This window comes from Nocardia sp. NPDC005746 (genome assembly GCF_040630785.1).
Taxonomy (GTDB): domain Bacteria; phylum Actinomycetota; class Actinomycetes; order Mycobacteriales; family Mycobacteriaceae; genus Nocardia.
The window spans coordinates 57,119-113,065 of sequence record NZ_JBEXYE010000013.1 but is presented as its reverse complement, the minus strand read 5'-3'; the positions used below and the strand labels follow the sequence as shown (position 1 = coordinate 113,065).

General features: G+C 69.5%; 56 protein-coding genes (2 of these 56 only partly in view). 37 read left to right on the top strand and 19 right to left on the bottom strand.

Going from position 1 to position 55,947, the window contains the following annotated elements; all coding sequences use genetic code 11:
* Nucleotides 1-176 carry the 5' portion of a hypothetical protein gene (locus ABZ412_RS24395; protein WP_357283987.1) on the bottom strand. Its footprint begins 157 nt before the window's first position, so only the first 176 of its 333 coding nucleotides appear in the window; its start codon is at nucleotides 174-176; the stop codon falls past the left edge of the window.
* 751 nt (nucleotides 177-927) lie between these two features.
* Between ABZ412_RS24395 and ABZ412_RS24390 the strand changes: the two genes are divergently transcribed.
* Nucleotides 928-1,920 carry an AraC family transcriptional regulator gene (locus tag ABZ412_RS24390; RefSeq protein WP_357283984.1) on the top strand — a complete coding sequence of 331 codons (993 nt, stop codon included), beginning with the start codon at nucleotides 928-930 and terminating at the stop codon, nucleotides 1,918-1,920.
* Between the two features lie 347 nt (nucleotides 1,921-2,267).
* Here the strand turns inward: ABZ412_RS24390 and helR are convergent, their stop codons facing one another.
* Complete coding sequence (gene helR / locus ABZ412_RS24385) at nucleotides 2,268-4,445, bottom strand: RNA polymerase recycling motor ATPase HelR (protein ID WP_357283982.1); 2,178 nt, start codon at nucleotides 4,443-4,445, stop codon at nucleotides 2,268-2,270.
* 180 nt (nucleotides 4,446-4,625) lie between these two features.
* A complete protein-coding gene (locus ABZ412_RS24380; protein WP_357283979.1) occupies nucleotides 4,626-5,099 on the bottom strand; it encodes a nuclear transport factor 2 family protein in 474 nt (157 codons plus the stop codon).
* A gap of 134 nt (nucleotides 5,100-5,233) precedes the next feature.
* On the opposite strand from ABZ412_RS24380, the gene ABZ412_RS24375 reads away from it, so the two are divergent.
* The 5 genes from ABZ412_RS24375 (at nucleotide 5,234) to ABZ412_RS24355 (ending at nucleotide 9,099) form a co-directional block, all read left to right on the top strand.
* Nucleotides 5,234-6,013, top strand: coding sequence for a helix-turn-helix transcriptional regulator (locus ABZ412_RS24375; protein ID WP_357283976.1), 780 nt, complete (start codon nucleotides 5,234-5,236; stop codon nucleotides 6,011-6,013).
* 40 nt (nucleotides 6,014-6,053) lie between these two features.
* Nucleotides 6,054-6,338: a hypothetical protein gene (locus ABZ412_RS24370; RefSeq protein ID WP_357283974.1), complete on the top strand. Its 285-nt coding sequence runs from the start codon at nucleotides 6,054-6,056 to the stop codon at nucleotides 6,336-6,338.
* Entirely contained in the window at nucleotides 6,320-6,757 is a 438-nt protein-coding gene (locus ABZ412_RS24365; RefSeq protein WP_357283971.1) for a DNA-binding protein, read from the top strand. The genes ABZ412_RS24370 and ABZ412_RS24365 overlap by 19 nt, the downstream gene beginning before the upstream one ends.
* A 275-nt stretch (nucleotides 6,758-7,032) precedes the next feature.
* Complete coding sequence (locus tag ABZ412_RS24360) at nucleotides 7,033-8,646, top strand: hypothetical protein (RefSeq protein ID WP_357283968.1); 1,614 nt, start codon at nucleotides 7,033-7,035, stop codon at nucleotides 8,644-8,646.
* A gap of 93 nt (nucleotides 8,647-8,739) precedes the next feature.
* Nucleotides 8,740-9,099 carry an arsenate reductase family protein gene (locus ABZ412_RS24355; protein ID WP_357283966.1) on the top strand — a complete coding sequence of 120 codons (360 nt, stop codon included), beginning with the start codon at nucleotides 8,740-8,742 and terminating at the stop codon, nucleotides 9,097-9,099.
* A gap of 405 nt (nucleotides 9,100-9,504) precedes the next feature.
* Here ABZ412_RS24355 and ABZ412_RS24350 read toward each other — a convergent pair whose 3' ends face one another.
* Nucleotides 9,505-9,957, bottom strand: coding sequence for a nitroreductase family deazaflavin-dependent oxidoreductase (locus ABZ412_RS24350; RefSeq protein ID WP_357283963.1), 453 nt, complete (start codon nucleotides 9,955-9,957; stop codon nucleotides 9,505-9,507).
* Between the two features lie 127 nt (nucleotides 9,958-10,084).
* Here ABZ412_RS24350 and ABZ412_RS24345 point away from each other — a divergent pair, with 127 nt between their 5' ends.
* On the top strand, nucleotides 10,085-10,774 hold the full coding sequence (locus tag ABZ412_RS24345) for a TetR/AcrR family transcriptional regulator (protein WP_357283960.1): 690 nt from the start codon (nucleotides 10,085-10,087) through the stop codon (nucleotides 10,772-10,774).
* A gap of 19 nt (nucleotides 10,775-10,793) precedes the next feature.
* Here ABZ412_RS24345 and ABZ412_RS24340 read toward each other — a convergent pair whose 3' ends face one another.
* Nucleotides 10,794-11,141, bottom strand: a complete 348-nt coding sequence (locus ABZ412_RS24340) for a DUF4873 domain-containing protein (RefSeq protein ID WP_357283957.1) — start codon at nucleotides 11,139-11,141, stop codon at nucleotides 10,794-10,796.
* Nucleotides 11,142-11,148: 7 nt separating this feature from the next.
* On the bottom strand, nucleotides 11,149-12,066 hold the full coding sequence (locus ABZ412_RS24335; protein ID WP_357283955.1) for a diiron oxygenase: 918 nt from the start codon (nucleotides 12,064-12,066) through the stop codon (nucleotides 11,149-11,151).
* Nucleotides 12,067-12,160: 94 nt separating this feature from the next.
* Between ABZ412_RS24335 and ABZ412_RS24330 the strand changes: the two genes are divergently transcribed.
* Entirely contained in the window at nucleotides 12,161-12,877 is a 717-nt protein-coding gene (locus ABZ412_RS24330; protein WP_357283952.1) for a TetR/AcrR family transcriptional regulator, read from the top strand.
* A gap of 23 nt (nucleotides 12,878-12,900) precedes the next feature.
* Entirely contained in the window at nucleotides 12,901-13,221 is a 321-nt protein-coding gene (locus tag ABZ412_RS24325) for a hypothetical protein (RefSeq protein WP_357283949.1), read from the top strand.
* Here the strand turns inward: ABZ412_RS24325 and ABZ412_RS24320 are convergent.
* A complete protein-coding gene (locus ABZ412_RS24320; RefSeq protein WP_357283947.1) occupies nucleotides 13,218-14,444 on the bottom strand; it encodes a DUF418 domain-containing protein in 1,227 nt (408 codons plus the stop codon). The two genes, ABZ412_RS24325 and ABZ412_RS24320, sit on opposite strands and share 4 nt — an antisense overlap.
* 132 nt (nucleotides 14,445-14,576) lie before the next feature.
* On the opposite strand from ABZ412_RS24320, the gene dop reads away from it, so the two are divergent.
* The 13 genes from dop to ABZ412_RS24255 all read left to right on the top strand — a co-directional run bounded on the left by dop (nucleotide 14,577) and on the right by ABZ412_RS24255 (nucleotide 28,545).
* Entirely contained in the window at nucleotides 14,577-16,076 is a 1,500-nt protein-coding gene (gene dop / locus ABZ412_RS24315) for a depupylase/deamidase Dop (protein WP_357283945.1), read from the top strand.
* A 194-nt stretch (nucleotides 16,077-16,270) separates the two neighbouring features.
* Complete coding sequence (locus ABZ412_RS24310; protein WP_033089305.1) at nucleotides 16,271-16,465, top strand: ubiquitin-like protein Pup; 195 nt, start codon at nucleotides 16,271-16,273, stop codon at nucleotides 16,463-16,465.
* A complete protein-coding gene (gene prcB / locus ABZ412_RS24305; RefSeq protein WP_357283942.1) occupies nucleotides 16,462-17,322 on the top strand; it encodes a proteasome subunit beta in 861 nt (286 codons plus the stop codon). Before ABZ412_RS24310 ends, prcB begins: the two co-directional genes overlap by 4 nt.
* Entirely contained in the window at nucleotides 17,319-18,089 is a 771-nt protein-coding gene (gene prcA, locus ABZ412_RS24300; protein ID WP_357283940.1) for a proteasome subunit alpha, read from the top strand. The genes prcB and prcA overlap by 4 nt, the downstream gene beginning before the upstream one ends.
* Before the next feature lie 201 nt (nucleotides 18,090-18,290).
* Nucleotides 18,291-19,649, top strand: coding sequence for a Pup--protein ligase (gene pafA, locus ABZ412_RS24295; protein ID WP_357283937.1), 1,359 nt, complete (start codon nucleotides 18,291-18,293; stop codon nucleotides 19,647-19,649).
* 189 nt (nucleotides 19,650-19,838) lie between these two features.
* Nucleotides 19,839-20,831 (top strand): YafY family protein, encoded by a 993-nt coding sequence (locus ABZ412_RS24290; protein ID WP_357283934.1) that lies wholly within the window; start codon nucleotides 19,839-19,841, stop codon nucleotides 20,829-20,831.
* 122 nt (nucleotides 20,832-20,953) lie between these two features.
* A complete protein-coding gene (locus ABZ412_RS24285) occupies nucleotides 20,954-21,946 on the top strand; it encodes a YafY family protein (protein ID WP_357284201.1) in 993 nt (330 codons plus the stop codon).
* On the top strand, nucleotides 21,943-22,974 hold the full coding sequence (locus ABZ412_RS24280) for a 2-dehydropantoate 2-reductase (RefSeq protein WP_357283932.1): 1,032 nt from the start codon (nucleotides 21,943-21,945) through the stop codon (nucleotides 22,972-22,974). Before ABZ412_RS24285 ends, ABZ412_RS24280 begins: the two co-directional genes overlap by 4 nt.
* 64 nt (nucleotides 22,975-23,038) lie before the next feature.
* A complete protein-coding gene (tatA, locus tag ABZ412_RS24275) occupies nucleotides 23,039-23,311 on the top strand; it encodes a Sec-independent protein translocase subunit TatA (RefSeq protein WP_357283930.1) in 273 nt (90 codons plus the stop codon).
* 122 nt (nucleotides 23,312-23,433) lie between these two features.
* Complete coding sequence (gene tatC / locus ABZ412_RS24270) at nucleotides 23,434-24,408, top strand: twin-arginine translocase subunit TatC (RefSeq protein WP_357284199.1); 975 nt, start codon at nucleotides 23,434-23,436, stop codon at nucleotides 24,406-24,408.
* Nucleotides 24,409-24,411: 3 nt separating this feature from the next.
* A complete protein-coding gene (locus tag ABZ412_RS24265; protein WP_357283927.1) occupies nucleotides 24,412-27,105 on the top strand; it encodes an RNA helicase in 2,694 nt (897 codons plus the stop codon).
* A 112-nt stretch (nucleotides 27,106-27,217) separates the two neighbouring features.
* A complete protein-coding gene (locus tag ABZ412_RS24260; RefSeq protein WP_357283925.1) occupies nucleotides 27,218-27,946 on the top strand; it encodes a DUF4333 domain-containing protein in 729 nt (242 codons plus the stop codon).
* Nucleotides 27,947-28,083: 137 nt separating this feature from the next.
* Complete coding sequence (locus tag ABZ412_RS24255; protein WP_357283922.1) at nucleotides 28,084-28,545, top strand: hypothetical protein; 462 nt, start codon at nucleotides 28,084-28,086, stop codon at nucleotides 28,543-28,545.
* A 39-nt stretch (nucleotides 28,546-28,584) separates the two neighbouring features.
* Here the strand turns inward: ABZ412_RS24255 and ABZ412_RS24250 are convergent, their stop codons facing one another.
* Nucleotides 28,585-29,562: a 5'-3' exonuclease gene (locus ABZ412_RS24250; RefSeq protein WP_357283919.1), complete on the bottom strand. Its 978-nt coding sequence runs from the start codon at nucleotides 29,560-29,562 to the stop codon at nucleotides 28,585-28,587.
* A 478-nt stretch (nucleotides 29,563-30,040) separates the two neighbouring features.
* Between ABZ412_RS24250 and ABZ412_RS24245 the strand changes: the two genes are divergently transcribed.
* Entirely contained in the window at nucleotides 30,041-31,168 is a 1,128-nt protein-coding gene (locus ABZ412_RS24245; RefSeq protein WP_357283916.1) for a Xaa-Pro peptidase family protein, read from the top strand.
* A 21-nt stretch (nucleotides 31,169-31,189) separates the two neighbouring features.
* Here ABZ412_RS24245 and ABZ412_RS24240 read toward each other — a convergent pair whose 3' ends face one another.
* Nucleotides 31,190-31,618 carry a PPOX class F420-dependent oxidoreductase gene (locus tag ABZ412_RS24240; RefSeq protein WP_357283913.1) on the bottom strand — a complete coding sequence of 143 codons (429 nt, stop codon included), beginning with the start codon at nucleotides 31,616-31,618 and terminating at the stop codon, nucleotides 31,190-31,192.
* Nucleotides 31,619-31,685: 67 nt separating this feature from the next.
* On the opposite strand from ABZ412_RS24240, the gene ABZ412_RS24235 reads away from it, so the two are divergent.
* Entirely contained in the window at nucleotides 31,686-32,447 is a 762-nt protein-coding gene (locus ABZ412_RS24235) for an SDR family NAD(P)-dependent oxidoreductase (protein WP_357283911.1), read from the top strand.
* Entirely contained in the window at nucleotides 32,444-33,688 is a 1,245-nt protein-coding gene (cbiE, locus tag ABZ412_RS24230; RefSeq protein ID WP_357283908.1) for a precorrin-6y C5,15-methyltransferase (decarboxylating) subunit CbiE, read from the top strand. The genes ABZ412_RS24235 and cbiE overlap by 4 nt, the downstream gene beginning before the upstream one ends.
* Nucleotides 33,689-33,896: 208 nt before the next feature.
* Here cbiE and ABZ412_RS24225 read toward each other — a convergent pair whose 3' ends face one another.
* Nucleotides 33,897-34,433 (bottom strand): hypothetical protein, encoded by a 537-nt coding sequence (locus tag ABZ412_RS24225; protein ID WP_357283905.1) that lies wholly within the window; start codon nucleotides 34,431-34,433, stop codon nucleotides 33,897-33,899.
* A 437-nt stretch (nucleotides 34,434-34,870) separates the two neighbouring features.
* On the opposite strand from ABZ412_RS24225, the gene ABZ412_RS24220 reads away from it, so the two are divergent.
* From ABZ412_RS24220 to ABZ412_RS24200, 5 genes are all read left to right on the top strand, one after another.
* Nucleotides 34,871-35,353 (top strand): nitroreductase/quinone reductase family protein, encoded by a 483-nt coding sequence (locus ABZ412_RS24220; RefSeq protein ID WP_357283902.1) that lies wholly within the window; start codon nucleotides 34,871-34,873, stop codon nucleotides 35,351-35,353.
* Between the two features lie 102 nt (nucleotides 35,354-35,455).
* Nucleotides 35,456-36,340 (top strand): alpha/beta hydrolase, encoded by an 885-nt coding sequence (locus tag ABZ412_RS24215; RefSeq protein WP_357283899.1) that lies wholly within the window; start codon nucleotides 35,456-35,458, stop codon nucleotides 36,338-36,340.
* A 131-nt stretch (nucleotides 36,341-36,471) separates the two neighbouring features.
* Complete coding sequence (locus tag ABZ412_RS24210) at nucleotides 36,472-37,218, top strand: pirin family protein (protein ID WP_357283897.1); 747 nt, start codon at nucleotides 36,472-36,474, stop codon at nucleotides 37,216-37,218.
* A 114-nt stretch (nucleotides 37,219-37,332) separates the two neighbouring features.
* On the top strand, nucleotides 37,333-37,536 hold the full coding sequence (locus ABZ412_RS24205) for a cold-shock protein (protein ID WP_357085479.1): 204 nt from the start codon (nucleotides 37,333-37,335) through the stop codon (nucleotides 37,534-37,536).
* A gap of 151 nt (nucleotides 37,537-37,687) precedes the next feature.
* Nucleotides 37,688-37,945 carry a (4Fe-4S)-binding protein gene (locus ABZ412_RS24200; RefSeq protein ID WP_357283894.1) on the top strand — a complete coding sequence of 86 codons (258 nt, stop codon included), beginning with the start codon at nucleotides 37,688-37,690 and terminating at the stop codon, nucleotides 37,943-37,945.
* 28 nt (nucleotides 37,946-37,973) lie between these two features.
* Here the strand turns inward: ABZ412_RS24200 and ABZ412_RS24195 are convergent, their stop codons facing one another.
* A complete protein-coding gene (locus ABZ412_RS24195; protein WP_357283892.1) occupies nucleotides 37,974-38,786 on the bottom strand; it encodes a hypothetical protein in 813 nt (270 codons plus the stop codon).
* 266 nt (nucleotides 38,787-39,052) lie between these two features.
* On the opposite strand from ABZ412_RS24195, the gene ABZ412_RS24190 reads away from it, so the two are divergent.
* The gene (locus ABZ412_RS24190) at nucleotides 39,053-39,769 is read left to right on the top strand and encodes a sigma 54 modulation/S30EA ribosomal C-terminal domain-containing protein (protein ID WP_357283889.1); all 717 of its coding nucleotides are present in this window, start codon (nucleotides 39,053-39,055) and stop codon (nucleotides 39,767-39,769) included.
* 144 nt (nucleotides 39,770-39,913) lie between these two features.
* Nucleotides 39,914-40,873, top strand: coding sequence for an acyl-ACP desaturase (locus tag ABZ412_RS24185; protein WP_357283886.1), 960 nt, complete (start codon nucleotides 39,914-39,916; stop codon nucleotides 40,871-40,873).
* Between the two features lie 18 nt (nucleotides 40,874-40,891).
* Here the strand turns inward: ABZ412_RS24185 and hsaA are convergent, their stop codons facing one another.
* Nucleotides 40,892-42,055: a 3-hydroxy-9,10-secoandrosta-1,3,5(10)-triene-9,17-dione monooxygenase oxygenase subunit gene (gene hsaA, locus ABZ412_RS24180; RefSeq protein WP_357283883.1), complete on the bottom strand. Its 1,164-nt coding sequence runs from the start codon at nucleotides 42,053-42,055 to the stop codon at nucleotides 40,892-40,894.
* A gap of 205 nt (nucleotides 42,056-42,260) precedes the next feature.
* Here hsaA and ABZ412_RS24175 point away from each other — a divergent pair, with 205 nt between their 5' ends.
* From ABZ412_RS24175 to ABZ412_RS24160, 4 genes are all read left to right on the top strand, one after another.
* Nucleotides 42,261-43,478: a Rieske 2Fe-2S domain-containing protein gene (locus ABZ412_RS24175; RefSeq protein ID WP_357283881.1), complete on the top strand. Its 1,218-nt coding sequence runs from the start codon at nucleotides 42,261-42,263 to the stop codon at nucleotides 43,476-43,478.
* Nucleotides 43,479-43,544: 66 nt separating this feature from the next.
* The gene (locus tag ABZ412_RS24170; protein WP_357283878.1) at nucleotides 43,545-44,492 is read left to right on the top strand and encodes a universal stress protein; all 948 of its coding nucleotides are present in this window, start codon (nucleotides 43,545-43,547) and stop codon (nucleotides 44,490-44,492) included.
* Between the two features lie 78 nt (nucleotides 44,493-44,570).
* Nucleotides 44,571-45,569 carry an NAD(P)H nitroreductase gene (locus tag ABZ412_RS24165; RefSeq protein WP_357283875.1) on the top strand — a complete coding sequence of 333 codons (999 nt, stop codon included), beginning with the start codon at nucleotides 44,571-44,573 and terminating at the stop codon, nucleotides 45,567-45,569.
* A gap of 37 nt (nucleotides 45,570-45,606) precedes the next feature.
* Complete coding sequence (locus tag ABZ412_RS24160) at nucleotides 45,607-46,506, top strand: universal stress protein (RefSeq protein ID WP_357283872.1); 900 nt, start codon at nucleotides 45,607-45,609, stop codon at nucleotides 46,504-46,506.
* A 66-nt stretch (nucleotides 46,507-46,572) separates the two neighbouring features.
* On the opposite strand, the gene ABZ412_RS24155 is transcribed toward ABZ412_RS24160, so the two are convergent.
* The 7 genes from ABZ412_RS24155 to ABZ412_RS24125 form a co-directional block, all read right to left on the bottom strand.
* Nucleotides 46,573-48,300, bottom strand: coding sequence for a GAF domain-containing sensor histidine kinase (locus ABZ412_RS24155; RefSeq protein ID WP_357283869.1), 1,728 nt, complete (start codon nucleotides 48,298-48,300; stop codon nucleotides 46,573-46,575).
* Between the two features lie 128 nt (nucleotides 48,301-48,428).
* Nucleotides 48,429-50,738: a phosphoenolpyruvate synthase gene (gene ppsA, locus ABZ412_RS24150; RefSeq protein ID WP_357283866.1), complete on the bottom strand. Its 2,310-nt coding sequence runs from the start codon at nucleotides 50,736-50,738 to the stop codon at nucleotides 48,429-48,431.
* Nucleotides 50,731-50,907, bottom strand: coding sequence for a hypothetical protein (locus ABZ412_RS24145; protein WP_357283863.1), 177 nt, complete (start codon nucleotides 50,905-50,907; stop codon nucleotides 50,731-50,733). The genes ppsA and ABZ412_RS24145 overlap by 8 nt, the downstream gene beginning before the upstream one ends.
* Nucleotides 50,904-51,383 (bottom strand): DUF2267 domain-containing protein, encoded by a 480-nt coding sequence (locus ABZ412_RS24140; protein WP_357283860.1) that lies wholly within the window; start codon nucleotides 51,381-51,383, stop codon nucleotides 50,904-50,906. Before ABZ412_RS24140 ends, ABZ412_RS24145 begins: the two co-directional genes overlap by 4 nt.
* A 29-nt stretch (nucleotides 51,384-51,412) precedes the next feature.
* Entirely contained in the window at nucleotides 51,413-51,967 is a 555-nt protein-coding gene (locus ABZ412_RS24135; protein ID WP_357283857.1) for a flavodoxin domain-containing protein, read from the bottom strand.
* A gap of 83 nt (nucleotides 51,968-52,050) precedes the next feature.
* Nucleotides 52,051-52,929, bottom strand: a complete 879-nt coding sequence (locus ABZ412_RS24130; protein WP_357283854.1) for a DUF302 domain-containing protein — start codon at nucleotides 52,927-52,929, stop codon at nucleotides 52,051-52,053.
* A gap of 133 nt (nucleotides 52,930-53,062) precedes the next feature.
* A complete protein-coding gene (locus tag ABZ412_RS24125) occupies nucleotides 53,063-55,333 on the bottom strand; it encodes a heavy metal translocating P-type ATPase (protein WP_357284196.1) in 2,271 nt (756 codons plus the stop codon).
* Between the two features lie 513 nt (nucleotides 55,334-55,846).
* On the opposite strand from ABZ412_RS24125, the gene ABZ412_RS24120 reads away from it, so the two are divergent.
* Nucleotides 55,847-55,947: the 5' end (the start) of a pyridoxamine 5'-phosphate oxidase family protein gene (locus ABZ412_RS24120; protein ID WP_357284193.1), read on the top strand. 298 nt of this gene lie beyond the right edge of the window; only the first 101 of its 399 coding nucleotides appear in the window; the start codon lies at nucleotides 55,847-55,849; the stop codon falls past the right edge of the window.

Genomic DNA, 55,947 nt, shown 5'->3' with positions numbered 1-55,947 from the left:
TCGGGCAGGGCAGCGTTCTGCGGTGAGTCCTCGTAGAAGACTGTCGCCAGTTCGTGCCCGTGCTCGGTGGCCGCCGCCATCAGACGCGTCACGGTTTCCACCAGCCGCTGGGGGGAGAGCAGATCCGTACGAAGGTAACCGTATGCCAATGGCATGCACGTGGTGTTGTAACTCATCATTTCATTCCTGTTCTCAAGGCAGGCCGCACCCGCGTCCGCACTGAGACATTTGAGAGATCAGATTTCGACCGTATGTCGTATTTGCCGGGCCGAATATTAGCTGCCCAATTGCGGTTTCACTGTGAAAATTCGTGGCGAATCAGGAATTTTGTGAGCGCTATTCTCGGCGTGCGCAATTACTTATCACGATGTTTGCCGGTAGATCGATCGGCGCGCAGATCGCTCGCGGTACCACGTAATGCCTATCGAACACGACAGCAAACTCCTCACGCGCCCTGCGGCTGCTTGGAAGCGGACGTCGAACAAGCGGTGAGCGCAGATGTTCATGTCCACGGGGATTCATCCAGAAACCTAATACGATCGGCCGGTTCCGAGCCTCTGGCCGTCGAGGGGTGGCGTGACAGGCACCCTCTCCTGTCGTGAATGCCCCCCCTGGGCCGGGCTGGTCGTGCGCGAGCGTGGCCGCGACCGGGTGGGCGAGCGGGTCGCGACGGCAACTGCGGTCGGAGCCCGAGAGTCGTCCGCGGACGGACGTCGTGTCGACAACGCCGGTCACAAGGCGTTGCCGCCCCGTAGCGACCCACGCGCAGGAGCCTCCGAATGCGGTCGTTCATTACCGATGGCGAGGTAATATTTGGCCGATGGCCACCGTCCAACCCACTGAGGTCCGTGAATGAGGAACGACCCTCGGCAAGCTATTGCGAACGACCCCACACTGCAAGAAGCGGTTATTCCTGCGGGCATTGTCATGGGTGTACTCCAGTTCGCCGAGGAACGCGGCGTGGACCCCGAGCCGTGGCTGTCGGGGACAGGGTTGACCCTCGGCCAACTCGACCTGCTGGAGACTCGCTTGTCGTACCGGCAGGTGTCGACGTTCCTGCATCGCGCTCTGCGCGCGCTCCCGGCCGGTCCGCTGGGTTTGCGGGTCGGCGCGCGCGACGTTCTCATGTCCTGGGGTCTGCTCGGTGTCGCCGTGCGTTCTTGTGGATCGGTCGGGGAGGCGTTCGGTGTCGGCCTCCGATTCCATCGGGCGACCGGCACCCTGCTGGACTACGCAATGGAACCCGGGCCCGACGAATTCGCACTGCGAATCGACGAACGAACCCCCGATCCCGAAATCCTGCCGTTCCTGTGCGAGGAAACGTCGGTTTCCATCGTTTCCCTGCTGCGCTTGTCGCTGGACAATCAGGTGACACCGACGCGGATCGAGTTCGCCTATCCCCGACCCGAATACGCGGACGCCTACAGTCGCTTCTTTCGGTGTGCCGTGCACTTCGGCACGTCGGTGACGCGGATGTACTTCGCCACCGAACTGCTCGATCGCCGGATTCCCACCGCCAATCCGGGTCAGCTCGACCTCGCGCTGGAGGCGGCGCGCCAACTCGCGGACCCGGGCAACCGTCACGCGGACATCGTCGTCGCGGTCGAGGGCGTGCTGCGCGAGAATCTTCGGCATCCGGTGACGATGACGCTGGTGGCGGGACGGTTGATGATCAGCGAGCGGACGTTGCAGCGACGTCTGACGGAGGCCGGTCAGAAGTTCGGCGAGATCCGCGACAGGGTGCGCCTGCAGCGCGCCGCCACCCTGTTACGGGAATCGAAGCTGCCCATCGGAACCATCGCCGCCGAGGTGGGCTACAGCGACAGCCGAGAATTCCGGCGCGCATACCAGCGGTGGACCGGCCGGACGCCGAGCACCGAACGCGCATTGGCAGGGGTGGCCGCCGCGGCCCGGTCGTAGTCCAGCGGCCTATGGGCACGGGGGAGAGTGCTCGGGGGGTCTTTCCCGCCATCGGCGGGGGCTGCGCCGACAGCGGCCGGCAACCTCGCAGACATGCGATGGCCCACGTCGTATGTTCATCTCATGCCCCGAGAGGCTGTTCGCGAGGCGGTGAGGAATCGGCCGAGTGATGCGTCCCGTACGACGGAGTGCCGGACAGGTCAACGGAGACCGTGCAGCATTCGTACCGGCAAAGCATCCGCGCAGCGAACCTCCCGGCCGCATCGGTTCCCGAGCCGGATGATGCCGGTCGGCGGAGACGGTCGGCGCGACCGTCACCCACCGACCGGCAGGGCGCGGTTCGGGTACTACTTCGCGGTGGCGAGACCGGCCAGGGACCGCGGGAGTGGGCCCCGGTGCAGGACGCCCAAGCGCTGGGTGGCGCGGGTGAGGGCGACGTAGAGTTCGGCCGCGCCGCGGGGTCCGTCGGCCAGGATGTGCTCGGGTTCGACCACCAGGACGGCGTCGAACTCGAGGCCCTTGGTCTCCGAGGCGGGGACCGTGCCCGGCATACCGGGCGGGCCGATCACGATACTGGTGCCCTCGCGGTCGGCCTCATCGCGGACGAATTCCTCGATAGCCGAGGGCATCTCGTCGGTGGGGAGCTGCCGGGCCCAGGGTTGGACACCGCAGGCTCGGACCGAATCCGGCGGGGTGACGTCGGGGGAGAAGTCGGCGAGCACGGCCGCGGCGACGGCCATGATCTCCGCCGGGGTGCGGTAGTTCACGGTGAGCGAGCGGTACTTCCAGCGGCCCGGAACGTAGGGGTCGAGCATCTCGGCCCATGCGGTCGCGCCCGCCGCGGAACGACGCTGCGCGAGATCGCCCACCACGGTGAAGGAATGGCCGGGGCAGCGGCGCATCAGCACCCGCCAGTCCATGGCCGACAGCTCCTGGGCCTCGTCGACCACGATGTGCCGGTAGGTCCAATCCCGGTCCGCGGCAGCGCGTTCGGCCAGTTCACGGGTGTCGCGTTCGATGAAGCGCTCGGCCAGGTCCTCGCCGTAGAGCATGTCGGTGGCGAACAGATGGTCCTCGTCGTCCATGTGGTCGGCGCGGCTCACCAGCAGATCCAGCACGCCCTCGGCGTAGGCGGCCTGCGCCTTGCGTTCCCGCTCGGCCGCGGCCTCCTCGGCGGAGGTGTCGCGGCCCAGCAGGTCGGCCAGCTCGTCGAGCAGCGGGACATCCGACACCGTCCAGGCCTCGCCCTCGGCCCGCCAGAGCGACTGGTCGGCGCCCGCCGCGCGCAGCCGGTCGGTCGACGACAGCAGTTCCGCCAGTAGCTGTTCCGGCCTGAGCGTCGGCCACAGTTCGTCGAGCAGGGCGGTGAAGCCCTCGTGCTCGGCGAGTTCGGTGCGCAGGTCGGAGCGCATGTTCTCCCACGCCTCGCGGTCCTCGCGGGTGAGCCAGCCTTGACTGATGCGGGCGATCGCGCGCTCGGTCAACGCCCAGGTGAGCACCTCCACGAAAGTGGCGCGGGCCCGATTGTGCGGCAGGCCGCTCTCGCGAGCCTCCGACCGCGCCCAGTCCGCGATGTCCGCGCCGATGCGGACCGTCACATCCGAGAGCTCCAAGGACACCGGCTCCGCGGGCACCCGCTGCCGGTCCGCGATGGCCCCCTTCAACACCTCGAGGATGCCCAGCGCACCCTTGAGCCGGGCCACCTCCGGAACGTCCTCGGCGGTCGCGTGCACGCCGGGCATGAGATCCGCGGTGGTGGTGAACACCACGTTGGTCTCGCCCAGCGACGGCAGCACGCGCCCGATGTGCCTGAGGAAGGCCGTATTCGGGCCCACCACGAGCACGCCGTTGCGTTCCATCTGCTCGCGCTGCGTGTACAGCAGATACGCCACCCGGTGCAGCGCCACCACGGTCTTGCCGGTGCCCGGCCCGCCCTCGATCACCAGCACGCCCGGGTGATCGAGCCGGATGATCCGGTCCTGCTCGGCCTGGATCGTCGCGACGATGTCGCGCATGCCCTCCCCGCGCGGCGCGTTGACCGCCGCCAGCAGGGCCGCGTCACCGCGCTCCCCGTCCCCGGGACGGCCGAACACCTCGTCGGTGAAATCCACCACCTCACGGCCCCGCGTGTGGAATTGGCGACGCCGGCGCATGCGCTCCGGGGTCGCGGCGGTCGCGGTGTAGAACGCCTGCGACGCCGGGGCCCGCCAATCCTGCAGCAGCGGCTCGAATTCGTTGGTCTCGTCGTAGATGCCGATCCGGCCGATGTAGGCGTGCTCACCGGTCTCGCTGTCGAGACGCCCGAAGCACAGGCCGTTGTCGGCCACACCCAGCCGGTTCATCTCCCTGGCCAGCGCCCGCGCCTCGGCATCCCGCTCCACCAGCACCGTCGCGTTGCCCCGCACCGTCAGCGTCTCGCCGTACCGGCCGCGCACCCGCGCCCGCTCGGCGTCCAGCCGCGCGTACAGCCCGGCCACGTAGTCGCGCTCGGACCGCAGTTCGTTCTCGTATCCCTGATCAGACATCAGCACCACACCTTCCGCCCAGCCGGTCCCCGGCCGCCGCCCACGCGCCATCCGCGCAGGCCGCGGCCCTCGGCCAGCGATTGTGCGCCATCACGGGGGCCTTGCCGCAAGCCCCCCACTGCGATATATGTTGAAAGGGGAGAGAGGTACAGCCCTCCCCGATTCCCCTTCTCGCAGCCGCTACGCGGCGGTCGGACGCTGCCCGCCCGACGCCAGGTTCATGATGTCCTTGTTGCCGTCGGCCCACTGCGCCGTCATCACCATGGCCTCGACCTTCCACACACCGGCCACCAGGCGCAAGCCGATGCGGTAGGTGCCGCCCAGCGTCCAGCGCGGCGAGCCGAGCGGATTGGCCAGCAGATGCACCGCCTGGAAGACGGCGGTCAGCTCGGCTCGATCACCGTCGACGGTCACCAGATGATTGCCCAGCAGATGCTGGGTGGCGTCGAAGGCGCCGATCAAACTCTCCCAATCCGCCCGGATCCGACCGGGATTCACCGTCGCGGGCTCACCACCCCACACGCTCGAGTAGTCCAGGGTGACCACGTCGGCGAAGACGCCCGGGAAGGCGTCCCAGTCGCGAATGTCGATGAACCAGAACAGGCGGGTGACGGCCTCGATGATGTCGGCGCGCTGCTGAGCGGTGGCGGTCATGGCGAAACTCCTCCGGTGCAAGGGAATCGGTGGTGACTCTCGCCACCGAGCCTGCTCGCCCGCGCCGCCGGCGAACAGTGCACGCCGTGCCTCGTACCCCCAGGGCCACCCACGTCCTGTGTCACACTGCGGACATGGCCGTGCGCGAGGATCTGGCGGAATTCCTGAAGTCCCGGCGGGCGCGCGTCGATCCGCGGGACACCGGATTACCACCCTCGGGGGCGCGCCGAGTCCCGGGTCTGCGCCGCGCCGAACTCGCGCACCTCGCCGGAATCAGCGCCGAGTACTACCAGCGCCTCGAACAGGGCCGCGCCGCCAACCCCTCCGCCGACGTCCTCGACTCCCTTGCCGCCGCGCTGGGCCTCAACCCCGTCGAAACCGAGCACCTGCACGCTCTCGCCCGCCCACCCCGGCGCTCCGAAACCGCTTCCACCGCGCCGCGTCCCGAGCTGCTGCGCATGCTCGACCTGATCGACAAGGCCCCCGCCGCGCTCATCACCGACCTGTTCGACGTGCTCGCCGCGAACCCGCTGGCGCACTACGTCTTCGGTGACCTGATCGGCGACAATATGGCCCGCTCGCTGTTCTTCGACCCCGCCGCCCGCGCCTTCTACCTCGACTGGGACGACGTGGCCGCCGCCACCGTCGCCCAGTTGCGCCGCATCGCGGGCCGCTACCCCGACGACCCCGCCACCACCGCCCTCATCGACGAACTCGCCACCGGCAGCGCCGCATTCGCCGCCCTCTGGGCTGCCGGCGACGTCGAACACCGCACCCACGGCGGCAAACGCCTCCGCCACCCCCACTCCGGCGACCTCACCTTCGCCTACGAGAACCTCGAACTGCCCGGCGATCCCCGCCGCCGCATCGTCACCTTCACCCCCGGCCCGGACACCACCCTGCCGGTCCTGTGAAGTCGGCGCCACTTCCTACTTGGATTGACAAACCTCGGGTATGGCTCAGCCCGCATACGACATCGGCGAGGGGCCCGCTACGCGGATGAGCCTCTCGCTACCCGAGGGGACCGCCGAAGCGATCCGGCGGCGAGTCGGCACACGGGAGTTCTCCGCCTTCGTAACTTCGGCCGTGGAACGAGAGTTGCGAGGCTTGCGGCTGGACGAGTATCCGGAGGATTACGAGCGCCGCCGCGGGGCGTTGTCGGAGACCGACCGCCGGCACGCCTTCGATCGATTCGAGCAAGCGCTGACGGGCGGGGATACATGGCCGGACGAAAGCTGAGCACTCGGGCCCGAGGCGCGTCCTCGGCGCCCGGCACCGTCGTAGTCGACTGTGAAGGGCTCTCCGGCTTGGTATCGGAGGAACACGCGGTCGTCGCGTTGGTCGCGGAGGCTCGCAGCCGCGGGATGGACGTGGTGATCGGCGCGCTCACGATCATCGAAGCGACCCATCGCAAGATCGACCGAGCACGGCTGGCCTGGCTGCTGTCCAACCTCCGGGTGGAACCCGTCGACGACGTGCCCGCCCGCGCGGCCTCACACCTCCTACTCGAGACCGGATTGCATGGTCACAAGTACGCCATCGATGCCGCCGTGGCCGAAATGGCGATGCGGCAACACCCGCCGGTGGTCCTCATGACCTCGGATCCTCAGGGCTCGGGGGCGCTGTGCGGTGACACGGTGCGGATCATCCAGCTCTGACGACACTCGACGCGCCGAGGCGGGTTACGGGTTCGTTCGGAGTGTTGTCGTTAGATTGGGGGCAGGACGGATCGATCGCGACGCGAGAGTGGCCCGCAGGGAGGCGGGTTCGTGTCGAGGTGCGGGAATACCGTTGTGACACAACGTGCCACGCGAATGACAACGCGTGGTCATGTGGGGTGGCGTCAAACTATGACCTTGACCTCAGTGACCACGCGGGGTCATGGTGCGGTCATACGATCCGGGGCTGACATATGCGGGAAGGCGAGTAGGCCATGGATCGAAATGCGTTCGTCGAGGTGATGAACGAGGCGAGCGGCATGCTGGAGACCGGCCGGGCCGAGGAGGCGCTGGCGCGGTTGTCGGCGTTCGACGACGAGCTGGCCGGGGTCCCCGATCCCAAGGAATACGGCTGGATCGTCTCCTACCGCTTCCGATCCGCCTTCGCCGCGGGCGATTACGCCCAGGCCCTGCACCTGGCCGAACACGGCCCGGCCCGCTACCCGGCCGACATCCCGCCCGCCACCCTCGCCACCATGTACTCCATGGCCGTCGAGGCCGCCACCCAGCAGGACCTGCCCGACAGCGCGGTCCTCATGGCCGACCGCTGCATAGACCTGCGCCGCGCCCACGGCGAACACGCCGAGGTGCTGATGGCGGCCATGACCGCCTGCACCCTGCTCGGCGACATCGAAAGACACGACCTGGCAAGCAGATATGCGCAACTGCTGATCACCGAGGGCGTCGGCCACGACGACTACCGCGGTTACGGGTACTACGCGCTGTGCGCCGCCATCGAACAGGGCGTCGGCGGACACCTCATCGACACCCTGCGGGCCGGGCGCGAATGGCTCGAGACCCAGGACAACGAATTCGCCCGGGTGGCATTGGAATATCTGCAGACCGCCCCCGCCCTGCGCGACCCGCTCGCCATCGACCTCGGCCTCGAGGACCCGCTCCGCAACGGCGCGCCGCTGGTCGAACCCGGTACCATGTTTCCCGAACCGGGCGCACCCTTTCCCGAACCGGGCGCACCGTTCCCCGAAGCCGGCGCACTGTTCCCCGAACCCGGCGCGGCCTTCCCCGAACCCGGCTCGGCACAGCCTGATCAGGCGTTCTCGCCGCTGGAACCCGGTGGCGCGCACCCCGAACCCGGCGCGCCGGGAGCCGGTTTCGGTGCCGCGCAGTCCGGCCCGGTGCCGGGCCTGCCGCCGCTCGACCCCGCCGTCGCGCCCGACGCCATGGCGACGCAGTACCTGCGGGTCGGCGACGGTGCGCCGCAGCTCGCGGCCGGTCCGGCGCAGCCGCCCGCCGAGCAGCTCGCGGGCGGCGCGACCGCCGACGCGTTGATGGACGCCAACCGTCCGGGCATCGCCGCCTCCGCTTACCGGGCGCTGATCGACGACGCCGTCGGCACCGGGCGACCGGACCCGCTCATCATGGGCAAGGCCACCCTGGGCCTGCTCACCGCGCTCATCTTCGACAATCGGGTCGGCGAGGCGCATTCGGTGTGGATCGACGAGCAGGGACCCACCTACCTGGGTATCTGGTCGCTCGAGAACGGCCAGACCTCGGTGCACGACGCCATCGCCTACAACCTGGTGGCCGCGTTCCTGCACTCGCTGAGCACCGGCGACCCGAACGCCGCCAACCACGCGGTCGACAGCCTGATGACCCGAAACGTGGAGTGGGCCTACGAGAACGACCGCCAGGTCGTCCCCGCCATGATCGGCAGCTGGCGGCGGCACCTGCTCGAGATCCACGGCGGTGAACCCGCGCCCGAATACCGCTGGCAGCTGACCCAGGCCGAACAGCGCTGGGGCGCGCCGATTCCCGACGGCGGCCTGTACTGGATGCGCCCCTACCGCTGGGTCGTCGACTGGCTGTGACCGTCCGGTTGCCCGGTGCCTGACCGTGCCGGTCGGTACGTCCTGACCGTGCCGGTGACCGGGGGAGTCGGCGTCGCCGCCTAGGCTGGCGGCATGGCGACCGAAATCTGGCACAACCCGCAGTGCTCCAAGAGCCGCACCGCCAAAGCGGTGCTCGAGGAAACCGGCTCGGACTACGTCGAGCGTCGCTACCTCGACAACCCGCCCTCGGCCGACGAAATCCGCGCCGCCCTGACCAAACTCGGCCTCGAACCGTGGGACATCACCCGCACCGCCGAGGCCCAGGCCAAGGAACTCGGCGTCGCCTCCTGGGGCCGCACCCCCGCCGACCGCGACCGCTGGATCGAAGCCCTGGCCACCCACCCCCGCCTCATCCAGCGCCCCATCGTCTTCACCGCCGACGGCCGCGCCTTCGTCGCCCGCGACAACGAAACCCTCGACGAACTGCGCTGACCTCAGGCGGCGACATTCCGTACGGCGGCCTGTGGATCCCGGCGGCGGTCCGCCGGGATCGCGCCACTCTCGGCCCTTCCGGTACGGGCTCCGTGAACAGCTTCGCTCGTTCTCGATGCGCCGCTGCTCGGCGGCCGCCCGGCCGCGCACTTCATGCGCCGACCGCGTCCCCGGTCTGGCGGGCCGCTGACATCGGCGGACGGCATGTAATCCGATGTGGAAGCCGGTCACCGGCACGAGCGCATCCGCGCCCAGGCACGAAATCGCCCCGGCAAGGCACAGGCCTTGTCGGGGCGAGGTGTTCTCGGGCCGAAGCTCGAGGCGGTCGACAGCGGGACGGACGTCGTGGCGGTCGGGTGGACTGTGGCCCGGCCTTGATGTCAGCGTCGGGCAGGGGCTGAGGGGTCAGTGCAGGACGAAGACGGGGAATCCCGGTGCGATGTCGGTCAATTCGGCGTCGGTCGCGTCCTTGGTGACGCCCTCGAAGAAACGGCCGACCTCCCAGCCCCAGCGGTCGAGGTAGGCGCGCAGGACGGGGATCTTGTCGGCGTCGGGGAGTTCGGTGGCGGTGAAGGTCTCGGACTTGCGGCCCAGGCGGAGTTCGCCGGTCCCGGCGACGCGCAGGTTGCGGACCCACTGGGTGTGGCCGCGCGGGGCGACCAGGTAGCGGGTGTCGTCGATGGTCAGGACATTGACCAGGGTGGTGCGCCATTCGCCGGACTTGCGGCCGCGCACCGCCAGCAGCCGCGAGCCCGCGACGCTGATGCCGAGCTTGGGGAGCATGTTGAAGAAGCGGTTCATGTAGGGGTCGAGACCGGTGGGGCCGATGTAGCGGGTGGCGGCGGTGTGGGCGTCCATGGGATCTTCCTTCACTCTGCGAGAGCGGTGCTCTCTGTTGAGATCAGTGTGCATGCACGCCTCGCGGAATGTCAAGAGCAGTGCTCTCGAAATATTCGGGTGATCCGAAACGTGGCACACTATCGGGATGAGCGTCCCCCGAACCGCCCGAGCCCGGGCCAGAGCCGAGATCACCCGCGAGATCACCGACGCCGCGCGCCGGCAGCTAGCCGAATCCGGCGCCCCCGCGCTGTCGCTGCGGGCCATCGCCCGCGAGCTGGGCATGGTGTCCTCGGCGCTGTACCGCTACTTCCCCAGCCGCGACGACCTGCTCACCACGCTCATCATCGAGGCCTACGACAGCATCGCCGACGCGGTCGAGAACGCGGTCGCCGCCGCGGATACGCCCCGGGCGCAGTGGCGGGCGATCTCCCACGCGGTCCGGGACTGGGCCAAGGCCCACCCGCACGAGTACGCCCTGGTCTACGGCTCGCCCGTGCCGGGCTATCGGGCCCCCGAATCCACGATCGGCCCGGCCTCCCGCGTGCCGGTGGCCGCGCTGGGCGTGGTCAACCGGGCGTGGAAGTCGGCCAGTCTCACGGTGCCCGACGAACCGGTCGATCCGGTACTGGCCGCCCAGTCCGCGGGCATCGCCGAGCAGGTCGCGCCCGGTCTGCCCGAGGTCGCGGTGGTGCGCGGGGTCATGGCGTGGACGCAGCTCTACGGCACGGTGACCTTCGAGCTGTTCGGGCAGCTCGACAACAGCATGGATCCGGCCGGGCCGTTCTTCGCGTACTCCGTCGAGGCCATGGCCGACTTCATCGGCCTGACCCGCTAGCGACCCGAACGGCGATGCGTTACAGCGGGAACGGCGGCGCGCCGATCCCGGCGATGCGTAGATTGCCCCACGGGTCACGCTCCTGGAGCACGCCGGGCGCCGGGGCCCGGCCCGGGACTGTCAGGAAGACCTGACCTCGCCCGGGTTCGGGGAGCTCCGCCCCGTCGTCGGCGGAAACCCGTCCGTACCAATGGAACTGGCCGTCGGTCGGATCGAGGTGACCGGTCAGCGCGACCCGCACCGCCACCTCGACGCCCGGCGCGTCCAGGAGCGCCGGGCCCGAATAGTCCGGCGCCGGTTCGGGTTCGGTGAAGCCCTCCGGGGCGGCCGGTGGCCGGGGGGCGCGGCGGGCCCGCCGGAGCCTCACAGTAGCCTCACAGTAGCCCTCGGCGTCGCCACACGCGCTTGCCGATCGGCCCCATCAGTCCCTGTTCGTCCAGGAAAGCACCGAGATTCGCCGCGCCCAGCCCCAGTGCGCGCCGCGAATGCGGGTTGGCGCGGGCCATCCGCCGGGCCGCCCGCCCGTCCTCGATGCCCGCGCGGGCGTACATGTGCCAGTTGGTCATCAGGTACACGAACAGGGGAGCGGCCACCGCCACGCACAGTCGCGTGTACAGCGTTTCGGCCTTCGACATGCTCGGCGTCCGGTGTGTCAGGGCGTCGCGCGCGAACCCGATGTGCCGCGCCTCCTCGGTGACGTGGATGCGCATGGCCCGCGCGACCAGGGGCTGCAACCGCGGATCGTCGAGGGTGCGGCGCTGCAACGCGTCGAAGATCTCCTCGCCGACCAGCGCCCCCACCCACACCATCGACCCGCGCAGCACCTGCTGCAGCGCGCTGATGGTCCAGCGCTCGAGCCGGTTGGGCCAGTAGGGCCGCGCCTCGATGCGGTCGATGAGCTTGCCGAACATCATCATGTGCCGGCATTCGTCGCCCATCTCGGTGAGCGTGTAGTGCGCGTGCCGCGAGGTCGGATCGCCGGCCATGAGTTCGCGCAGCAGCAGGCGGTTGAGCAGGTTCTCGAACCAGATGCCGACCGAGAGCACATTGGCGAGTTCCTGCCGGGAGAGTTCGCGGCGCTGTTCGGGCGTCATGGCGTCCCAGAGCGGGGTGCCGTAGAGGGAGATGACCTCGGGTGGCAGGAACAGTTTGTCCGGGTCCAGCGGGGCGTCCCAGTCCAGATCGACGACCGGGTCGTAGGACTTCTTCGCCGATCCGGCCAGCAAACGTTGGGCGAATGATTCGCGCCCGGAGAGGCCGCGCGCAGCAGTGGAGACCGCGTTGTCGCCCATGACAGCTCCCGACTATTACTGGTACAGGCTGTTACACTCAGATTAGTGGTACATGCCGTCACGGTCAATGTCGGAGGTGGGTATCGTGAGGCGCGTGACCGGGACCCGACGCAGCAAACCCGCGCCGCCGGGCGCCGACGGCCGCAGTACCCGCTGGGACGACCACAAGGCCCGCCGCCGCGTCGAGATGCTCGACGCCGCGCTGACCGTGATCGAGGAGCACGGCACCGAGATCTCCGTCCAGCAGATCGCCGACCGCCTCGCGGTCCCGCGCCCGGTCGTCTACCGGCACTTCGACGGCCGCACCGACCTCGACGAAGCCATCCGCCGCCACATCCTCGACGGCCTCACCGCCGAACTCATGCCGCGCCTGCACCCCGACGGCACCGTCCGCGACCTGGTGCGCGGAGCCGTCGGCACCTACGTCGGCTGGGTGGAACGCCACCCCAACCTGCACCGCTTCCTCACCGCCGCCGCCGCCGACCCGCACGGCGAATCCTCCACCGCGCTGGCCGGGGCCCGCGACCGGATCGGCGGGCGGCTCGCGGACCTGTTCGCCGACGCCCTGCACCGATTCGGCATCGACCGGAACCGGGCCCGCCCCATGGCCTTCGGCACGGTCGGCTTCGTCGACGGCGTGGTCAACAGCTGGCGTGCGGCCCCCGGGCTGTCCTCGGACCACATCGAGGGCATCCTCACCGAATCGGTGCTGTCGCTGCTCGAGGGCAATGCCCGTAGTCTGGACGTGCCGCTGACCCGCGACACCGTCGTCGCCGACCTGCTCTCGCGCACCGAGGCGGCGCGGGCGTGACGTCGATCGACCCGAGGACTCCGATGGCCGCACGCACTCTCGCCCGGCTGGCCGTGTTCACCGGAATCGCCGCCGGGGCCGCACTGGCTCCGGCCGCGTCCGCCGGCGCCGACACCGAACTTCCCGCGGGACTGCACTGCGACGTCCTGGACTGCCGCAACGACACCGACACCGAATACGTGGTCTCCGGCTACATGCAGTGCGAGTACCACGACTCGGACGGCGGGGGCTCCTCCGGCAGCGAGCAGTTCGTCGATTTCGTGCCGGCGCATTCGCTCTACCGGCTCTCGTCCTGCATCGACGGGCAGGCGCCCTACCTGCGCTCCATCGACGAGGTCGACTAGCCCCTCGCCGCGCCGGTGAGGGCCGGATAGCTGCGATTCCACAGCCACTCGACCGGTCCGCGCTCGAAGCGGCGCAGCCAGAAGTGGGCGAAGACCAGCATGAGCGCACACACCATCACATAGATCCCCACCGTGAACGGCACTCGGGCATTGGCCGACACCAGGCTCGCCAGGCCCAGACCCCAGCCGTAGCACAGGAATCCCGCCACCAGGTTCTGGAGGATGTAGCAGCTCAACGCCATTCGCCCGACCTCGCCGAAGCGGCGGCCCACCCAGCCGGGCCGGGGCCGATACGCGTACACCTCGGCGACCAGGGCGAGCAGGCCCAGCGAGACCACCGGCGCGGTGCCGTAGCGGGCCAGCAGGATCAGATCGCCGCCGATCAGGCCCAGCGCCAGGTCGACGGGCGCGGCGATGCCGAAGCCGATCAGCATGAGCCGCTTGCGGATTCGCGCCCCGCCCGGCTCGAAGATCCCGGCCCGGAACAGGCGCGCACCCAGCAGGAACAGGGCGATGGACATGGGGAAGATGAGCAGCGGTTCGAGCCGGAACACCAGCAGGTGCTCCCACCGGAACGCCACCAGATCCCAGAACGAGCCGTCCGCGTACGGATTCGGATCCAGCGTCCGGCGCGGGCCGGAATCGTCCGGCGATCCGACCGCGATCGCCACCGCGAACAGCGACAACAGGGTGAGGTGCACGCTCGCCTGCGCGATGAGCCAGCGCCGCTGCGCCTTCGGGCCGGTGGCCAGGATGAACGCCACCACCAGGCCGGTGACCGCGTACCCCATCAGCACGTCGAACTCGGCGACGAGGAAGAAGTTCAGCAGGCCGTCGAGGAACAGCAGCCCCGCCCGCACCGGATAGCTGCCCGGCCAGGCGCGCCCGCCCCGCCCCGCCGATCGCTGCTGGATAGCCAGACCGATGCCGAACATGATGGTCAGCAGCCCCAGGAACTTGCCCTGCGCGAGCTGCTGCAGGAATCGCTCGATCCACAGCCACGCCCCGTGCGGCTCGTCGCTGCGCGCGATGTAGCCGAGCAGCCCTTCGGCATTGGTGAAGATCCAGACATTGGTGCCCAGGGTGCCCAGGATCGCGATGCCGCGCAGCACGTCGAGCGCGGCCACCCGGCTCGAAACAGGCTGGGCGGGTGCGGAATCGGGGTCGTCGGCGACGGGGGTGACCGGGTGCGGCGGGCGGGGGAGGGGAGCCGATTCGACCATGCGGGTGATTGTGCCGTCGCGCCGGTCCCGGGCGGATCACCCGCGAGGACGATCCGGCGTACGACTCGCGAATGAGACCGACCCGGACAGTCCGGCCGCGTCCGGGCCTGCCTTTCGCCTAGGCTCGAAGCCATGCAGCGCATCATCGGAATCGAGGTCGAGTACGGCATTTCGACGCCGACCGAGCCGTCAGCCAACCCGATTCTCACCTCCACCCAGGCGGTGCTCGCCTACGCCGCGGCGGAGGGCGTGCCGCGCGCCAAGCGCACACGCTGGGATTACGAGGTGGAATCGCCGTTGCGCGACGCGCGCGGTTTCGATCTCGGCAGGCTCAACGGGCCCGCGCCGGTGATCGACGCCGACGAGGTCGGGGCGGCCAATATGATCCTCACCAACGGGGCCCGCCTCTACGTCGACCATGCCCACCCGGAGTACTCCGCGCCCGAGGTCACCGACCCCCTCGATGCCGTGATCTGGGACAAGGCCGGTGAACGGGTCATGGAGGCCGCCGCCCGCTACGCCTCCAGCGTGCCGGGCGCGGCCCGCATGCAGCTGTACAAGAACAACGTGGACGGCAAGGGCGCCTCCTACGGCACCCACGAGAACTACCTGATGAGCCGGGAGACCCCGTTCAATCAGATCATCGTGGGCCTGACCCCGTTCTTCGCCTCCCGGCAGGTGGTGTGCGGGTCCGGGCGCGTGGGCATCGGCCAGTCCGGTGACACCCCCGGTTTCCAGCTGTCGCAGCGCGCGGACTACATCGAGGTCGAGGTCGGTCTCGAGACCACCCTCAAGCGCGGCATCATCAACACCCGCGACGAGCCGCACGCCGACGCCGACAAGTACCGCCGCCTGCATGTCATCATCGGCGACGCCAACCTCGCCGAATGGTCGACCTACCTCAAGGTCGGCACCGCGGCGCTGGTGCTGGACATGATCGAGGCCGGCGAGGACTTCTCGGATCTGCAGCTGGCCCGCCCGGTCACCGCCGTGCACACCATCAGCCACGACCCGACTCTGCGTGCCACCGTTGCCCTTTCCGACGGCCGCGAACTGACCGGCCTTGCGCTGCAACGCATCTACCTCGACCGGGTCGAGAAGTTCATGGACCGCACCGGAAACGACGACCCGCGGGTGCTGGACGTCATCGAGAAGTGGGCCCACGTGCTGGACCTGCTCGAGCGCGACCCGATGGAATGCGCCGACCTGCTGGACTGGTGCGCCAAGCTGCGCCTGCTCGAGGGCATGCGCTCGCGTGAGGGCCTGTCCTGGGCCGCCCCCAAGCTGCACCTGGTCGACCTGCAGTACTCCGACGTGCGCCTGGACAAGGGCCTCTACAACCGCCTGGTGGCGCGCGGCTCCATGCAGCGCCTGGTCACCGAGCAGCAAGTCACCGACGCCATGACCAACCCGCCCACCGACACCCGCGCCTACTTCCGCGGCGAGTGCCTGCGCCGGTTCGGCGCGGATATCGCGGCGGCCAGCTGGGATTCGGTGATCTTCGACCTGGGCGGCGACTCGCTGGTGCGGATCCCCACCCTGGAACCGCGTCGCGGCACCAAGTCCCACGTCGGCAAACTCCTGGACGGGGTGCACACCGCCTCGGAACTGGTGCGCCAGCTGACCCACTAGGCCCACGTGAGGGGGGTACGGGACCTGAACCCCGTACCCCTTTTTCGTGTCCGCGACATGGCGGCGGGGAGATCGCGGGCACAGCACAATGACGTTTAATCCGGCATGTTGTCCCCGCTGGTGGGTACTGTTGACGGCACGAGCATCGGGTCTTCTCCGGTGCTCGCCGATGATCACAGAGGAGGTCGGCTGCTATGGCACAAGAGCAGACCAAGCGCGCCGGTGGCGGCGACGAGGACGAGGGCCCGGTCGGCGACGGTGGGGCTGGACAGGAGCGTCGCGAGAAGCTGGCGGAGGAAACCGACGACCTGCTCGACGAGATCGACGACGTGCTCGAGGAGAACGCGGAGGACTTCGTCCGCGCATACGTGCAGAAGGGCGGCCAGTGACCCAAGGTGACCCCCTGCGGCTCCAGTTGGGGTTCGCCCAATCCTCTTTCTCCGAGTACCTGCGTTTACACGCTCCGGAACTGTTGCCCGGCAACGGATTCGGACCCGGCGGCACGCACCCGAATCCGGGCGTGCCGTCGGATATCGCTCCGCACGGCACCACCATCGTCGCGGTCAGCTACCGCGGCGGTGTGCTGATCGCGGGCGACCGCCGCGCCACCCAGGGCAACCTGCTGGCCCAGCGTGACATCGAGAAGGTGTACATCACGGACACGTACTCCGCGGCCGGCATCGCCGGTACCGCGGGGATGGCGATCGAGATGATCCGCCTGTTCGCGGTGGAGCTCGAGTACTACGAGAAGATCGAGGGCGTGCCCCTCACCTTCGACGGCAAGTCCAACAAGCTGTCGAAGATGGTGCGCGACAACCTCCCCGCCGCCCTGCAGGGGCTGGCGGTGGTCCCGCTGCTGGTCGGCTTCGACCCGGACGCGCAGGACCCGGACAAGTCCGGGCGGATCGTGTCCTACGACGTGGTCGGCGGGCGCAGCGAGGAGCGGTTCGGGTACACCGCGGTGGGGTCGGGTTCCCTGTTCGCCAAATCGTCGCTGAAGAAGACCTACGCGCGCGGCCTCGACCAGGACCGGGCGCTGCGGATCGCGATCGAATCGCTCTTCGACGCCGCCGACGACGACACCGCCACCGGCGGTCCCGACACCATGCGCAACATCTACCCGACGGCCATCGTCATCGACTCCGAGGGCACCGTGGAGGTCACCGACGAGCGCCTGAAGGAGATCACCCGGGCGATGGTGGAGGAGCGGGCCGCGCTGGCGGCAGAGGGGATCGGCGAAGCATGACACTGCCGTATTACGCGTCGGCCGAACAGATCATGCGCGACAAGACCGAGCTCGCGCGCAAGGGCATCGCGCGCGGCCGCTCGGTCATCGTGCTGGTCTACGACAAGGGCGTGGTGTTCGTGGCCGAGAACCCCTCGGCCACCCTCCACAAGATCAGTGAGCTCTACGACCGGGTCGGTTTCGCCGCGGTCGGCAAGTACAACGAGTTCGAGGCGCTGCGCCGCGGGGGCATCCTGCAGGCCGACCTGCGCGGCTACCAGTTCGACCGCCGCGACGTGACCGGCCGGTTCCTGGCCAACCTGTACGCGCAGAGCCTGGGCACCATCTTCACCGACCAGCTCAAGCCCTACGAGGTGGAGATCTGCGTCGCCGAGGTGGGGTACCCGGAACAGTCCACGAACTCGGTGCTGTACCGGATCAACTTCGACGGATCCATCGTCGACGAACGGGAATTCGTGGTGATGGGCGGCAACACCGACCCGATCACCACCGCCCTCAAGGCGTCCTACAAGCCGGGCATGGACCTGCATTCGGCCATCACCACGGCGGTGGCCGCGCTGCAGAAGGCCGTGCCCGAGGGCGACAAGGACAAGCAACGCACCGTGGGTGTCTCCTCCCTGGAGGTGGCAACCCTCGAGCAGTCCCGGCCGCGGCGGGCGTTCCGCCGGGTCCACGGCGCCGCGCTGTCGGAGTTGATCACCGGCAAGGCGCCGAACGCGAAAGCGGCCGCCGAGGCCGACAAGCCGTCGGGCGGGGACCCGTCCTAAGGCCCCGGCGACGTCGGCAAATCCCGGTATTCGGGATAAGGCTCCTTTGCACTCTCAATAGCAGAGTGCAAAGGAGCCTTGCTTTTTCGCAGGGTAGAGCGCGTGCCGCGTTGCATGCCGTGCTAAATCGTTGTGAATACGTTTGCATCAGTGCTCCGACAAGGCCGTTACCGGGCACTATTCCGCTGTAATGTCGATAGGGTGCAGCGACGAATCATGGGGATCGAGACCGAATTCGGGGTGACGTGCACGTTCCACGGTCACCGTCGGTTGAGTCCTGACGAGGTGGCCCGGTACTTGTTCCGCCGGGTAGTTTCCTGGGGCCGTAGCTCGAACGTGTTCCTTCGTAATGGTGCCCGGCTCTACCTCGATGTCGGTTCCCATCCGGAGTACGCCACGGCCGAATGTGACAGCTTGGTGCAGTTGGTCACTCACGACCGCGCCGGCGAGCGGGTCCTGGAGGATCTGCTCATAGACGCCGAGCAGCGGCTCGCGGAGGAGGGTATCGGCGGCGATATCTACCTGTTCAAGAACAACACCGACTCCGCGGGCAACTCCTACGGCTGCCACGAGAACTTCCTCGTGGTCCGGGCCGGGGAGTTCTCGAGGATCTCCGACGTGCTGTTGCCGTTCCTGGTTACCCGGCAGTTGATCTGCGGGGCCGGGAAGGTGCTCCAGACGCCGAAGGCGGCGACGTTCTGCCTGTCGCAGCGGGCCGAGCACATCTGGGAGGGGGTGTCGTCGGCGACCACGCGGTCGCGGCCGATCATCAACACCCGTGACGAGCCGCACGCCGACGCCGAGAAGTACCGGCGCCTGCACGTGATCGTGGGCGACTCGAACATGGCCGAACCGACGACCATGCTGAAGGTGGGCACGGCGTCGCTGGTGCTGGAGATGATCGAGGCGGGCGTCGCCTTCCGAGACTTCGCGCTGGACAACCCGATTCGCGCCATTCGTGAGGTCTCGCACGATCTCACCGGTCGTCGGCCCGTGCGGCTGGCGGGCGGGCGGCAGGCATCGGCGCTCGACATCCAGCGCGAGTACTACGCCCGCGCCGTCGAGCATCTGCGCAACCGCGACCGCGACCCGCAGGTCGACGCGGTGGTGGATCTGTGGGGCCGCACCCTCGACGCGGTCGAGGCGCAGGACTTCGCCAAGGTGGACACCGAGATCGACTGGGTGATCAAGCGCAAGCTGTTCCAGCGGTACCAGGACCGCTACAACATGGAGCTGTCCGATCCCAAGATCGCCCAGCTGGATCTGGCCTACCACGACATCAAGCGCGGACGCGGCGTCTTCGACCTGCTCGCCCGCAAGGGTCTGGCCAAGCGGATCACCGAGGACGACGCGGTCGACGCGGCGGTCACCACGCCGCCGCAGACCACCCGGGCCAAGCTGCGCGGCGATTTCATCACCGCCGCGCAGGAGGCGGGCCGCGACTTCACCGTCGACTGGGTCCACCTCAAGCTCAATGACCAGGCACAACGGACGGTGCTCTGCAAGGACCCGTTCCGCTCGGTCGACGAGCGCGTGGACCGGCTCATCGCCTCCATGTAGGGAACAGCCCAGCTCTCGGGACTCTCCGGGGCTTCGCCTGCGAGCCTCCTGGATCCCGGGGAACACGTCCGGCAACGGGCCGTGAACCACTCGGTTCGCGGTCCGTTGCGCGGGTTATGGGGCCGGTCAGGGGAAAAAACGCGACCGCCCATGCGCCACCTCGGCGGCACTCCCATTACTCTCTACGGGGTGGCGATATCCAAGGTCGAGCGGTTGATGAATCTGGTTATCGCGCTGCTGTCCACCCGGCAGTTCCTGACCGCGGAGCGGATTCGGGAGTCGGTCGCCGGGTACGAGGAGTCCGCGAGCGACGAGGCCTTCAGCCGGATGTTCGAGCGCGACAAGAACGAGCTGCGCGATCTGGGCATACCCCTCGAGATCGGACCGGTGAGCCGGTTGTCGAGTGTCGAGGGCTACCGCATCAACCGGGATGCCTATGAGCTCCCGGACATCGATCTGACCAGTGAGGAAGCGGCCGCGGTCGCGGTGGCCGTGCAGTTGTGGGAGTCGCCGGAGCTGGCGGCGGCCGCCGAGGGCGGTCTGCTCAAGCTGCGCGCCGCTGGTATTCACGTGGAGCCCGACGCCGGGGTGTCGGCGGTGCCCGCGGTGCCGGCGCGGACGCGCGGCTCGGAGCCGGTGCTGGGCAAGCTGCTCGCCGCGATCGATGCCGGACGGTCGGTGCGGTTCAGGCACCGGCAGTCGCATGGGGATCCGGTCGAACGCGACGTCCAGCCCTGGGGTGTGGTGACCCACCACGGCCGCTGGTACCTGGTCGCGCACGACAATGTGCGTGACGCACAGCGGGTGTTCCGCATCTCCCGTATCGACGAGGACGTCATCGAATACGGCCCGGCCAATGCCGTGCACAAGCCCGAGGACCTGGACCTGCGCGCCGTGGTCGCCGAGGTCACCGCACAGTCGCCGATCACCGGATCGGCCACGGTGTGGGTGGCGCAGGGTCGCGGCCAGGAGATCCGCCGCCTCGGACCGGTCATGGAGGACCGGGTGCTGGGCGGGCGGCCCGGCTCGATCGTGGAGGTGCCGATCCGATCCCGCGACTGGCTGGCCCGGCTCATCACCGGACTCGGCGCGGACGCGCTGGTGCTCGCGCCGGAGGACCTGCGCGACAACGTGATCGCGCGCCTGAAGTCGGTGCTGGAGCGGACGGAGGTGACGGCGTGAGTGCGGACGCGTCGCGGAAACGCCGGGGAGACAGCGTGATCGACAATGCCCGCAAGGGGGACGGCGCCCGGGCGTCGGAGGGTGCGAAGGACCGGCGGGGCAGCGCGGCGGCGAGCAGCCGCCTGTCGACCCGGCTGGCCCGGCTGCTCAATATGATTCCGTACTTCCAGGCCAACCCGGGCATCGGTGCGGCGGAGGCGGCGGCCGAACTCGGCGTCACCACCAAGCAGCTGATGACCGATCTGAACCAGCTGTGGATGTGCGGCCTGCCCGGTTACGGGCCCGGTGACCTGATCGACCTGTCGTTCTCCGAGGAGAGCATCGAGGTCACCTTCAGCGCGGGCATCGACCGCCCGCTGCGGCTGACCTCCCTGGAGGCGACCGCGCTGCTGGTGGCGCTGCGCTCGATCGCGGATCTGCCGGGCATGGTGGATCCGAGCGCCGCGCACGCGGCCACCGCGAAGATCGAATCGGCCATCTCCGGACGGGAATTCGCGGGCCCGGCGCTGCCAGCACCGGTGGAAGCGCCCGCGGTGGCGACCGTCCGGTCCGCCGTCGAGCACGATCACGCGCTGCGCCTGGTCTACTACTCGGCCAGCCGCGATGTGGTGTCCGAACGCGTCGTGGACCCGATCCGCATCGTGCTGGTGGACAACAACAGCTACCTGCAGGCGTGGTGCCGGCAAGCCGAGGGCGTGCGCCTGTTCCGTCTCGACCGCATCGAGGAGGCCACCGGCCTCGACGAGCCCGCGCGCCCGCCCGCCGAGGCTGCCCTCGACGAGTCCGCGGCGCTGGACCTGTTCGTCGACGATCCCGCGGTCCCGCTGGCGCGCTTGCTGATTCGCCCCGATTACGCGTGGGTGCTCGAGCAGTACCCGATGCACAAGGTCACCACCCACCCCGACGGCAGCCTCGAGGCCACCATGCGCTTCGCCACTCTGGACTGGATGGCGCGGCTGCTGCTCGGCTTCGGCGCCGGCGTCACCGTGCTCGGCCCCGCGGAACTGGTGACCGCGGTGCGGGATCGGTCCAGTTCGGCGCTGGCCGCCTACGGCGGACTCGACGACACCGGGCTCGGGAATCTGGCCGGGCTCGAGGAGGTCGGTCCCGCTTGAGTCTCCGGGTGACGGTGCTCGGCGCGGGCAGCATCGGGTGTTATGTGGGTGGGCGGCTGGCCGCGGCGGGCGCGGAGGTGACCTTCGTGGGCCGCCCGCGCGTCCTCGACGAGCTGAACACGCACGGCCTGCGGCTCACCGACCTCGACGGCAAGAACGTCACCGTCGAGCCGACCGCGTTCGAGACGGCCACCGAGCCCACCGACGAGGCCGATCTGGTGCTGATCACCGTCAAGTCCGCGGGCACCGCCACCGCCGCCGCCGAACTGGCCGGGGTGCTAGCGCCCGGCACCGTGGTGCTCAGCCTGCAGAACGGCATCGGCAACGACGCGGTGATCCGCGAGATCCTGCCCACCTGCGTGGTGCTGCCCGGCATGGTGATGTTCAACGTGGTCCACCGTGGCGAGGGCCGCTTCCACCGCGGCACCGCGGGCACCGTCGACATCGCCGACGATGCGGTGTTGAAGCGGTTCACCGGCGTCTTCGCCCGGTCGGGTCTGGGCTTCAAACGCCACGCCGACCTGCTGTCCGTCCAATGGGCCAAGCTGCTGCTCAACCTGAACAACCCGATCAACGCGCTGTCGGGTCGTCCGCTGCGCGAGGAGCTGGCGTCCCGCGACTACCGGCGCTGCCTGGCCCTGGCCCAGCGCGAGGCGCTGGCCGCCATGGCGGCCGCACGGATCCGCCCGGCCCGGCTCACCCCGTTGCCGCCGGAGTTGATGGCGCGTCTGCTGACCACGCCAGACGGCGTCTTCCGTCGGGTTGCCGGACGTGTGCTGGCCATCGATCCGGTGGCCCGCTCGTCCATGGCCGACGACCTGGCCGCCGGACGCGCCACCGAAATCCCTTGGCTGTGCGGAGAAATCGTCAGCCTCGGTGCCATGGTAGGAATACCCACGCCGGTGAACCAGAAGCTGATAGAACTCGTGACAGCCGCGGAGAACGGCGACCGGCGCACCTGGTCGGGAGCGGAATTGCTGGCACAACTCGAGGGCGCCGTGCGTGACGAGGCGGCGAACGAGGGTTGACAACGAGGTTCGCGGTATGCGGGTCCGGTAGCATCGGACTCACCAAGTCTTTGGAGGTAATGGAATGACAGGCGCCATCAGCCCGTGGCACTTGCTGATCGTTGTGCTGATCTTCTTGCTGTTCTTCGGCTCGAAGCGCATGCCGGACGCGGCCCGCAGCCTGGGTCGCTCGATGCGCATCTTCAAGACCGAGGTCAGCCAGATGCAGAACGAGGGCAAGACGGGCGAGGCCGCTCCCGAGGCCCAGGCCCAGCCGGTGCAGCCGCCGGCGCAGCTGCCGCCGGCCCAGCCGGTGCAGCAGCACGTGGCACAGCCGAACGACCAGCAGAAGGCCTGAATCGGCCACCATCCGGGATGAGCGCGGGCTCATCCCGGATGTGGTGTTGTCCGGGTCCGGGGGCGCACCCGCGCCCACGTCTTCTGTGGCCGTAAGGCGGAGGCAGTCACACTCACATGCGTATTCGCATCCCGTTCGATCCGCGGCGCAGCAAGCGCCGTACGAATCCCGACGGCACCATGTCCCTGGTGGAGCACCTCTCGGAGCTCCGCAAACGCCTGCTCATCGCGCTGGCGTGGGTGGCGGTCGGCACCCTGTTCGGGTTCTTCTGGTACTCGCACACCCTGTTCGGGATCGAGAGCCTCGGTGAGATCCTGCGCGGCCCCTACTGTGCGCTCCCGGCCTCCTCGCGGGCCAATCTCAGCACCGACGGCGCCTGCCGACTGCTGGCGACCGCGCCGTTCGAGCAGTTCACGCTGCGCTTGAAAGTCGGCACCACGGCCGGCGTGGTGGTGGCCAGCCCGTTCTGGCTGTACCAGCTGTGGGCGTTCATCACCCCGGGCCTGTACGCGAAGGAACGCAAGTACGCGATCGCGTTCGTGGCGGCGGGCGCGTCGCTGTTCATCGCGGGCGCGGTGCTGGCCTACTGGGTGGTCGCGCACGCGCTCAGCTTCCTGATGACCATCGGCAACAATGTCCAGATCACGGCGCTCTCGGGTGCGCAGTACTTCAGCTTCATCATCAAGCTGCTGGTGATCTTCGGCGTCAGCTTCGAAACGCCTTTGCTCATCGTCGGTTTGAACTTCCTCGGGGTGCTGACCTACGAACGGCTCACCAAGTGGCGGCGCGGGCTGATCTTCGGATTGTTCGTGTTCGCGGCCATCGTGACCCCGCAGGATCCGATCTCCATGCTGGCGCTGGCGTTCGCGCTGACCCTGCTGTTCGAGATCGCGGTGCAGGTCGCGCGGATCAACGACAAGCGCAAGGCTCGCAACGCGCAGGCCTGGGACAAGCTGGCCGACGACGAGGCCTCCCCGCTCGATACCGCGCCCGGCGGCGTGGACGCCGCGACCCCGGTGCCCAGTGCCGAGCCGGTGAGCGCGACACCGGTGGAGAAAACCACGGGAGTCGTGTCGGATTACTCCGATACCCTCTGACACGTGGCATCAAGGTCGCTCACTGGCGAACTGGCGGCATTCACCGCCGAACTGAAATTCGAGCTCGATCCGTTCCAGCGGCAGTCGTGTGCGGCGCTCGAGGGCGGGCACAGTGTGCTCGTCTGCGCGCCCACCGGCGCCGGCAAGACGGTGGTCGGCGAGTTCGCGGTACACCTGGCCCTGGCCTCGGGCGGCAAATGCTTCTACACGACGCCCATCAAGGCACTGTCGAACCAGAAGTTCGCCGACCTCACCGCCCGCTACGGGCGCGACGAGGTCGGTTTGCTGACCGGTGACCAGTCCATCAATCCGGACGCCTCGGTGGTGGTGATGACCACCGAGGTGCTGCGCAACATGCTCTACGCGGGATCGGACGCGCTGCGCGGGCTTTCGTACGTCGTCATGGACGAGGTGCACTACCTGGCCGACCGCTTCCGCGGCGCGGTGTGGGAAGAGGTCATCCTGCACCTGCCGCCGGAGGTGCGCCTGGTCAGCCTGTCCGCCACGGTCTCCAACGCCGAGGAGTTCGGCGCGTGGATGGAGACCGTGCGCGGCGACACCGCGGTCATCGTCGACGAGACCCGGCCGGTGCCGCTGTGGCAGCACGTCATGGTCGGCAAACGCATGTTCGACCTGTTCGATCCCAAGTCCAGCGACGCCAAGGTCGTCGTCGACCAGGATCTGCAGCGCTACATCAAGCACCGCGAAGCCGTTGACCGGATGGACAATTGGGGCGTGCCCGGGCGCGGTCGCGGCGGGCCGCGGCGCTCGTTCCGGCCCATGCCGCGCCCCGAGGTGATCTCCCGGCTCGACGACGAGGGGCTGCTGCCCGCCATCACCTTCATCTTCAGCCGCGCGGGATGCGATGGGGCGCTGGCCCAGTGCGTGCGCTCGCGCCTGGACCTCTCCCGCGAGGACGATCGCGCGGTGATCGACGAGATCATCGAGAAGCACACCGGGGACCTGCCCAAGAGCGACCTCGAGGTGCTCGGCTACTGGGAGTGGCGCGAGGCGCTGCACCGCGGCTTCGCCGCGCACCACGCCGGCATGCTGCCCGCCTTCCGCCACACCGTCGAGGACCTGTTCGTGCGCGGCCTGGTGCGCGCGGTGTTCGCCACGGAGACACTGGCACTGGGCATCAACATGCCCGCGCGCACGGTGGTGCTGGAACGGCTCGTCAAGTTCAACGGCGAGAGCCACGCCGAACTGACGCCGGGGGAGTACACGCAGCTGACCGGGCGCGCCGGGCGGCGCGGCATCGACGTCGAGGGTCACGCGGTGGTGCTGTGGCAGCCCGAGGTCGACACCAGCGCGGTCGCGGGTCTGGCCTCGACGCGGACCTATCCGCTGCGGTCGTCGTTCCGGCCGGGCTACAACATGTCGATCAATCTGGTCGATCGCATGGGCGCGGTGGAATCGCGTGCGCTGCTGGAGCGTTCCTTCGCCCAGTTCCAGGCGGACCGGTCGGTCGTGGGCCTGGTACGGGGCATCGAACGCAACGAGGCCCAGCTGCGCAAGCTGCGCTCGCAGCTCGGTGACGAGAGCTTCTTCGAGTACATCCAACTGCGCGAACGCATCCGGGACCGGGAACGGAACCTGGAACGGCAGGGCCGCACCGACCGGCGGCAGGCCGCGGTGTCGTCGCTGACCGCATTGCGGCGCGGCGACGTGGTGGCGATTCCGTCGGGCCGCCGGCAGGGGCTGGCGGTGATCCTGGAACCCGATGCGACACCGGGGGATCCGCGTCCGCTGGTGCTCACCGAGGACAAGTGGGCCGGTCGCGTCTCGGCCGCCGACTTCCCGACCCCGGCCGAATCGCTGGGCCGGTTGCGGCTGCCCAAGCACGTGGACCACCGCACCGCGCGGGTCCGCCGCGATCTGGCCTCGGCGCTGCGCAGCACCGGCATCACCCGGCCGCGCCGCCCCCGCGCCGCCGGCAAGTCCAAGGCCGCCGACGACCGCGACCTGCAGACCCTGCGGCGCGCCCTGCGCAACCATCCGGCACATTCGCGGCCGGATCGAGAGCAGTTGGCGCGCATCGGGGAACGCTACAACCGCCTCGAACGCGAGACCGAGCATCTACGCCAGCAGGTGGCGGCCACCACCAACTCCCTCGCGCGCACCTTCGACCGCATCCTCGGGCTGCTCGAGGAACGCGGCTACGTCGAGAACGGCGAGGTCACCCAGGATGGGCGGCGGCTGGCCCGGATCTACGCCGAGGCGGATCTGGTTGTCGCGGAAAGCCTTCGGCAGGGGCTGTGGCGCGGGCTCGGCCCGGCCGAGCTGGCCGCGGTGGTGTCGATCCTGGTGTACGAGTCCCGGCAGGAGGGCGGCTACCTGGGGGCGTCCGGGCCCACCGCGCCCATCCGGCGGGCCGTGGACGCCACCATCGGGGTGTGGTCGCAGCTGCGCTCCGACGAGTCCCGGCACCGGTTGCAGCCCACCCGCGAACCCGACCTCGGTTTCGTCACGGGCGTTTACACCTGGGCGCGCGGTGACGACCTCGCCGACGCCCTGCTCGCCAGCGGTGATCGCGGAAACCCGCTCTCCGCGGGCGATTTCGTGCGCTGGTGCCGCCAGGTCATCGACCTGCTCGATCAGATTCACAGCACCGCCGACGACGTCGAGGTGGCGGCCACGGCCAGCAAGGCGGTGCGCGCCATCCGCCGGGGTGTCGTAGCCGTGGACGCGGCGTAGTAGATACGACTGTGCTTTGATTCTTGGATGTACCGACCGCAGCGGGAGCATACGCGTGCTCCCGCTCGGGGGGCTAGCGTGAGTACAACGGATTGCTATTGGAGGCAAGCAGATGAGCGGCCCGTACGGACCGAATGACGCCCCGGCGGGGGGCAACAACGATCCGACCCTGCAGTGGAGCGGACAGCAGCCCGCGCCCGGCGCCGGACCGACTCAGCAGTGGGGCGGTCAGCAGCCCGCCCAGCCGACCGCGCAGTGGGGCGATCCGTCGCAGCAGCAGCCCGGCCAGCAGCCGTGGGGCCAGTCCCAGCCGCAGCAGCCCGCCCAGCCCTGGGGGCAGTCGCAACCGCAGCAGCCGGCCCAGCAGTGGGGGCAGAGCCAGCCGCAGTGGCAGCAGCAGCCGCAGGGTGATCAGCAGTGGGGGCAGTCGCAGCCCCAGTGGCCGCAGCAGGGTCAGCCGGGCCAGCAGGACTGGAACCAGCAGGCGGGGCAGCAGTGGCCGCAGCCCGGTCAGCAGGCGCCCGCCGGCAAGAAGAAGACCGGTGTGATCATCGGCGTGGTGGTCGCGATCGTCGTCGTGCTGGCCGCGGTCGGCGGCGGTCTGGCCTGGCTGCTGAGCAAGGACCAGCTCGACAACAGCGCCGTGCAGTCCGGGGTGCAGAAGGTCCTCAAGGACACCTACGGCATCGACGACGTGCAGGACGTGAAGTGCCCGTCGGGGCAGAAGGTCGAGGTCGACAAGACCTTCGACTGCACGCTCAAGGTGGGTGGCGAGAGCAAGAAGGTGACCATCAAGATCACCAAGGACGACGGCACCTACGAGGTCGGCCGCCCGAACTGATTTTCGGGGCAAAGGTGTTGGGCCCGGGCGCGATTGGGATCGCGGCCGGGCCCTTTTGTTTGCCAGGGGTTGTCTGGATGCTCGCTGCGAGTAAGGTGGGCCGAAATTCTTTCGGTTGATCGTGATCGGGGGGCGATATGAATTCGTTCGTTCAGGCCATCGGACTGGCCGGTACCACACTGGCGGTCGCGAGCGCGGCACTTGTCACCACGTCCTGCGCGGGGCAGGCGTCGTCGGCCGGGCCTGCGCCGTCGTCGGTCGTCGCGTCCTTCGCCGCGTCGCGGATGGAAGCTCCCGTGGTGAACGACTGCGTCGCGAACAAAGCCGTCGAGAAACCCACGAGCATGCTGCTGGCCTGCGGTGACGGCGGGCTCAGCGTCCGCGACATCACCTGGAGCAGTTGGGGTCCCGACACCGCCGAGGGCGACGGCACCGAATACCGGCGGGTGTGCGAGCCCAGCTGTGCCGCCGGGCGCACGGCCAGCGGCGCGACCCACGTGACGCTGCGCAAGGTGCAGGACGGCTACTTCACCGAAGCCGCCATCACCGACCTCGACGGCAAGCCCGAAACGTGGCCCGTAGGCCCGATCCGCCGCTGACAGCGGTCGGCTCGCGGTCGACGCGACGGGCGAGTTCGGTCAGGATGCGGAGCGCTTGCCCATGGCGGTGAGCAGGCGTTTGACCGGGCTCTCCGCGTTGTAGGCGGCGGCCAGCGCGGCCAGTCGCTCCGGGTCGGCCGGGGTGAGGGGCAGCAGGTCGGGGCCGGAGTATTCGACGGTGGCGTCGCGGACGACCCGCACCACCGGGGCCGCCGCCTTCAGATAGTCTTCGGCGGCAACGAGTTTCGCGCGCACGCCCTTGGCCAGATCGGAGTCCGGGTCGGCGGCCGCCTCACGCAGCGCCTCCACCGAGCCGAACTTGGTGATCAGCTGGGCGGCGGACTTGTCACCGATTCCGGCCACACCCGGCAGCCCGTCGGAGGCATCGCCGCGCAGCGTCGCCATATCGGCGTACGCCGGGCCCGCGATGTCCTCGGGCACACCGTATTTGGCCGACACCTCGGCCGGACCCCACAGCTCGGCCTTCGCCAGCCCGCGCCCGACGTAGAACACCCGCACCGGTGGCGTCGGTGTGTCACGGACCAGTTGCAGCAGATCGCGATCGCCGCTCACGACGATCACCTCGTCGGCGCCCTCCCGCGTGGCCAACGTCCCGATCACGTCATCGGCCTCGAGACCCTCCGCGCCCGCGGTGGCGATTCCCGCCGCCTCGAGCAGCTCCATGATCATGTCGACCTGCGGTGTCAGCGTGTCGGGGACTTCCTCCGCGATCACGCCCGCCACCGGCTCGCCCGCGTCCTCGGCCACCCGGTGCGCCTTGTACGACGGCAGCAGGTCCACCCGGAACCGCGGGCGCCAATCCAGGTCCAGGCACACCACCAGCCGGCTCGGCGCGTGCTGCTTGACCAGCGCGGCGATCATGTCGGTGAACCCGCGCAGCGCGTTCACCGGCCGCCCGTCGGGCGCGGTGATCTTCTCCGGTATCGCGTAGAACGCCCGGAACCACAGACTGGCCCCATCGAGCAGCAACAGCGGACCGGCGGCAGGGTTGCTCATAGCGCACGACCCTACCGTTCGCGTCCGACAGCGCGGCCGATGACGGCGCGGGGAGTCCAGCCCTCGGATTCGCGCCCGGGCCCTTCGAATTCGATGCGCGGACCGTGGCAGCGGCGGGGCGAGACGGCCCGGCGCTCCGAGCTCGGATCTGCGGGACAAAACGCTGCCGGTGGTCAGGTGCCGATCGGCTGTTCACAGGGCTTCGGCGTCGAGCATGGGCGTCCGTTCCAGGCCCGCGGTCGTGGCAGGACGTCGTGGGGGAACGCGGCCGCCTGGTCAGGGCGCGGATCGGTAGTGGGGCGTCTGGTGCGCAGAATGCCACGGTGCGATGCGGCGCATCATCGGAGGCGTTCGTGGATCGAAAGGTGCTCGGCGGCAGGGGGGTCGGGTGCTGCGGTGGTGGGGGTACCCGGTGGTGGGGGTGCGAAGTTCGGTGGTGGCTGGAGGGTGGCGGGGTGGGGGAGTAGCGTCGGATGGCATGAGCTCTCATGACGAGTCACGGTTCGCGGCGGAGGTCTATGGGGCGCGGTTGGAGCGCGCCGCGCGGTTGGCCAGGGATGCGCATCTGGACGCGCTGCTCATCACTCCCGGGCCTGACCTGCGGTTTCTCATGGGGTCGCGGGCACAGTCGTTCGAGCGGCTGACCTGCCTGGTGATCCCGGCCAGCGGGGAGACACCCTCGGTGGTGATCCCGAAGCTGGAGCTGGCCTCGCTGAAGTCGTCGGCGGCCGGGGAACTGGGGTTGCAGATCGTGGACTGGGTCGACGGGGTCGATCCGTACCGCATCGTCAAGAACGTGCTCAATGCCGGTGCGCGCGTGGCGGTCACCGATGTGATGCCCGCCCTGCACCTGCTGCCCATCGCCGATCAGTTTGGCTCGCTACCGGTTTCGGCCACCCCGCTGCTGCGCGAGCTGCGAATGCGCAAGGACCCCAGCGAGACCGAGGCCCTGCGGCGCGCGGGCGCGGCCATCGACCGGGTGCACGCCCGCATGGGTGAGTTCCTGCGCCCCGGCCGCACCGAGGCCGAGGTGGGCGCGGATATCGCCGCCGCCATCGTCGAGGAGGGGCACACCGAGGCCGACTTCGTCATCGTCGGCAGCGGCCCGCACGGCGCGGACCCGCACCACATGGTGTCCGACCGCGTGATCGAGCCCGGTGACGTGGTGGTCATCGATATCGGCGGCCCGGTCGAGCCCGGCTACTTCTCCGACTCCACCCGCACCTACGTCCTGGGCGAGCCGAGCGAGGAGGTGGCGGCGCAGTTCGCGGAACTGGAACGCGCCCAGGCCGCCGCGGTGGCGGCCGTCCGCCCGGGCGTCACCGCCGAATCCATCGACGCCGCCGCCCGCGACGTGCTGGCCGCGGCCGAGCTGGCCGACTACTTCGTGCACCGCACCGGCCACGGCATCGGCCTGTCGGTGCACGAGGAGCCCTACATCGTGGCGGGCAACGACCTGGTCCTGCAGGAGGGCATGGCGTTCAGCATCGAGCCGGGCATCTACTTCCCCGGTCAGTGGGGCGCCCGCATCGAGGACATCGTCCTCGTCACCGCGGACGGCTGCGAGTCGATGAACAAGCGTCCCCACGGGCTGACCCAGCTCTAGCCGCCGAGCCCCCGCGGCAGGTCAGTGGCCGAGGGCGGGGGCTCCCGGCTTGAACACGCTGCTGGCCAGCACCCGCTGGACCTGGATGGCGATGACCACGCGGGTCGGGTTCTCGCGGGGCTGGCGGTAGCGGCCGGCGTACCGGTCGACGGCGTCGGCCACCGCGGCCGGGTCGTCGAGCACGGTGGCCGGTCCCTCGAGGGTGATCCAGCGCGGGCCGTCGACCTGGCTCACCGCCGCGTACCCGGAGCGGCGCACATTGTTGACCTTCACCGAGCCGTCATTGGTGATGATGCGGGCGATCCCGGCCTCCGGATCCCAGGTGAAGCCGACGGCGACGACGTGCGGGGTGCCGTCGGCGCGCAGCGTGGACAGGGTGGCCAGGTGACGCTCGGTGACGAAGTCGGCGGCGGCGGGGGACAGTTCGGGGCGTGCGGCGGTGCTGGTCATGATTCGACGCTAGCAATCCGCCGTCGGGAGCACCGGGCGGCGGTGCCCGGGTGGCACACTGTGGGCCATGGGTTTCGGATCGCGGGACGTCGACAAGGGCGTCGTACTGGTGCTGGGCGGGCGCAGTGAGATCGGGCTGGAAGTGGCACGCCGGTTGTCGCCGGGCCGGGAGGTCATTCTCGCGGCGCGCGGCGCCGACCGGTTACAGGCGCAGACCAAGGAGCTGCTGATCGCGGAGGCGGCGGCGGTGCACTGCGTCGAGTTCGACGCCGACGACATGGCCTCGCATCAGCCGCTGCTGGAGAAGATCATCGCCGAGCACGGGCGCATCGGTGTCGCGGTGGTGGCCTTCGGAATCCTCGGGGATCAGGCACTGGCCGAACAGGACCCCGAACACGCGGTCGCGATCGTGCAGACCGATTTCGTGGCGCAGGTCAGCGTACTGACCAGTCTGGCGAACCTGCTGCGCGAGCAGGGCGACGGGCAGATCGTGGTGTTCAGCTCCATCGCCGGTGTGCGGGTGCGGCGCGCCAACTACGTGTACGGGTCGGCCAAGGCGGGCCTGGACGGCTTCGCCGGCGGCCTGCAGATGGCCCTCGAGGGCAGCGGTGTGCACCTGCTGATGGTGCGATCCGGCTTCGTCATCGGGCGCATGACCGCGGGCATGAAGCCCGCCATCATGTCGAGCACCCCGGACCAGGTGGCCGACGCGGTGGTGGCGAGCCTGTACCGGCGCGCCCGCAATGTCGATGTGCCGCGCCGCATTCGGCTGCTGTTCATCGCCATGCGCCTCACGCCCTACGCGCTGTGGCGGCGGGCCCGCCGATGACCGAGCTTCCCGCGCCGTCGGTCCCGATCGCCGTGATCGGGATCGGGGCCGACGGCTGGGACGGTCTGGGCGGTCCGGCGCGGCGCGAGATCGCCGCCTGCGACGTCCTGCTCGGCTCCACACGGCAATTGGCGCTGATCCCCGAGGGCGAGACGGGCGCGGAGCGGGTGGCCTGGCCCTCGCCGCTGGTGCCCGCCCTCCCGGGACTGCTGCGCGAGTACGCGGACCGCAAGCTGGGTGTCCTCGCCAGTGGCGACCCGATGTTCTTCGGCATCGGCGTGACCCTGACGAAACTGGTTGGAGCCCAAGCGCTGCGCGTGCTGCCGCAGCCGTCGTCGGTGTCGCTGGCGTGCGCCCGCCTGGGCTGGGCGCTGGATGCGACACCGGTCGTCAGCGCGGTCGGCCGGCGCGTGGAGAGCGTGGTCCCGGAATTGTCCTCCGGCCGTAGGATTCTCGTCCTGAGCTCCGACGAGCACACCCCGGCCGCGGTAGCGGAGTTGCTGGCGCGCAATGGATTCGGCGAATCGGCTCTCACGGTCCTGGAACAGCTCGGCGGCCCCGCCGAACGCCTGGTCACCGGTACCGCCGCCCGCTGGGATCACCCCCTCGGTGATGCGTTGAACATCATCGCGATCGACTGCGTGGCGGACCCGTCGGCACCGCGTCTGACCCGTGTGCCCGGCCTCCCCGACGAGGTCTACGACGGCGACGGCCAGCTCACCAAGTCGGAGGTGCGGGCCCTCGCCCTGTCGGCGCTGGCCCCCGCGCCCGGCGAACTGCTGTGGGATGTCGGCGGCGGATCCGGCACCATCGCGATCGAATGGTGCCGCACCCACCCGGCCTGCCGGGCGGTCACGTTCGAACGAGTCGAGAGCCGCTGCAAGCAGATCGCCGCCAACGCCGCCACCCTCGGCGTCCCCGGCGTCGATGTCCACGGCCCGGCCCCCGACGCCTTCGCAGGCCTCCCAGCCCCCGATGCGATCTTCATCGGCGGCGGCCTGACCCAGGACGGAATGTTCGACGCCTGCTGGTCGCGCCTGCGTCCCGGTGGCCGTCTGGTCGCGAGCGCCGTCACCGCCGAATCCGACAGCCTGCTCCTGCGTCTGGCCGACGAGCACGGCGGCACCCTGCGCCGCTTCCAGATCTACCGCGCCGAACCCCTCGGCGGCTTCACCGCCTGGCGCCCCCAACTCCCGGTCACCCACTGGGTGACGACGAAACCCGCCGCGCCGCAAGGCTAGCCACGCGGAGAGACCACCGGTGGTGCGGCGGACAGGGGTGCCGCACTGCCGGCGATGTCGCGAACCAGAGCTGGACGCGTGGTGCGCCATGCCGCGAGATCGGCGCGACGTGAGGCGGTGCGTGACACGCGAATACCCACGCCGCCAGGTTGGGCGCGGCGCAGGGGTGATCGCGACGAGACGTCGGATGCGGCGTTGGCCGGCGCGGTCAGCCGACCGGGGGAAGCGCGAGGGGGCCGGGTTCGAAGACGGTGACCAGGACGACGATGTTGCCGTAGGGGGCGGAGCCGTTGGCCAGGCGGTGGGCGGCCTTGGCCAGTGAGGTGCGCCAGCCGTATTTGGCGTCGATCGCCGCCTCTACCTTGGCGAGCAGGTCGCCCTCGGCGACCAGGTTGGCGTGGCCCATGAGCTGACGGCTGCCGACGGCCGGGTTGCCGCGCCAGTCGCCGGGCTGGACCAGGACGCGGGGGTCGAGGGCGAGTTGCTCGGCTTCCGCGGCGAACGACGAGACGCGGAAGGCGAGGCCGTTGTCGCCGAAGGGAATCACCAGGCGCGGGGCGGTGACCAGTTGGCGGTGTCCGAGCGTCCTGGTGACCAGTGCGGTCTTGGCCTTCTCCCATACCGTCGACGGCCGCGCCGCCGCGGCCTGGGCCGGTATGGTCCGGGCCGGTGTGGCTGTCACGGCCACCGTGGGTCGCGCGAACGGGGTGCGGCCGACCGCCGCGTCGATGGTCATATCGGTCATCGCCTTCGATCCTTCCGTGCCGTTTCCTCTGCCAGGGCTCGGTGTCGGGCGCGCGTGAGCCGGTGCGGTTCGGCACCAACACGGCGTTTGCCGTGTATTCGCTCATCGGGCGGCGACCCTCACACTGTCGGTCGGTCGATCCGGTCCGCGCAAGAGCGACACACTGGGCCGCTCATTGAGTTTCGCCACTCGTCACCTTCGGGCCACCCTGCCCCAACGCATCTCGACGGCACTGAGCCCTCCCCTTCGATAGTCCCGGCGTTTCGCGGATCCGGCAACGACACTGGTCAGGCGCATGTGCGCCGGTAACGGAAAAGTCGCTCCGGGCGGCGTCAGTGGGACGCGGGCACATCGGTGACGTGTCTCGAATCCGTGGCCGGAACAGGGCGGTCTGCGTGGGGCCGGGTTCGCGGACGAGTGTCGTGTTTACTGGCGGTATGGCGCTGTTCGGTCGAATGGTCTCGGCCGGTTCGCGATTCGCGAATCGTCGGGGTATCTACCTGGGTCGTCGATCCACGACGGTGCACGTGCGCGTCTATCGCTGGTCGCGCGGCCGGATCGGCGGGCGCGTGCCCGGCTGGCGGGGCGGCCGCATCCTGCTGCTGGACCACGTCGGCGCGCGCAGCGGCGTGCGCCGGACCTCCCCGCTGATGTACGTCGAGGCCGATGGCGTGCTGGCGGTCGCGGCGTCCAAGGCGGGGGAGCCGGAGCATCCGGCCTGGTTCCACAACCTGCTCGCCCACCCGGACACGGTCGTGCGGGTCGGTGGGACGGTGCGGCCGGTCCGGGCGCGCGTGGCGACCGCGGACGAAAGGGACCGATGGTGGCCACGGTTCGTGGCGGCGATGCCGGACTTCGCGTTCTATCAGGAACGCGCGGCCGGACGATTGATCCCGGTGGTGCTGCTCGAGCCACGGTGACGGCCCCGCGTCGGGCTGTCGGTTCGGCCCGAATTGCCCTGCCCCCGTGTGGAACAACGTTGTTTGACCTGTTGGGGGCCGGTTTCGCCTAGGCTGGCCCGCGTGAGTGCTGCCGTGTCGCGAACGATTGCTTTGCCGCACTGCCGGGTGAGTTACGCCGAGTACGGTGCGGGGGATGGGATGCCGGTGCTGTACTGCCACGGCGTCCCCGGAACGCATGTCGAGGGTGAGGCTTTCGACGCCGCCGGAGCCGCCGCCGGGGTCCGCGTCATCGCGGTCGACCGCCCGGGCATGGCGGAATCGTCACTACCGGCCGGGGAGCAGGTCGCCGACTGGGCGGCCACCGTGGCCGCGGTGGCGGACCGGCTGGGCCTGAACCGTTTCGGCGTGATCGGGGTGAGCGGCGGCGGCCCGTTCGCCCTCGCCGTCGCGGCCCGCCTGCCCGAGCGCGTCACTGGCGTGGCCCTCGTGTCCGCCCCCGCCCCGACCAGCGAACAGCCCGCCGCCGCGGATCTCGACCCGGTGGCGCTTCGCCGGCGCAAGGGCTTGAACGTCCTGCGCCGCGTCCCGTTCCTGGTCCACCCCATGGCCCTCGAGATGTCGGTGGTCATCCGCCGCCGCAATGGCGTCGCGGGCCTGGTCTCGCAGATGGCCCCCGTCGACCGCGACCGCGTCGAAGCCGACCCGGAGCTCTCCGCCAAACTCGACACCAACCTCCGCCGCAGCTTCGAACAGGGCAGCCGCGGTTTCGCCGCCGACATCCGCCTGGTCTTCACCCGCGACTGGGGTTTCGACCTGACCGAGGTGACCGCCCCCGTCCAGGTCTGGCACGGCGAAGCCGATGGCAATGTCCCCGCAGCTGACGCCACCAGCCTGGCCGCGGCCCTCCCACGGGCCCGCCTGCACCTCGTGCCCGATGCCGGTCACCTGCTGTTCGTCGAACGATCCGCCGACATCCTGGCCTCGCTGCGAGCCGATCTGGTCTGAGCGGGCGCACCCGGGCCGGGTCACGCCGACGATCACCGCCTCGGTGCGGTGTGAGGCGGGGCTCGGCCGGGAATGCCCGGCCGCCCGCCCGGCTTACAGAGGCGGGAGGGATCGGCTGGTGGAGGCGAGCGATGGCGGTGCGTGAATCGGAGGTCCGGGTGGTCCCGGCCGCGGATCGGTGGCGGTGGCGCAGCGAGTGGCTCGATTCCCGGCAGTCGTTTCCCGCGACCGGCAGTTTCGATCTGGCGGCGAACGCGCACGGCCTGCTGATGATCCACAACGAGGACATCGTCGATCCGGGTGAGGGGTTCGACACCCATCAGCACCGGGATATGGAGATCGTGACCTGGGTACTGGAAGGTACTGTCGTGCACCAGGATTCGGCGGGCAATTCCGGTCTGATCCATCCCGGTATGGCGCAGCGCATGAGCGCGGGCGCCGGAATCATGCATTCCGAACGCAATGGCGCCGGCTATCTGGAGCGGGAGCGGCTGCATGTCGTGCAGATGTGGGTGCCGCCCGACGAGCCCGGTGTGACCCCCGGCTATCAGGAATTGGATATCGCCGACCGGTTGACCGGAAACAGTCTGGTCACCGTCGCGTCCGGGATGCGCCGAGACCGAGATCGGACAGCGATCGCGATCGGCAACAGTGGAGCCGCCTTCCATGTGGCGAGGCTGGACCCCGGCCACGCCATCCAGGTCCCCGACGCGCCCTACGGCCATGTCTTCGTGGCCCGCGGATCGGTGGATTTCGAGGGCTCCGGCAGGCTGTCGCAAGGCGACGCTGTGCGCTTGTCCGCTGGTGGCGGGCATATTGTGACCGCGCTCGAGCCTGCCGAGGTGCTGATCTGGGAGATGCATACCGCACTGGCCTGAGTGTGTGCTCAGGCACGATTGTTAGGGATTAGTTCCAAAAGGTGGCATTCTTTACGCTGAGAACGGGCAGTCGAACTGATCGCCCGGCTCGCTACAGAAAGAACGCATCAAGTAATGACGCAAGGCACTGTGAAGTGGTTTAACGGCGAAAAGGGATTCGGCTTCATCGCCCAGGACGGTGGCGGCGCCGATGTCTTCGTCCACTACTCCGCGATTACCGGCTCCGGGTTCAAGTCCCTCGATGAGGGTCAGCGCGTCGAGTTCGAAATCGGCGAAGGCCAGAAGGGCCCGCAGGCCCAGCAGGTCCGCGCCATCTAGTCGTCGACCACGAGGAAGCCCGCGCATCACCGCGCGGGCTTTTTTCGTGCCCGCGTTCTCGCCACCCGGGCAACCTCGAGAGGGCTCGGGCATGCTCGAGGGGGAAGTGCGCACCACCATCGCCCAGGCTCCGCCGACTGAAGGAGATCCCATGCCCCACGAGAAGTCGGACGCGATTCGCGAGTACTCCGCGCCCGGCGTCACCATCACCTGGGAGCCGGGCCGCTGCCGCCACGCCCAGGAATGCGTCCACGGCCTCCCCGCGGTCTTCGACCGCGACCGGCGCCCCTGGATCGACCCGTCCGCGGCCTCTGTCGACGACATCGTCGACGTGATCGACCGCTGCCCGAGCTACGCCCTCGGCTACCGCACCGGCGACGGCCGCACCCGCACCGCTCCGCCGGCGTAGCTCGACCCGATCCACGCAAGATCCCTGGTCAATGGCTGGGGGAAGGGGCGGAAGCTGTTTCACCATCCCGGTGGGATCGGCGGATCTGGTCTGGTGCCTGTGAATCGGCGCGATCGCACCGCTGCGGCCCCGGATCGGCCGATTCCGTTGTACCGCTGAAGAAGTCGCGGTAGACGCGGAACGCCATGGCCAGGTAGGCGATGGTCTTGGGGATCATGAGCAGGCCCAGTTGCGGGATTCGGCGAGCCCACAGGATGACTGGGAGGTAGCAGGCGAAGGATGCCGCCATGGCGTCGGAGAGGAAGCGGAAAGTGCGGTCGCCGGTGCGGGCGGCCTCCCGGCGCATGAGGTAGATCTCGCTCGCGCCCACGGCCAGGAGCGGGACGTTGCGGTCGACGCCGTAACCTTCCGGGGTTTCGTCCTTGTCCCAGTTGTTGAACGGGGTCGCCAGCAGGATCAACCGTACGAACGACAGTCCCAGCAGCGAACGGGTGAAACCGTCCCAGGATCGGCGGAACCGCAGCCGCCAGGCATCCAGGGACAGTACGTAGAACAGGGTGATGGTGATCGAGGTGGCCATCTCCCCGAGTCCGATCAGGCTCGCCCGCCGTCCCCGCCAGGTCAGGTAGCCGCGGTCCTCGCCGCGCGCCATCGACACCGCCCGCAATGCCAGATGCGCGGTATCGCCGGTGGCCAGCAGGGTGAAGGCTTCCTCGAACCGGGCCGCGGTCGCCCGCTGTTCCTGCGGAACGCGGTCGCGGTGTCGCCGCATGGCGATCACCAGGCCCCAGATGACCGCCAGATAGGACACGTTGAAAGCCAACTCGAATCGTTTGCGCATGACGATCAGTCTGTTGTGCGGAGCCGATCCGGGGGCAGGGCCCAAGGTCCCTTCGTGGCGGACGTGCGATGGAAACTCCACTCCGCCTTGATCGCAGCAGAAGGCCATGTAGAAAGTCCGCGCATCGGTGACCTTCGGCCCTTCTCGGCGCCCTGCGGGGACCGGCACTCTCGGCAGGAACGGTGATGTGTCCGGTGGGCCGAGAACGTGGAGGTGGTGCGATGCTGAGGGCGTCCGAGGCGTGGACCTCGAAGGCGTTTCCGGACGTGGTTGTCGTCGCCCGAGGCCGGGTGCCGGTGCTCGAATGCGAGCGGTACGCCGGGGCGGTGGGCCGGCAGCTGCGGCGGATGCGGGTGGAAGACGGTGCGCGGCTGCGGATCACCGGGCCGAACTGCGATATCGGCCCCTATCTGGCTCAGGTGAACCTGTCGGTCGGCGGAACCCCGGTGCGGATTCAGACACTGACCCACGGCGCGGGAGACGCCCTGCCGATGATCGTGCGGCTGGAACGCCGGATTCTGGCTCTGCGCACGGCATGGCAGCCGCGCACATGGCCCGAGCCTGACCGTCGACCGTTGGACGCGCCTGGGCCGGGAGCCGTCGCGCGCCGCAAATCCGTTTCGCTGCAGACTCTCTCGCCGTCGCACGCGGCCATGATCATGGACCGGATGGACTACGACGCCCACTTGTTCATCGACATCGAGACCGGCGAGGACGCCGTCGTCTACCGGGCTGGTCCCTCAGGGCTCCGGCTCACGCGTCAACACAGTGTCCATCCGCCGCGTGCGGACGGCGATGCGGCCGGGCCGTTCGTCGTGAACCCCCGCCCGGCCCCCACGCTCATCGAAGCCGATGCGGTGCGGCGGGTGTGCGAGAGCGGATTGCCGTTCCTGTTCTTTGTCGATCCGGCCACCGGTCGTGGCCGGCTGCTGTACCGCCGCTACGACGGCGATCTGAGTCTCGTGACCGCTGACGGCGGGTAGTCGCGAGCCCGAAGGCTCACAGTTCTCTTCCCATATCGGTTGTCACACCCCGATGCGTGTCCGCTGTGCACGCGCATGCGGGGTAGGCGGCCATGTTTCACCCTCTCCCGTTCCTGTTTCCGGAAATGAAAGGCGGACAATCCATTGGCGCGAGATCTGACTCAGCTGGAGATCCTGACCGAACTCGAATCCGATGCCGCGGCGGCGCTGAACCGGCATCTGTCGATGGCCAAGGACTGGCATCCGCACGACTACATCCCGTGGGACGAAGGCCGGAACTTCGCGCAGCTGGGCGGAACCGACTGGGATCCTGAGCAATCGCAGCTGTCCGAGGTGGCGAAGGCGGCGCTGATCACCAATCTGCTCACCGAGGACAATCTGCCTTCGTATCACCGGGAAATCGCGGAGAACTTCTCTCGCGACGGCGCCTGGGGCTCCTGGGTCGGGCGATGGACCGCCGAGGAAGCCCGGCACAGCATCGTGCTGCGTGACTATCTCGTCGTGACGCGTGGCGCCGATCCCGTCGCGCTCGAGAACGACCGGATGGCGCACATGACGAACGGCTTCGCCCCGCCCGTCGATCAGCTCACCGCGCAGGGGCAGGCGGGATTCCTGTATTCGGTTGCGTACGTGTCGTTCCAGGAGCTGGCAACCCGGATCAGCCACCGCAATACCGCCGCGGTATGCGACGACCCGATCGCCGACCGGATGCTGCAGCGCGTCGCCCTGGACGAGAACCTGCACATGATCTTCTACCGCACCCTGTGCGGCGCCGCCCTGGATCTGGTTCCCGATCAGGCGATGGAGGCCATCGATCTGATCGTGGAGAATTTCCGGATGCCCGGCGCTGGGATGCCGAACTTCCGGCGGCACGGCGTGCTCATGGCCAAGCACGGCATCTACGACCTGCGCCAGCACCTCGAGGAAGTGCTGGAGCCGGTCATGCGGCAGTGGAACATCTTCGGCCGCGACGATTTCGGGCCGCGCGGGGAACAGGCCCGGGAACGCCTCGCGAGTTTCCTCGACAACCTCGCGAACTACCAGATTCCGCGTTTCGAGGAACAGCGCGACCGCGCACTCGCGCGGGAGGCGGCCCGGGTCTGACCGCCGGCCGCCGCCGGGCTACACCATCGTGTCGCCCGGCGGCAGCCCGAAAGCGTGGTTGCCGTACATGACGTAGACGCGCTCGGCGTCGTTGGCCGCGTGGACCCGCCCGGCATGCGCGTCACGCCAGAACCGCTGCAGCGCGGTGTCTTCGGCCAGTGCCGTCGCCCCCGCCGCCTCGAACAGCCGGTCGATGGACGCGATGGCCCGACCGGTGGCCCGCACCTGGTCGCGACGGGCGGCCGCCCGCAGCGCGAACGGGATATCGCGGCCCGCGACGAGGTGCGCGTATTCCTCGGCCACGTGGCCGGACAGCTGCCGCCAGGCGGCGTCGATATCGCTGGCGGCCTCGGCGATGCGCACCTTGGCGAACGGATCGTCCTTGGCCTGTTCGCCCGCGAACGCCGCGCGCACTCGTGTGCCCTGGTGCTCGACGTGCGTGGCGTAGGCGCCGTAGGCCATGCCGACGATGGGGGTGGAGATGGTGGTGGGATGGATAGTGCCCCAGGGCATCCGGTACACCGGGTCGGGATTGACCTCCAGGCCGGGCGATTTCAGCTCGCCCATGGCCTGGAAGCTCAGGAAGCGGTGTTCGGGGACGAAGACCCGCTCGATGACCACGGTATTGGATCCGGTGCCGCGCAGTCCGACCACATGCCAGACATCCTCGATGCGGTAGTCGTCGCGGGGGATGAGGAACGAGCCGAAGTCGACGGGCTTGCCGTTGTCGAGGACCGGGCCTCCGACGAACACCCAGTCGGCGTGATCACAGCCCGACGACCACGCCCACGCCCCGGTGACCAGATAGCCGCCCGCGACCTTCGTGCCCGCGCCCAGGGGCGCGTAGGAGGACGCGACGCGGGCATCGGTGTTCTCGCCCCAGACATCCTGCTGCGCTTGCTGATCGAACAGCGCCAGATGCCAGTTGTGAATGCCGAGGATGCCGGCCACCCAGCCGGTGGAACCGCAGGCGCTCGCGATGGTGCGGACGGTGTCGTAGAAGACGACCGGGTCCGCGGCCAGACCGCCCCACCGGCGGGGCTGGAGCAAGGTGAAGAACCCGGTCTCCTGGAGATCCTTGATGGACTGGTCCGGGATCCGGCGCAGCCGCTCGGTTTCCTGGACTCGTTCACGCAGTGCCGGAAGGACCGCTGCGACGCGGTCGACGATTTCCTGGGTCATCTCGCGGAATGCTCCTGACTATCGGGCGGGCGGCTTTCCGACCGCCATTTGTAGAACACGTTCTCGTCAATATCGAGCACCGTTGCGGCAAGGGCTAGTGGAGCAAATGACCGAATAGTAGGGACTTTCGACCATTGTCACTGTGGTCAACCGTGCCCGAAGCTGACGATGTTCTGAAACATGTTCTAATTGCGAGGAGTGTGTGATGGTGCCGAACCCCAAGGGCTACGGAGGCAAGGTCCGCGACATCGACGTGGGCTCCGCGCCCAGCCGGTATGCCCGGGGATGGCACTGCCTCGGCCTCGCTGATTCCTTCCGTGACGGTCGACCGCATCCGGTCGAGGCGTTCGGGACCAAGCTCGTCGTCTGGGCCGACAGCACGGGTGAATTGCAGGTGCTCGATGCCTACTGCCGCCATCTCGGCGGAGACCTCGCGACGGGAAAGATCAAGGGCGACAACATCGCGTGCCCGTTCCACGACTGGAGTTGGGGCGGTGACGGCAAGTGCAAGGACATCCCCTACGCGCGGCGGGTTCCGCTCTTGGCCCGGACGCGCTCGTGGCTCACCCTGGAACGCAACGGTCAGCTGTTCGTGTGGCACGACCACGAAGGCAATCCGCCCGCGCCGGGGGTGACGATCCCCTACGCCCCCGGCGCGTACATCGACGCCGCGGGCTGCGATCTCGACACCATGAATCCCGGGTGGACCCCGTGGACTTGGCGCTCGATCCTGATCGAGGGCTCCCACTGCCGCGAGATCATCGACAACATCGTGGACATGGCGCACTTCTTCTACATCCACTACGCCTTCCCGACCTTCTTCAAGAACGTCTTCGAGGGGGAGGTCGCCACGCAGTACCTGGAGACCAAGGGACGCCCGGATGTGGCGACCGGCGCCAAGTACGGCGGCGACACCCTGCTGACCTCGCAGGCGTCCTACTTCGGGCCGTCGTACATGATCAACACATTGCTCAACAACTACGGCGGGTTCGAGGTGAACAGTGTCCTGGTCAACTGCCACTACCCGGTCAGCCAGGACTCGTTCGTCCTGCAGTACGGCATCAGCCTCGAGAAGCCTCTCGGCCTGTCCGATGACGCGGCCGACCGCCTGGCCGCCAAGATGACCGAGGGCATCGCCGCGGGCTTCCTGCAGGACGTGGAGATCTGGAAGCACAAGACCAAGATCGAGAATCCGCTGCTGTGCGACGAGGACGGGCCGATCTACCAGCTGCGGCGCTGGTACGAGCAGTTCTACACCGATGTCGCCGCCGTCGATCCGAGGTCGCGGCAGCGTTTCGAATTCGAGGTCGACACCTCCCGGGCCAACGAGGTCTGGGAGGCCGAAGTGGCCGCGAACCTGCGCGAGTCCCAGGTGGCGGCCGGGTCCCCGGGCGGTGGGGGAGGACGTCCCGCCGGAGTGTGACGTTGTTCTCTGTGGCCGATCCGGTGCGGGCGGGATGCTCGGGGCACCGCCGATTCAGGAGATGCCATGGAAGACAACGCCCACCCCACAACGACTTTCGAACCCGCCGGTGATGACGACCTGGGGGTCGTGGTCGGCACCGATGGGTCCGAGATCTCGTATCAGGCGGTGGCCTGGGCCGCCGCCGAAGCCGATCTGCGGGGATGCCGGCTGCATATCGTCACCTCCTACGCGAATCCGATCGTGCCCGGTGCGCCGGAGTTGGGGCCCGACGACGTGCGAGATCTGCGCGTGCGGGGGCAGCAGGTCCTGGCCGACGCCGCGCGGATCGCCCACCACACCGTGCCGGGCGAAAGCCTCCACATCAGAACCGAACTCATCTTCGACATGATCACCACGGCGTTGCTCGACCGCTCGCGCCGGGCCCAGGTGCTGGTGGTCGGCAATCGGGGGCTCGGTGCGCTGCGGCGGGCGGTGCTGGGGTCGGTGAGCACCGGGGTGGCCCGGCAGTCGCATTGCCCGGCGGTCATCGTGCACGGTGTTTCGGAAACCGAGCCGGAGTCGGTGACCAAGCCGGTGGTGGTCGGCGTGGACGGATCGCCGAACAGCGCTCCGGCCGTCGAGTTCGCCTACGAGGAGGCCGCGCGTCGCAAGGTGGACCTGATCGCGGTGCACGCGTGGAACGACACCACCGGCTTCGACGCGCCCGCACTGGGCTGGGAGTCGATCCAGAAGACCGAAGACGTGCTGCTGGGCTCGGCGCTGGCCGGATACGCCGCGCGGTGGCCGGAAGTGACAGTGCACCGGGTGGTGGCTTGGGACACCCCGGCTCGGGTACTGCTCCACCATGCCGAGTCGGCCCAATTGGTGGTGGTCGGCAGCCACGGCCGCAGCGGGCTCACCGGCATGGTGCTCGGCTCGGTGAGCACCACGCTGCTGCACACCGCGCCGTGCCCGGTGGTGGTGGTCCGTCAGCCCTTGCGAAACCGGGCCGAAGAACCCGCGGGACAGTGACCTTCGGCCGTCACCGGCGGCCCGCGATCGGACCATGCTGAAGGCAACAGCAACGCGAATTCCGAGGAAGGACAAGCGATGTCGAAACACCCCGATCCTGATACCGTCCGCGCCGCCCTGGCGCTGGCGGTGCGGGCGCCGTCGGTGCACAACACCCAGCCGTGGCTGTGGCGGGTCGGGGACACCACGGTGCACCTGTACGCCGACGACAGCCGGCGCCTGCCCTACACCGATCCAGACAGTCGTGAGCTCGTCGTGAGTTGCGGTGCGGCGCTGCACCATCTGCAGGTCGCGTTGCGTGCGTTCGGCTGGGAGCCGGTTGTGCACCGGTTCCCGAACCCCGCGGAACCGCGGCACCTCGCGTCGGTGGAGTTGCGGCCGGGCACCGTCGACGAGGCGGCGGTCCGGACGGCCCGCGCGATCGCGCAGCGACGTAGCGACCGTCGTCGCTTCACCTCCTGGGAGGTGCCGTCGGCGCAGGTGTCGGCGATCGCCGCCGCCGGTGCGGAGGCATCCGGAGTCCAGGTCCGCGAAGTCGACGCCAACGGTGAGCACGCCCGCCTGCTGCGGGCCTTCGTCGACGCGGCGACCGCGCACCGCGGTGATGCGGCCTACACCGCCGAGCTGGCGCAGTGGAGCGGGCATCACGCCGATCCGCAAGGCGTTCCCGCGCGCAACGCGGTCGCGTCCTCGGACCCGACCGTGCGACCGTTCGGCGACCCGCGCCTGCCCGAGGCGGTAGTTCGTGACACCGACGAGGAGGCCCGCATGCTGCTGGTGTGCACCGCCGCCGACGACCTGAACGCCTGGCTCGGCGCCGGCGAGGCGGCCAGCGCGGTGCTGCTCGAAGCCACGGTGCGCGGACTGGCCACCTGCGCGCTGAGTGAACCGCTCGAGATCACCGGAGTGCGGTCGAGGATCCGCCACGATCTGCTGGGTGATTTCGGTTATCCGCAACTGATCATTCGCATGGGCTGGGCGGCAACCAGCGCCGTTCCGGTACCGGCCACACCCCGGCTGCCCTTGCACGACGTGGTGCGGCCGCTCGAGCCCGTGATCTCGTCCGGCGAGAGCTGAGAACCCGCGACCGGACAAGGAATCAGGAGAAATCATCATGACCGAGAACACTGTCCCGCAGGCGGATTCGAATCCCGCGATCGTCGTCGCGGTGGACGGATCGGCCGTCTCGTACCAGGCCGTGGCGTGGGCGGCGCTCGACGCCGCGCGGCACGGTTGCCCGTTACGGATCGTCACCTCGATCTGTGCGCCGGTCGGGCCGTCGCCGACCGTGGTGCTCAGTGCCGAGGACATGGCGTGGCTGGAATCCGAAGGCGAGCGGGTAGTCGGCGAGGCGACCCGGATCGCGTCGGAGACGCTGCCCGGCGAAGGCGTTCCGATGTCGTCGGAGGTCACGACCGAGCCGATCATCCCGCATCTGATCGCGCTCTCACGGCACGCCCGCCTGATGGTGCTCGGCAGCCGCGGGCTCGGAGCGCTGCGGCGCGGACTGCTGGGCTCGGTCACCACCGCGGTGACCCACCACGCGCACTGCCCGGTCGCGGTGATCCATTCGACCGCGGCGGCGGACCCGATCTCGGCCCGGCAGCCGGTGCTCGTCGGTGTGGACGGAACCGCGAACAGCGTCGCCGCGCTCGAGCTGGCGTTCCAGGAGGCGTCGCTGCGCAAGACCGGCCTGACCGCCGTACACGCCTGGAGCGACGTCAGCGGACCCTACATGCCGATGGCGGGCTGGGAGACGCTCGAGGAGCAGGAGCACGCGACCTTCGCCGAGGAGATGGCCGGATACGCCGAGCGCTACCCCGATGTCCCGGTCCGGCGAATCCTGGTGAAGGACAGGCCGGTTCGGTCACTGGTGGACGAATCCGAGCACGCGCAGCTGGTGGTCGTCGGCAGCCACGGCCGCGGCGGGTTCCTCGGCATGCTGCTGGGCTCCACCAGCAATGCTCTGCTGCACGCGGTGGACTGCCCGATCATCGTCGTGCGCGGCGAGTGATCCGGCCGGAGCGGACGCGCCGTCAACCCTGTGCGGGGTCGGCGGCGCACCCGGCGTCGTGTCCGGTCACGGCAACGGCACGGCCCAGCGCAGCAACGTCCCCGCGCCGTCGGGGTTGCTGCCGAAGGTGAACGTGCCGCCCAGCTGTTCGGCTCGGCGGGCCAGGTTTTGCAGACCGCTGGGGGTGATGCCGGCGGGAATGCCGCGGCCGTCGTCGGCGATCAGCACGGTGAGATCGTCGGAGACGTCGATGGTCACCGCGACCGTCTCGGCGTGCGCGTGCCGGACCGTGTTGGAGATCGCCTCGCGTACAACGGCTTCGGCGTGATCGGCCAGTTCGGCCGCCACCACCGACAACGGTCCGGAGATGCGCAACGAGGTGCGCAGTCCGGTGTCGGCGGTGTGCTTGCGGATGACCTCCTCGATCCGCTGCCGCAGCCGGGTGCTGCCCTCGGCGCCGCCGTGCAGGTCGAAGATGGAGGTCCGGATCTCCTGCACCACATCCTGGAGATCGTTGATGACGTCGGAGATCCGTTCCCGGATCTCGGCCGAGCGGGCGCGGGCCACGGTGCCTTGCAGGCTCAGCCCGGCCGCGAACAGCCGCTGGATGACATGATCGTGCAGATCCCGGGCGATGCGGTCACGATCGGTGAGCACGTCGAGTTCGCGCATCCGCTGCTGCGCTTCGGACAGCTGGATGGCCAGGGCGGCCTGACCGGTGAATGCCGCTGCCAGCCCCTGCAATTCGTCCGAGAACGGGGGCGCGCCGACCGGGCGGACCATGACCAGCACGCCGAAGGTCGAGTCCTGCGCGTTGAGCGGCAGGACCAGCGACGGACCGGCGTCGAGTTCGGCGTCGAGGCCGAGATCCTCGCCGACGTCCGGGCAGTGGGGCAGGCCCTGGCGGAACGCCAGCCCGACCGCGGTCCCCGACGTGCGGGCGAATCCGCTGTGGGTCTTGCCGTCCGGCCCGGAACAATGGCTGATCCGCAGCCCCTCCACCGCGTCGGGGTCGCTGTCGGGTTCGTCGTCGACCGCCAGGAACGCCCAGGCCGATTCGGTCAGGGTGCGCGCGTGCACGACGACGTGCGCGAGGACTTCCTCTGGATCGGTTCCGGCCAGGAATTCGGTGGCGATATCGCGCGTCGCCTCGATCCAGGCCTGCCGGCTGCGACTGGATTGGTACAACCGCGCGTTGTCGATGGCGGTGCCCGCGGCCGCGGCGAGCGCCTGCACGATCACCTCGTCGTCCTCGGTGAACGGCTGCCCGCCGGCCTTCTCGGTCAGGTAGAGGTTGCCGAAGACCTCGTCGCGGATGCGCACCGGTACGCCGAGGAAGGTGCGCATCGCCGGGTGGTTGGCCGGAAAGCCCACCGACGACGGATGATCGGCGATGTTGTCCAGGCGGATGGTCTTGGGCTGGGTGATCAGCAGCCCGAGGACGCCACGGCCCTCGGGTAGTTCGCCGATCTCGGCGCGGGTCGCCTCGTCGATGCCTTCGTAGATGAACTGCTCGAGCGGATCCTGCCCGTGCTGATCCTGCCCGCGCACGCCGAGGGCGCCGTAGCGGGCGTCGACGAGGCTGATGGCGGTGTGCACGATGGTACGCAGGGTCTGGTCCAGATCGAGCCCGGAAGTGACCGCGAGCATGGCCTCGACCAGGCCGTCCATGCGATCACGGGCGTCGATGATCAGCTCCACCCGGTCCTTGACCTCGACCAGTAGTTCCCGGAGCCGGAGCTGGGAGAGGGTCTCGCGCACCGAGTAGGAGCCGTCCTGGGGCTCTACGGTCATATCGTCTTCCTGTACGTGTGGGATCCGCGCACGTTTTGTCCGTTACGGCCTGCCCCGAGTTTAGGTCGGTTCAGATTCTAGGCGGCAGAGGACGAAAGCCGATTACCGACAGCGCCGCCGCTTTTCGGTCACCTCCCGTCCGGCACCGACAGCGCGCGGTCCAGCAGTACGCGGCGCTCGGCCGTGGCGACCGCGCGGCGGGTGCGCCCGACCGCGTCCGGGGAGACCGAGACCGAGGTGATGCCCGCCCGCACCAGGTGCTCCACGAACTCGGGCTTGGTGGAGGGCGCCTGACCGCACAGTGAGGAGGTGATTCCCAGCTGCCGCGCGCCGGTGACGATCCGCTCGATCGCATCGAGCACCGCGGCGTCGGATTCGTCGAACAGTTCGGCGCACTCCTCCGAATCGCGGTCCACGCCGAGCATGAGCTGGGTGAGATCGTTGCTGCCGATGGAGATTCCGTCGATGCCCAAGGCGACGTATTCGGGCAGGCGGTACACCACCGAGGGCACCTCGGCCATGATCCAGCGGTGCAGGCCGCGCTGGCGGCCCAGCGGGCTGGCGTCCACGAGCTCGAGGCAGGCTTCGAGCTCCCAGCGGGTGCGGACGAACGGGATCATCAAGTGCACGTTCGGGGTCTGTTCCCGCACCCGGGCCAGGGCGGCCAGTTCCAGCCGGAACATCTCCGGTTGGCGGACATAGCGATAGCAGCCCCGGAAGCCGATCATCGGGTTGTGTTCGCTGGGCTCGTAGCGTCCGCCGCCCTCGAGCGCGCGGAATTCGTTGCTGCGCATATCACTGGCGCGATAGATGACGGGTCTGGTGCCGAACGCGGAACTGATCCGATGGATCGAGGAGGCCATGCTCTGGATGAACTTCTCGTCCTCGCCGCGGGCGATGAGGTCGCGGGGGTGCCGCCCGCCCAGTGCCTGGGTCAGCAGGACCTCCGCGCGCAGCAGGCCGACCCCGTCGGCATCGGTGGCGGCGACGCGTTCGGCGGCCTCGGGCAGCGCCAGGTTCACGTAGACGCGCGTGGCGGTGGCCTCCGGTGCCACGGCAGCCCCCACCGGGCGCGGGACGGCCGTGACCGCCGCGGGAAGCCGGTTTCCGGCGTACACCTGACCCGCGGAACCGTCGACGGTGACTTCCTCTCCGGTGGACAGCTGCGCGGTGGCGGTCCGGGCTCCGACGATGCACGGAATGCCGAGTTCACGGGCCACGATGGCGGCGTGGCAGGTCATGCCGCCGCTGTCGGTCACCACCGCGGCGGCCCGCGACAGGGTCGGCAGCCAGTCGGGGTTGGTCATGGGGGCGACCAGGATCTCCCCGTCGCCGAGCGCGGATCCTTCGGCGGGAGAACGCAGTACCCGGACCGGCCCGGTGGCGCGCCCGGGCGCCGCGGCCAGCCCGCGTGCCAGGACCCGGCCCTCGACAGTGTGCGCTACGGGCGGTTTCGCGTCGATGTCGTCGGGCAGCGTGGTGATCGGCCGCGCCTGCACCAGCCACAGGTGGTCATCGTCGAAGGCCCATTCGACATCCTGGGGGCGGCCGCCGTGGTGGGCCTGCACCTCGAGCGCGAGCCGGGCCACGGCCAGGGTCTGGTCCTCGGTCAGCGCGGGGGCCTGGGCCTCGGACTCGGAGAGCTGGATCCGCCGGTCGCCGTCGGGACCGGCCACGATGACGAAGCTCTGGTGGCCGATCCGGCTGTCGAGCAGCGTCGGCCCCGCGGCGTCGAGCACGTAGGTGTCGGGCGTGACGGCTCCCGACACCACCACCTCGCCCTGGCCGCGCGCCGCCTCGATGACGATGCGATCGCGCGAGCCGCTGGCCGGATCCGCGGTGAACGCGACGCCCGCGGTGCGGGTGGTGACCATGCGCTGTACCACCACGGCCATCTGCGGGTGATCGCGCATGCCGCGCCGCGCCCGATAGGTCAGGACCCGCGGCGTGAACAGGGACGCCCAGCAGTCCGAGAGCGCGGTGATCACGGCGTCGTCGCCGTGAATGTTGGTGCGTGACACGTTCATTCCGGCGAAGGACGCGGTCGCGCTGTCCTCGCCGACCGCCGAGGAGCGGACCGCCACCAGGACGTCGTCGCCGAGCCGGCGGTACGCCGACACGACGGCGTCGCGGACCGACGCCGGGACTGGGGTGTCGTGCACGAGTTCGCGCATGCGGCGGCACAGCTCGTCGAGCTGCTGTCCGTCGGTGCGCGTGGCCCCCGCCGCCGCGGCGAGCCCGCGAGTATGCAGCTCGTCGAGTTCGGGGCCGTGGGCTCCGGCCCGGATCACCTCCTGGTAGGTGGCCGCGAGTACTACGAAACCCGGTGGCACGGGGAGCTTCGCGGCGACGAGTTCGCCGAGGTTGGCTCCTTTGCCGCCGGCGCGGTCGGCGTCGGTCAGCCGCAGTTCATCGAAGGCGGCGACATAGTCACCCATGACTACTCCAGTTCTTGTTCGATCCCGGCAGTAGCAGCAGCCCCAGGATCGGGATGGCGAGGACGAGCAGGGCGCACAGCAGCACCGTCGGCGATGCGCCGGTCAATTCGAGGCCGGTGACGACGAAGGGCAGTGCGATGACGAACAGGGGTGCGTGGCGAATGCTCACGAGCGGACCTCGGGAGCCTCGAAAATGCCCGCCGCGGTGAGAATGTCGCTGAAGTCGGCGCCGAGCAGCACGCGCCGCAGCGGTGCGGGGAGCTGGGCCAGGACGTGGTCGAGCTGGCCGGGGGAGAACAATTGCGCCAGTGCGTCGGTGACCGCCGCGGCCGACCGTCTCGCCTCCTCCACCGACACGTCCGCCGAACGGGCGAATTGGTGCAGGAACGACTGCGGATCGTGCGGCACCGGAACGCGTCCCGGCGTCCAGCCCTCGAAGTAGACGCCGCGCAGCAGCGTGGGCAGTTGCGCGCTCAGATGTGCGGCGGCGCCCACATCGAGGCGGTCACGCACCGCGTGCAGCCAGGCACGCAGCGCCTGGTGCGCGGCCATCCGGTCGTCGGTGCCGAGACGGTCGGCGACGGTGCGCAGCCAGACGCGGCCGGTATGGATCGCGGGAGCGAACGGATCGGTGTGATGGCTCATCGGCGTGGCCTCTCTCGCGGAGAAGAAGGTCAGGGGTGGGTCGGGATGGCCTGCGGCCGGGGCAGTTTCAGCTCCTGGGCGACGGTGTCGATCCAGGCCGTGATGGCGGGCCAGTCGCGCAGGTCGCCGTAGCGGTGGCCGCCGAGCAGTCGGTACAGGGCGCGTGCCGGGAGCGAGACGCCCGCGCGTTCGTAGTGACCGGCGAACGCGCGGTATCCGCGCGGCATGACGGCGTCGCGCACCTCGACGATTCGCTTCGGAACGGCCCGGCCCATCAGGTGTCCGATCGGGCCGACCAGGGCGGGGCCGAGGCCGACGCTGAACAGCCAGACGGGCCGCGCGCGCAGTTCATGACGGTGGTCGCGGACGAAGCCCTCCAGTTCCGGCAGCAGGGCGCGGTCGTGGACGGCGCTGCCGAGGATCAGGGCGTCGAAACGTGTCGGGTCGGGGGCGTGTTCGGCGTCGGCGACCTCGACGGTCGCGCCGCGAGCCGCGAGCGAGGCGCCGATGAAATCGGCGATCTCGCGCGTGGACCCTTGCGCGGAGGCGTAGACGACGGCGATGCGGGGTGCTGTGGTTGCCATGTGTCGAGCGTGCTCGCGTGGGCGAAATTCGGTGAGAGGACTCGTACCCGGGTCGGTCGGGACCATGGTCCCCGGCATCGCCGTCAGCCCGCGGCGGCGGCGGGCTGATCCAGTCCCGACAGCGCCCCGGCGAGCATGCGGCGCATCTCTTCGGCCGAGGACGCCAATTCGGGCCGGGCCAGGACCTGGACCAGCAGGGTCGGATCGACGGCCTCGACCAGCACACCGGTGTCCTCGGCGCGGATGACCACGGTGCAGGGCATCAGCAGCCCGGCCTCGCGATCGGTCGCCAAGGCCAGACCCGCGAGCTGGGGGTTGCAGACGCCGAGGATCAGATACTCCTCGATGTGCTCACCGGTCCGCTCCCGCAGCGACGCCTGCACGTCGAATTCGGTGACGACGCCGAATCCACGCTCTCGCAACACTGTTCGGGTTCGATCCACCGCGTCGGAGAAGGTGGTGGCCAGGTGTACCGCGATGGCCGGGGCGGGCGCCACCGGGATCCGGATCTCGGTGATCAGCAGCCGGGGATCGCTCACCTCGTCCGGCCCCACGAGGTACGCCTCGGTCGGCGGTCCGACGGGACGATAGCCGGCCTGCCGCAGCCACTCCCGCAGGGCGCGGTAGGCGGCGTCGATATCGCCGTAGCCGCCGCGATGGCTGGTGCGGGCCACCAGGATCGGGGACTGGATGACCAATTCGGCCCCGGAACTCGGTCCGAGCGCCGGGGCCGCTTCGATCGGAAGCCCGAAGTCGACGACGATGGCGTCCTCGGCGGGTAGCTCCCGATGGAAGGTGATGGTCGGCGCACCGTTCGCGGTCAGTCCCGCCTTCCCGGCGACCTCGCTCAACCGGTCCATCCCGCTGACGATGCCCTCGCTCAACAGGTCGGGCCGGATTTCCAACGGGATGCGCAGGACCGCCTGCGGCGCTGTCTCGCACACATTGACCCGGTATTCCATCGCATGCCTCCTTCGATTGCTGTCTCACCAGCCTGCGCACCGGTCGGGCGGGGTTCCAGAGGAGAAGGTCCCGGTGGGGCGGGAACAAGTCGATGACCGGACCGCGCCGAGTGTCCCGAGGGGCGGGCTGCCATCACAGCCGTTCGTCGGCGGCGAGAACGAAGTAGTTCTCCTCCTCCTGCAGGAAGTGCAGGCGCAGGACGGCGTGCAGCCCGTAGAGGCACGCGAGCAGATCGTCGATCTGGTCGGGATCGAAACCATCACGCGCCCGCGCCAATTCGAGGTGCGTGCCGATTCTCGTGGTCAATCGCTGGATCTCGGCGTGCGCCCGGCTCATGGTCGCCGTCGCCTCGGATCCGCCGAGCGGCCCGGCCAGCGCCGGGTAGAGCTTCGTCTCCTCGGCCCGCTCGTGCGGCAGCAGATCCTCGACCAGGAAGCGGTGCGCGGCCTCGAGCGCCTTCAGCGCCTCGGCATCGGGGCGTTCCGCGATCCGGTCCGCCACTGCCCGCAGCGTGGCGAGCGTGTCGCGCAGGGTGTCGTGTTCGGCGGCGAAATGCCGGAGCAGTTCATCGGTGTCGACCGGTACGGCGCGCCCGCTGGCGGGGCCGGAGCGCAGGGCCCGCAACGCGTTCAGGATCACGGCGACGTCGATGGCCTCCTGGAGCAGCGCGCCCGGCGCGGGCGGCAGCCACCCGAAGGCGGCGACGACCATTGCCAGCAACGACAGCCCCATCCCGACGGTCGCGCTCTGCACCGCGATGCGCCGCGAGCGGCGGGCGATGTCCATCGCATCGGCGAGCCGGTCCAGCCGGTCGGTGGTGAGGACGATGTCGGCGGCCTCCGACGACGCGGTCGATCCGCGCGCGCCCATGGCCACGCCGACCGTGGCGGCGGCCAGGGCCGGGGCGTCGTTGATCCCGTCGCCGACCATCACGGTCACGTGCCGGTCGCTCTCCCGCCGGACCGCCTCGACCTTGTCGGCCGGACTCTGGTTCGCGTACACCTCGTCCAAGCCCAGCACGGTGGCGACCTCCCGCGCGGGTTCGGGGCGATCACCGGTCAGCATGACGAGCCGGTTCAGTCCCGCCTCACGCAGCCGCCGCAGAGTGCGGGGCGCGTGCCGCCGCAACGGGTCGCGCAGCAGCACGGCCCCGAGCGGGTCGTCGTCGACGGTGACCCAGGCGATCGCGGCGGAATCGAGCCTGGCGCGGTTCATGACCGGCCGGGCCCAGCCCGGAACGGTCGCGCCGTCGGGCAGTTTGCCGACCTGCACGCGGCGGCCGTCCACCATGCCGCTCACGCCGTGTCCCGCTCGTTCGGAAACCTCGGTGGCGACCTCGAGTCGCAGGTCCCGTGCCAGTGCCTCGGTCACGATCGCCGCGGCCAGGACATGCGGCGAGAGCTGATCGATCGAGGCGGCCAGCCGCAGCAGCCACGCCGGATCCGTGCCGGGGGCCGCGGCGACCTCGGTGACGACGGGCCGCCCGGCGGTGACGGTTCCGGTCTTGTCCATCACCAGAGTGGTTGCGCGGCCGAGGTTCTCCAACGCCCCACCGCCGCGGACGACGACGCCGACGCGGGAGGCGCGGGACAGGCCCGACACGATCGCGACCGGCGCGGCCAGCAACAACGGACAGGGCGTGGCGACCACCAGTACCGCCACCGCGCGGGTTGGCGAACCACTGAACCAGTAGGCCGCGGCGGCGACGGCCAGCGTGAGAGGGAGGAACCAGGCGGCGTAGCGGTCGGCAAGGCGGACGGTGGGCGCAGTGTCGGCCCCCGCCTCCCGGGCCAGTCGTACGATGCCGGCGTAGGTGCTGTCCTCGGCGGTCGCCGTGGCCCGCATCTCGAATACCGCACCGGCATTGAGCACGCCGCTGCGGACCGGTTCCCCGGCGGCCCGTTCGACCTGCAACGGTTCCCCCGTCAACGCCGATTCGTCCAGCACCGCAACCGAATCCAGGATCCTGCCGTCGGTCGGCACCACCTCTCCGGCGGCGATGACCAGGATGTCGCCCGCGGCGATCTCGTCGAGGCCGACGACCCGCACCACCGCTCCGCGTCGGCGCCGCGCCGATCGCGGGGCTCGTTCGAGCAGCGCTCGCAGATCCCGCGTCGCCCGGCGTTCGGCCGCCGCGTCGAGGGCGTGCCCGCCGCTGAGCATGACCGCGATCAAGGCCCCGGCGAGATATTCGTGCACCAACAGGGTGCCGGCCAGCGACAGCACCGCGATGAGATCGACGCCCGCCCGCCCGCGCCGCAGTGCCGAGACCACCCACCACAGCGCGGGCACGATGGCGACCACCGTGCCTGCGGCCCAACACCATTCCGCGACCGTGATCGCGCCGGTCACCCGGGCGATCACGCCCGCCAGCAGCGGCACGATGGTGCCGATCAGCAGCAACGCGCTCGCGACACCGGTGTACCGCTCCCACCGATGCCGGTCTCGTGATTCGGGCACCGGAATGCTCCCTTCCCGCCGGATCGTGTTCCTCTGCAGTGCACCGCACGAATGCGGCGCATCACAGAGCCACAGTCCCTCGGAAGAACTGCCTTTGGACCCGTCAGCCGGTGATCGATGGGGTCCGCGGCAGGTTCCTGGCTGCCTGCCTCGAAGCCGGTTCTGCCGAACGAGCTCGGCGCTCGGTGGGCGGCGCCAGGTGTCGGAAGGACGTCCGAGATGGGACCTTCGGCCCTGTGGGGCCGACGGGTATCGGTGATGACATTGAGCCAGGGGGAACGCATTGTGCCGGGGGACAGTGAGGAAGGGTCGTCAGTTCATGCGCGCGTACCAAGCTCTATCGGTCCGAATGCGCTTGCGGCCGGAGGCATCCGGCCCGCGGGCGTGCCGGGTGTCCGGAGCTTTCGCGTGAACGGGCAGGTCGAACGTTCGTTCGGACCCCGCGCCACCGTGGCCATGGACCGGGACGAGGCGCTGCGGCTGCTGGCGAGTGTGTCGTTCGGGCGGGTGATCTTCACCCGGGACGCGCTGCCCGCCGTGCGGCCGGTGAACCACCT

Excerpts from the sequence above, each read along its gene's own strand:
- ABZ412_RS24390 (WP_357283984.1), top strand. The coding sequence starts at position 928 with ATGGGTGTACTCCAGTTCGCCGAGGAACGCGGCGTGGACCCCGAGCCG.
- helR (WP_357283982.1), bottom strand. The coding sequence starts at position 4,445 with ATGTCTGATCAGGGATACGAGAACGAACTGCGGTCCGAGCGCGACTAC.
- ABZ412_RS24380 (WP_357283979.1), bottom strand. The coding sequence starts at position 5,099 with ATGACCGCCACCGCTCAGCAGCGCGCCGACATCATCGAGGCCGTCACC.
- ABZ412_RS24375 (WP_357283976.1), top strand. The coding sequence starts at position 5,234 with ATGGCCGTGCGCGAGGATCTGGCGGAATTCCTGAAGTCCCGGCGGGCG.
- ABZ412_RS24370 (WP_357283974.1), top strand. The coding sequence starts at position 6,054 with ATGGCTCAGCCCGCATACGACATCGGCGAGGGGCCCGCTACGCGGATG.
- ABZ412_RS24365 (WP_357283971.1), top strand. The coding sequence starts at position 6,320 with ATGGCCGGACGAAAGCTGAGCACTCGGGCCCGAGGCGCGTCCTCGGCG.
- ABZ412_RS24360 (WP_357283968.1), top strand. The coding sequence starts at position 7,033 with ATGGATCGAAATGCGTTCGTCGAGGTGATGAACGAGGCGAGCGGCATG.
- ABZ412_RS24355 (WP_357283966.1), top strand. The coding sequence starts at position 8,740 with ATGGCGACCGAAATCTGGCACAACCCGCAGTGCTCCAAGAGCCGCACC.
- ABZ412_RS24350 (WP_357283963.1), bottom strand. The coding sequence starts at position 9,957 with ATGGACGCCCACACCGCCGCCACCCGCTACATCGGCCCCACCGGTCTC.
- ABZ412_RS24345 (WP_357283960.1), top strand. The coding sequence starts at position 10,085 with ATGAGCGTCCCCCGAACCGCCCGAGCCCGGGCCAGAGCCGAGATCACC.
- ABZ412_RS24335 (WP_357283955.1), bottom strand. The coding sequence starts at position 12,066 with ATGGGCGACAACGCGGTCTCCACTGCTGCGCGCGGCCTCTCCGGGCGC.
- ABZ412_RS24325 (WP_357283949.1), top strand. The coding sequence starts at position 12,901 with ATGGCCGCACGCACTCTCGCCCGGCTGGCCGTGTTCACCGGAATCGCC.
- ABZ412_RS24320 (WP_357283947.1), bottom strand. The coding sequence starts at position 14,444 with ATGGTCGAATCGGCTCCCCTCCCCCGCCCGCCGCACCCGGTCACCCCC.
- dop (WP_357283945.1), top strand. The coding sequence starts at position 14,577 with ATGCAGCGCATCATCGGAATCGAGGTCGAGTACGGCATTTCGACGCCG.
- ABZ412_RS24310 (WP_033089305.1), top strand. The coding sequence starts at position 16,271 with ATGGCACAAGAGCAGACCAAGCGCGCCGGTGGCGGCGACGAGGACGAG.
- prcA (WP_357283940.1), top strand. The coding sequence starts at position 17,319 with ATGACACTGCCGTATTACGCGTCGGCCGAACAGATCATGCGCGACAAG.
- tatA (WP_357283930.1), top strand. The coding sequence starts at position 23,039 with ATGACAGGCGCCATCAGCCCGTGGCACTTGCTGATCGTTGTGCTGATC.
- ABZ412_RS24260 (WP_357283925.1), top strand. The coding sequence starts at position 27,218 with ATGAGCGGCCCGTACGGACCGAATGACGCCCCGGCGGGGGGCAACAAC.
- ABZ412_RS24255 (WP_357283922.1), top strand. The coding sequence starts at position 28,084 with ATGAATTCGTTCGTTCAGGCCATCGGACTGGCCGGTACCACACTGGCG.
- ABZ412_RS24250 (WP_357283919.1), bottom strand. The coding sequence starts at position 29,562 with ATGAGCAACCCTGCCGCCGGTCCGCTGTTGCTGCTCGATGGGGCCAGT.
- ABZ412_RS24245 (WP_357283916.1), top strand. The coding sequence starts at position 30,041 with ATGAGCTCTCATGACGAGTCACGGTTCGCGGCGGAGGTCTATGGGGCG.
- ABZ412_RS24240 (WP_357283913.1), bottom strand. The coding sequence starts at position 31,618 with ATGACCAGCACCGCCGCACGCCCCGAACTGTCCCCCGCCGCCGCCGAC.
- ABZ412_RS24235 (WP_357283911.1), top strand. The coding sequence starts at position 31,686 with ATGGGTTTCGGATCGCGGGACGTCGACAAGGGCGTCGTACTGGTGCTG.
- cbiE (WP_357283908.1), top strand. The coding sequence starts at position 32,444 with ATGACCGAGCTTCCCGCGCCGTCGGTCCCGATCGCCGTGATCGGGATC.
- ABZ412_RS24225 (WP_357283905.1), bottom strand. The coding sequence starts at position 34,433 with ATGACCGATATGACCATCGACGCGGCGGTCGGCCGCACCCCGTTCGCG.
- ABZ412_RS24220 (WP_357283902.1), top strand. The coding sequence starts at position 34,871 with ATGGCGCTGTTCGGTCGAATGGTCTCGGCCGGTTCGCGATTCGCGAAT.
- ABZ412_RS24210 (WP_357283897.1), top strand. The coding sequence starts at position 36,472 with ATGGCGGTGCGTGAATCGGAGGTCCGGGTGGTCCCGGCCGCGGATCGG.
- ABZ412_RS24205 (WP_357085479.1), top strand. The coding sequence starts at position 37,333 with ATGACGCAAGGCACTGTGAAGTGGTTTAACGGCGAAAAGGGATTCGGC.
- ABZ412_RS24200 (WP_357283894.1), top strand. The coding sequence starts at position 37,688 with ATGCCCCACGAGAAGTCGGACGCGATTCGCGAGTACTCCGCGCCCGGC.
- ABZ412_RS24195 (WP_357283892.1), bottom strand. The coding sequence starts at position 38,786 with ATGCGCAAACGATTCGAGTTGGCTTTCAACGTGTCCTATCTGGCGGTC.
- hsaA (WP_357283883.1), bottom strand. The coding sequence starts at position 42,055 with ATGACCCAGGAAATCGTCGACCGCGTCGCAGCGGTCCTTCCGGCACTG.
- ABZ412_RS24175 (WP_357283881.1), top strand. The coding sequence starts at position 42,261 with ATGGTGCCGAACCCCAAGGGCTACGGAGGCAAGGTCCGCGACATCGAC.
- ABZ412_RS24170 (WP_357283878.1), top strand. The coding sequence starts at position 43,545 with ATGGAAGACAACGCCCACCCCACAACGACTTTCGAACCCGCCGGTGAT.
- ABZ412_RS24165 (WP_357283875.1), top strand. The coding sequence starts at position 44,571 with ATGTCGAAACACCCCGATCCTGATACCGTCCGCGCCGCCCTGGCGCTG.
- ABZ412_RS24160 (WP_357283872.1), top strand. The coding sequence starts at position 45,607 with ATGACCGAGAACACTGTCCCGCAGGCGGATTCGAATCCCGCGATCGTC.
- ABZ412_RS24155 (WP_357283869.1), bottom strand. The coding sequence starts at position 48,300 with ATGACCGTAGAGCCCCAGGACGGCTCCTACTCGGTGCGCGAGACCCTC.
- ppsA (WP_357283866.1), bottom strand. The coding sequence starts at position 50,738 with ATGGGTGACTATGTCGCCGCCTTCGATGAACTGCGGCTGACCGACGCC.
- ABZ412_RS24140 (WP_357283860.1), bottom strand. The coding sequence starts at position 51,383 with ATGAGCCATCACACCGATCCGTTCGCTCCCGCGATCCATACCGGCCGC.
- ABZ412_RS24135 (WP_357283857.1), bottom strand. The coding sequence starts at position 51,967 with ATGGCAACCACAGCACCCCGCATCGCCGTCGTCTACGCCTCCGCGCAA.
- ABZ412_RS24130 (WP_357283854.1), bottom strand. The coding sequence starts at position 52,929 with ATGGAATACCGGGTCAATGTGTGCGAGACAGCGCCGCAGGCGGTCCTG.